Source organism: Bremerella sp. P1, assembly GCF_028748185.1.
Classification (GTDB): Bacteria; Planctomycetota; Planctomycetia; order Pirellulales; family Pirellulaceae; genus Bremerella.
In genome coordinates this window covers 5015435-5073105 of sequence record NZ_CP118164.1, presented here as the reverse complement: position 1 = coordinate 5073105, position 57671 = coordinate 5015435, and the positions used below count along the sequence as shown (strand labels likewise).

General features: G+C 54.9%; 35 protein-coding genes (2 of these 35 running past the window's edge). 26 read left to right on the top strand and 9 right to left on the bottom strand.

Annotated elements, in window-relative coordinates:
- The 8 genes from PSR63_RS21235 to PSR63_RS21200 form a co-directional block, all read left to right on the top strand.
- Nucleotides 1-504 carry the end of an outer membrane protein assembly factor BamB family protein gene (locus PSR63_RS21235; RefSeq protein ID WP_274327679.1) on the top strand. Its footprint begins 834 nt before the window's first position, so only the last 504 of its 1338 coding nucleotides appear in the window; the start codon falls outside the window, past its left edge; its stop codon occupies nucleotides 502-504.
- 46 nt (nucleotides 505-550) lie between these two features.
- A complete protein-coding gene (locus PSR63_RS21230) occupies nucleotides 551-1258 on the top strand; it encodes a hypothetical protein (protein WP_274327678.1) in 708 nt (235 codons plus the stop codon).
- Between the two features lie 65 nt (nucleotides 1259-1323).
- Nucleotides 1324-4191: a DUF3386 family protein gene (locus tag PSR63_RS21225; RefSeq protein WP_274327677.1), complete on the top strand. Its 2868-nt coding sequence runs from the start codon at nucleotides 1324-1326 to the stop codon at nucleotides 4189-4191.
- Between the two features lie 68 nt (nucleotides 4192-4259).
- Nucleotides 4260-5780, top strand: a complete 1521-nt coding sequence (locus PSR63_RS21220; protein ID WP_274327676.1) for a DUF2271 domain-containing protein — start codon at nucleotides 4260-4262, stop codon at nucleotides 5778-5780.
- Nucleotides 5777-6394 carry a PepSY-associated TM helix domain-containing protein gene (locus tag PSR63_RS21215; RefSeq protein WP_274327675.1) on the top strand — a complete coding sequence of 206 codons (618 nt, stop codon included), beginning with the start codon at nucleotides 5777-5779 and terminating at the stop codon, nucleotides 6392-6394. The genes PSR63_RS21220 and PSR63_RS21215 overlap by 4 nt, the downstream gene beginning before the upstream one ends.
- A 451-nt stretch (nucleotides 6395-6845) precedes the next feature.
- Nucleotides 6846-8429 (top strand): FHA domain-containing serine/threonine-protein kinase, encoded by a 1584-nt coding sequence (locus PSR63_RS21210; protein WP_274327674.1) that lies wholly within the window; start codon nucleotides 6846-6848, stop codon nucleotides 8427-8429.
- 5 nt (nucleotides 8430-8434) lie between these two features.
- Nucleotides 8435-9808, top strand: coding sequence for an FHA domain-containing protein (locus tag PSR63_RS21205; RefSeq protein WP_274327673.1), 1374 nt, complete (start codon nucleotides 8435-8437; stop codon nucleotides 9806-9808).
- Between the two features lie 28 nt (nucleotides 9809-9836).
- Entirely contained in the window at nucleotides 9837-10931 is a 1095-nt protein-coding gene (locus PSR63_RS21200) for a hypothetical protein (protein ID WP_274327672.1), read from the top strand.
- Nucleotides 10932-10940: 9 nt separating this feature from the next.
- Here the strand turns inward: PSR63_RS21200 and PSR63_RS21195 are convergent, their stop codons facing one another.
- Nucleotides 10941-13214: an efflux RND transporter permease subunit gene (locus PSR63_RS21195; RefSeq protein ID WP_274327671.1), complete on the bottom strand. Its 2274-nt coding sequence runs from the start codon at nucleotides 13212-13214 to the stop codon at nucleotides 10941-10943.
- 141 nt (nucleotides 13215-13355) lie between these two features.
- Between PSR63_RS21195 and PSR63_RS21190 the strand changes: the two genes are divergently transcribed.
- The 15 genes from PSR63_RS21190 to PSR63_RS21120 all read left to right on the top strand — a co-directional run bounded on the left by PSR63_RS21190 (nucleotide 13356) and on the right by PSR63_RS21120 (nucleotide 42436).
- Entirely contained in the window at nucleotides 13356-14189 is an 834-nt protein-coding gene (locus PSR63_RS21190) for an MBL fold metallo-hydrolase (protein WP_274327670.1), read from the top strand.
- Nucleotides 14190-14657: 468 nt separating this feature from the next.
- A complete protein-coding gene (locus PSR63_RS21185) occupies nucleotides 14658-25457 on the top strand; it encodes a type I polyketide synthase (protein WP_274327669.1) in 10800 nt (3599 codons plus the stop codon).
- On the top strand, nucleotides 25454-26137 hold the full coding sequence (locus PSR63_RS21180; RefSeq protein ID WP_274327668.1) for a 4'-phosphopantetheinyl transferase family protein: 684 nt from the start codon (nucleotides 25454-25456) through the stop codon (nucleotides 26135-26137). The genes PSR63_RS21185 and PSR63_RS21180 overlap by 4 nt, the downstream gene beginning before the upstream one ends.
- The gene (locus PSR63_RS21175; RefSeq protein WP_274327667.1) at nucleotides 26128-27291 is read left to right on the top strand and encodes an aromatic ring-hydroxylating oxygenase subunit alpha; all 1164 of its coding nucleotides are present in this window, start codon (nucleotides 26128-26130) and stop codon (nucleotides 27289-27291) included. The genes PSR63_RS21180 and PSR63_RS21175 overlap by 10 nt, the downstream gene beginning before the upstream one ends.
- Nucleotides 27288-28052 carry an SDR family oxidoreductase gene (locus PSR63_RS21170; RefSeq protein ID WP_274327666.1) on the top strand — a complete coding sequence of 255 codons (765 nt, stop codon included), beginning with the start codon at nucleotides 27288-27290 and terminating at the stop codon, nucleotides 28050-28052. The genes PSR63_RS21175 and PSR63_RS21170 overlap by 4 nt, the downstream gene beginning before the upstream one ends.
- 21 nt (nucleotides 28053-28073) lie before the next feature.
- Nucleotides 28074-29564, top strand: coding sequence for an SDR family oxidoreductase (locus PSR63_RS21165; RefSeq protein ID WP_274327665.1), 1491 nt, complete (start codon nucleotides 28074-28076; stop codon nucleotides 29562-29564).
- A gap of 52 nt (nucleotides 29565-29616) precedes the next feature.
- Nucleotides 29617-30969 carry an aspartate aminotransferase family protein gene (locus PSR63_RS21160; protein WP_274327664.1) on the top strand — a complete coding sequence of 451 codons (1353 nt, stop codon included), beginning with the start codon at nucleotides 29617-29619 and terminating at the stop codon, nucleotides 30967-30969.
- The gene (locus tag PSR63_RS21155; RefSeq protein ID WP_274327663.1) at nucleotides 30954-32435 is read left to right on the top strand and encodes a class I adenylate-forming enzyme family protein; all 1482 of its coding nucleotides are present in this window, start codon (nucleotides 30954-30956) and stop codon (nucleotides 32433-32435) included. The genes PSR63_RS21160 and PSR63_RS21155 overlap by 16 nt, the downstream gene beginning before the upstream one ends.
- Before the next feature lie 26 nt (nucleotides 32436-32461).
- Nucleotides 32462-33856 carry a hypothetical protein gene (locus PSR63_RS21150; RefSeq protein WP_274327662.1) on the top strand — a complete coding sequence of 465 codons (1395 nt, stop codon included), beginning with the start codon at nucleotides 32462-32464 and terminating at the stop codon, nucleotides 33854-33856.
- A 71-nt stretch (nucleotides 33857-33927) separates the two neighbouring features.
- On the top strand, nucleotides 33928-37746 hold the full coding sequence (locus tag PSR63_RS21145) for a hydantoinase B/oxoprolinase family protein (protein ID WP_274327661.1): 3819 nt from the start codon (nucleotides 33928-33930) through the stop codon (nucleotides 37744-37746).
- Between the two features lie 299 nt (nucleotides 37747-38045).
- Nucleotides 38046-38501 carry a hypothetical protein gene (locus tag PSR63_RS21140; protein WP_274327660.1) on the top strand — a complete coding sequence of 152 codons (456 nt, stop codon included), beginning with the start codon at nucleotides 38046-38048 and terminating at the stop codon, nucleotides 38499-38501.
- A 51-nt stretch (nucleotides 38502-38552) separates the two neighbouring features.
- Complete coding sequence (locus PSR63_RS21135) at nucleotides 38553-39578, top strand: NAD(P)-dependent alcohol dehydrogenase (RefSeq protein ID WP_274327659.1); 1026 nt, start codon at nucleotides 38553-38555, stop codon at nucleotides 39576-39578.
- A 257-nt stretch (nucleotides 39579-39835) separates the two neighbouring features.
- Nucleotides 39836-40330, top strand: a complete 495-nt coding sequence (gene purE, locus PSR63_RS21130; protein ID WP_274327658.1) for a 5-(carboxyamino)imidazole ribonucleotide mutase — start codon at nucleotides 39836-39838, stop codon at nucleotides 40328-40330.
- Complete coding sequence (locus PSR63_RS21125; protein WP_274327657.1) at nucleotides 40327-41463, top strand: 5-(carboxyamino)imidazole ribonucleotide synthase; 1137 nt, start codon at nucleotides 40327-40329, stop codon at nucleotides 41461-41463. Before purE ends, PSR63_RS21125 begins: the two co-directional genes overlap by 4 nt.
- Before the next feature lie 133 nt (nucleotides 41464-41596).
- Nucleotides 41597-42436, top strand: coding sequence for a hypothetical protein (locus tag PSR63_RS21120; protein WP_274327656.1), 840 nt, complete (start codon nucleotides 41597-41599; stop codon nucleotides 42434-42436).
- Nucleotides 42437-42465: 29 nt separating this feature from the next.
- Here the strand turns inward: PSR63_RS21120 and PSR63_RS21115 are convergent, their stop codons facing one another.
- The 7 genes from PSR63_RS21115 to PSR63_RS21085 form a co-directional block, all read right to left on the bottom strand.
- Complete coding sequence (locus PSR63_RS21115) at nucleotides 42466-43392, bottom strand: TIM barrel protein (RefSeq protein ID WP_274327655.1); 927 nt, start codon at nucleotides 43390-43392, stop codon at nucleotides 42466-42468.
- Nucleotides 43393-43426: 34 nt separating this feature from the next.
- The gene (gene dcd / locus PSR63_RS21110; RefSeq protein WP_274327654.1) at nucleotides 43427-43999 is read right to left on the bottom strand and encodes a dCTP deaminase; all 573 of its coding nucleotides are present in this window, start codon (nucleotides 43997-43999) and stop codon (nucleotides 43427-43429) included.
- A 110-nt stretch (nucleotides 44000-44109) separates the two neighbouring features.
- Complete coding sequence (locus PSR63_RS21105) at nucleotides 44110-45552, bottom strand: D-arabinono-1,4-lactone oxidase (protein WP_274327653.1); 1443 nt, start codon at nucleotides 45550-45552, stop codon at nucleotides 44110-44112.
- A 110-nt stretch (nucleotides 45553-45662) separates the two neighbouring features.
- Nucleotides 45663-46313, bottom strand: coding sequence for an endonuclease III (gene nth, locus PSR63_RS21100; protein WP_274327652.1), 651 nt, complete (start codon nucleotides 46311-46313; stop codon nucleotides 45663-45665).
- A gap of 73 nt (nucleotides 46314-46386) precedes the next feature.
- Nucleotides 46387-48279, bottom strand: a complete 1893-nt coding sequence (locus tag PSR63_RS21095) for a DUF4129 domain-containing protein (RefSeq protein WP_274327651.1) — start codon at nucleotides 48277-48279, stop codon at nucleotides 46387-46389.
- A 27-nt stretch (nucleotides 48280-48306) separates the two neighbouring features.
- Nucleotides 48307-49620, bottom strand: a complete 1314-nt coding sequence (locus PSR63_RS21090; RefSeq protein WP_274334224.1) for a DUF58 domain-containing protein — start codon at nucleotides 49618-49620, stop codon at nucleotides 48307-48309.
- Entirely contained in the window at nucleotides 49620-50570 is a 951-nt protein-coding gene (locus PSR63_RS21085) for an AAA family ATPase (RefSeq protein WP_274327650.1), read from the bottom strand. The genes PSR63_RS21090 and PSR63_RS21085 overlap by 1 nt, the downstream gene beginning before the upstream one ends.
- A 270-nt stretch (nucleotides 50571-50840) precedes the next feature.
- On the opposite strand from PSR63_RS21085, the gene PSR63_RS21080 reads away from it, so the two are divergent.
- The gene (locus PSR63_RS21080) at nucleotides 50841-52439 is read left to right on the top strand and encodes a hypothetical protein (RefSeq protein ID WP_274327649.1); all 1599 of its coding nucleotides are present in this window, start codon (nucleotides 50841-50843) and stop codon (nucleotides 52437-52439) included.
- A gap of 152 nt (nucleotides 52440-52591) precedes the next feature.
- Nucleotides 52592-53716 carry a hypothetical protein gene (locus tag PSR63_RS21075; protein WP_274327648.1) on the top strand — a complete coding sequence of 375 codons (1125 nt, stop codon included), beginning with the start codon at nucleotides 52592-52594 and terminating at the stop codon, nucleotides 53714-53716.
- A gap of 116 nt (nucleotides 53717-53832) precedes the next feature.
- Here PSR63_RS21075 and PSR63_RS21070 read toward each other — a convergent pair whose 3' ends face one another.
- Complete coding sequence (locus PSR63_RS21070; RefSeq protein ID WP_274327647.1) at nucleotides 53833-54699, bottom strand: sulfotransferase family protein; 867 nt, start codon at nucleotides 54697-54699, stop codon at nucleotides 53833-53835.
- Between the two features lie 489 nt (nucleotides 54700-55188).
- Between PSR63_RS21070 and PSR63_RS21065 the strand changes: the two genes are divergently transcribed.
- Nucleotides 55189-57671 carry the 5' portion of an anaerobic glycerol-3-phosphate dehydrogenase subunit C gene (locus PSR63_RS21065; protein ID WP_274327646.1) on the top strand. Its footprint extends 499 nt past the window's final position, so only the first 2483 of its 2982 coding nucleotides appear in the window; its start codon is at nucleotides 55189-55191; its stop codon lies beyond the right edge, outside the window.

The following is a 57671-nucleotide window of genomic DNA, read 5'->3' as shown; positions in this document are numbered from 1 at the left end:
ATCGGCGCTTCGGAAGGTCGCGGCGAAGCAGCCGCACAAACCGACGGCTCATCTAACGGCGTGATCCAGATCACCAAGCAGGACGACGACAGCTACACGGCCGACTTTGCCTGGCAAGCTGCGAAGGCGAAGTCCAGTTTTGGCAGCCCAATCGTGGCGGATGGAACTGCCTGGTTTATCAATCGTGGTGGTGTTCTATTCGGGGTCGACGTGGAAACCGGCAAGCAAACCTCCACAGCCCGTCTGGCTACCGGCGGTGTTTGGGCGACGCCGCTTCAACAAGGCAAGCTGCTGTATATCTTCGGCTCGAAAGGGACGACGTCCATCATCGACATGCCTACCGGTGAAGCGATCGCCGAGAACTCGCTCTGGGCGACCCAAGAAGACGAAGAGGGAGAAGGATCGTCGAATGCGATCATTTACTCCGCCGTTCCGGTTTCCCCTTACTTGATCATTCGTACCGGCGACACCTTGTACGCCATTGAAGATAAATCGTCCAGCTAAAGTCGTTGCACCGACAGAGTTAATCACCGTCCCCCAAGGTAATTCCATGAAAACGTTGAAGACCCTCGTTGCTTTGTGTCTGATCGCCGCAGCGACGCCTGCCTACGCCCACTTTCCCTGGGTAACCATCAATGAAGAAGGACATGTGCAGTACTTCTTCGGCGAGAATCCAGCCGACTGTACCTACAAGCTACCAGGCTCGATCGCCAAGTCGGAAGTCGAACTGGTCACCGTTAAGGGGACGAAGGAAAAGCTGGAATTGAACTCCATAGAGACGGACGACTTTGTCGGGCGAACAACCAGCCAGGCGATCGACAAGAATTCGCTGCTGCAATCGAAGGTCACCTTCGGAATCTATCATGGCTCGCGGCTTGATTACTACACGGTTCATTACGGTGGCAAACTGCCCAATTCGCGTCAAGGCGCAGCGAAGCATTCTTCCGATCTTGAACTAAAAGCTGAACTCGTCGACACCGATCATGGCGTCGACGCTTTTATCACCTGGAAAGGCCAACCGCTGGCCGCTGCCGATGTTCGTCTGTTCTGTGAAGAAGGCCACGAAGAGGCCTCAAAGAAGACCGACGCCGAAGGCAAAGTTTCGTTCTCCGACAAAGAGGTGGAAGACGGCCTCAACGGAATTATGGTTGGGCACACCGTCAAGGACGAAAGCGGTTCGTTGAACGACAAGAAATACGAATCCGCATCCCATTACCTGACCGTGACATTTAAAGATCCGCAAGACTTCGAGAAGTAGTAATCTACGTCAACTCGTTACTCTGTGGCATTCACCTCCCGTCCCTCCCAATGAAAACTCAACCGATGCGAACCCATTTCACCTATCTGTTTATCGCCTTTGCCCTGGCGATTGCGATTCCAAGCCATGCGGTCGAAACCGAAACGCAAACGACCAGCAAGACATCGGAACCAACGGCGGCCAGCCTTCGACGGGCTGCTCACGATTCACGCGAAGTCTGGCACAACTTCCCTGGCTTCACGGCCAACATTGTGGTTTCGGAAGATTCGGAGCGGTACGAAGGAACCATTCGGGTCGGGAAAGACTTTGAATACGTTCTCGACATCGCCGACGAGGGTAAGAAGTCTTGGCTGAAGTCCAAGCTTCGCTCGGTTATCTCGCATCGCAAACCGCATGCGTCGCCTGAGCAGTACGACGTCTCGTTCCAAGAAGAAGGAATGCCGCATGTTGCCGGTCGCTTGATTGCCGAGAATGATGGTTCTGGCGTCTTCCGAATTCAGGAAGGTCAAATCAAAGAAGTGATTCGTCGCAACGAGTCTTCCTGGTTCGAGATTACCACGCTCGAAAACTTCATCACTCCGTCAGGCAAAGTACTACCGCAAACCACGTCGGTCACCTTCCGCGACCCTGACACCGGCAACATCGAGTCGAATCTCAGTAACTACTTCGCATGGAAGCAGGTCGGCGATTTTTACCTGCCCGATCATTGCTATACCGTGAAGACCGGTGAGAAAGGCGAGCGGTCGGTCCGCAAACTTGAATTCACCGCGCATCAGCTACATCTGTCTGATCCAAGCGTCGTCAAGCTGCACAAACCACTCCCAGAATCGCTGACCAGCTTTGGCGCGGCAGTGCTGGGGGACTATCTTTATGTCTTCAGCGGGCACGATGGAGATGCCCATGGCTTCGGCAAAGACGTGCTGGCCGATCACTTCCGACGTATCAAGTTCGACGATCCAAATGCCCAGTGGGAAGAGCTTGCCAAGCAGGAACCTGCGCAAAGCACGGCCCTGGTCACCGATGGCACCTACATTTACCGCATTGGCGGGCTCACCTTTTTGAACCAAGGTGACGAAGACACCAACTTCAAATCGACGACGCACTTTACGCGATACGATACCGAGAAAAACGAATGGACTGAACTGGCTCCCCTTCCGGAACCACGTTCTTCGTTAGACGCGGCCGTGTTGGGACGTCACATCTACGTGGCCGGCGGTTGGGATCTGCAAGGCGAATCCTCGAGCGACGCCCCATGGCATGACGACATCCTGCGTTTCGATCTCGACAATCCTGAGAAGGGTTGGGAATCGCTCTCCGGACCAGGTTACCTCACCCGGGCGGTCTCAGTGGCTGCCTACAATGGCAAGCTATATCTCTTTGGCGGAATTCAACAAAAGGGAATAACTCGCAAGGTATCGGTCTTCGATCCCGAGTCAGAAAGCTGGTCGGCAGGACCTGAACTGAAGGCCGACAGCAGCACAGCCGGCTTCGCAACCAGTTCGTTTGCAACTGGCGATCATCTGTATGTCACCGGCGGTTCCGGAATCCTCTATCGCCTGAGCGATGATGGAACGGACTGGGAAGTTGAAACGCGACTGATTTACCCACGCATGTTTCTGCGTCTCCTGCCCGTTGAAGCAAGTCGCCTACTCGCCGTAGGTGGAACATCCATGCTGGGAGGTCGCTTGGCGGCGATCGAATCGGTTCCGGTACAAACCAACACTTCCGGTCCGAATGTTGTTCGCTGGTCCGTTCCGTTCGACGGCAAAGCCAAGCAAAGCCAAACGCTAGTCCTGGATGGGACCAACCTCTACGCACTGGGTGGTAATGCCAGCCGCAAGCCGCATGACTTCACCAAGGAGACCATCCTCAACGAAGCATTCCTGTACGACATTGCCAACCAAACCGGCGAGCGCCTGCCAGATATGCCGCACGCCTTGCAAAGTGGTACCGCAGTACGTCATGCCCAAACGAGCGAGCACAAGCAGTTGCTTGTTTTGGGGGGACTCGGCTTACCGGATCAGAAGTTTGGTTCGCTTTCCCAGGTTCTGTCGTTCAATCCGGAGAGTAAGACCTGGACAACGGTTAACTCGACGCTGCCAACGCCGCGAGGCATGCTCGATGCCATCAGCTACGACGACGCCGTGTGGTGCTTTGGTGGTAGCGAAGCTGGCAAAGGACGCGGCCTGAACAAGCATGTCTTGCACTGGTGGGGTGACGAGACCTCGATCGCCCCCCTTCCTGAAGTCGCCCTACCCCACCCGCGTCGTTCGTTTGGTGGTGCCCGGATTGGAGACGAATACTTTTTGGTAGGCGGCCTGGGCGAAGGCGACATTGTCGAGACGGTTGACGTTTTCCACCTGAAAGACCGTACGTGGCGAACCATCGCCGCGCCGCATAAGCATCGTGTATTCCCCAGCCTGGCCAGCGATGGCAAGCAACTCTACCTGTTCGGTGGGTTCTCGAACTCCCAGGGGCATTTCTCGCCAGAATCGTCACTGGAAGTTTACGATCCGGAAGCAGACCGCTGGACGGTTCTCGCCGAGGAGTTGTCTGGAGTTGATCCTTCAATGGCAATGTTCAATTTCGGCGGGCGTCTGTTATTCTACGGAATCGACCGAGAAGTCGATGGTCAGGCAAACTTTGTCTTGTTTGATCCCAATCCTCGCGAAACTCCATCCGCTGCCGATGGTTTAAACCTCTCAGGTCGCCGTCGCGGCAGCGAAGCCGAGTCGAACGCCAAAACGATGATGCGTAAAGACACGAATAAGGACGGTAAGCTTTCCGCTGAAGAATTGGGAGATCGTCTCGGTTCCCTCATCGAGTTTGGCGATGACGACAACGACGGACTGCTGACCAAGGACGAACTGATTGCGGCCCTTAAGAAGCAGGAAGAGAAAGCAAAGTCGAAGCAGGATGAAGACGCAGCTTAAGCTTTGAAGGCGGTACACCTGGTTAGTATTTTTCGCGGTTTTACGGAATCCTTTTCAATAGTAGACGCATGACACTCCGAATTTGGAACCTGGTCGTTCTAGCGATGGCGACCGCTATCGCAACGCCCGTTATCGCGGAAGACTTTCACTTTCACCATGAACATGTGCTAGGTACTTCGTTGCATCTGGCCATTTCGTGTGAAGATGAGACGCGTGCTTCCGTTATCGAGCAAAGCGTCCTGCAGGAAATCGATCGACTCAATGCCGTGCTAAGCCGTTGGGATGATCGAAGCGAGCTGATGTTTTGGCAAGCTGGTCATACGGATTCCATTTCCGAAGATCTCGCGACTGTTCTGCGGCGTGCCGATTTTTGGCGAACTGAAACGTCTCACGCTTTCGATGTTCGCGCAGAAGCGATGTCCCAGTTGTGGAAAAGTGCTGCCAAGACCAACCGTGCTCCTAAAGACGCTGAGCGTCAACAACTGGCGGTTCAACTGCAAACCGCTCCGTACGCATTCCAACACGACGGTTCGATTCAACGCAATGACTCGCTGGCCATCAGCCTGGACGGCCTGGCCAAGGGTTACATTCTGGATCGTGTGTGCGAACTCGTGCAGCGAGAGTATCCGGACGCCAGCGATTTCCTAATCAACATCGGGGGTGACCTTCGAAAGCTGGGAGACCAACCCCTGGAGATTGCGATCGAGAATCCAAGCAGTGCGGGCGAAGGCGCTCAGCCGCTGCAAACGATTGTCGTGACTCAACCGCTGGCGATGGCTACCAGTGGCAATTACCGACGCTACCTGACCATTGGCGATCGTCAGATTTCGCATATTCTCGATCCCCGCACCTGCCTGCCCGCCGATCTAACGCGTTCGGTAACCGTCGTAAGCACGGAAGCAATCGATGCCGATGCCCTGGCAACAGCGGTGAGTGTTCTCGGTCCGGAGGATGGACTCGCTTTGATCGAATCCCTGGAAAACACCGAGTGCTGCATTGCTACAGCCTCAGGACAAGTGGTGACATCCCGAGGCTGGCCACTTGGCGGATTACAAGCGAACACGCAGCAGTTGGTCGCCAAAGAGGACGCACCCAAACCCGAGCACGGCCTTTTTGTTGACTTCACCATTCAGCGTGCCCAAGGCGGCCGATATCGACGTCCGTATGTTGCGATGTGGTTAGAAGACGCCGAAGGGTTTCCGGTCAAAACGGAAATCCTCTGGATGCAAACCGAACAGCCTGGCCCGCGATGGCATCGCGATTTGACGCGTTGGTATCGCAATGACCGGCTTCGCAGGACCGTCGAGAATGTTGATCTGATTGACACCATTTCCGGGGCAACGCGTGGCCCGGGCGAATACAAGGCCCATTTCGATGGGACCGACAATCTCGACCTGCCGCTGGCCAAGGGAAAGTACACGCTGTGCTTGGAAGTGGCTCGCGAACATGGTACTTATCAGATCATTCGCGAAACATTCGAGTGGGGCGAAAAGCCGATCGCCGAGAAGAAACTTAAAGGAAACGTGGAAGTCGGAGCCATGTCATACCGATTTGTTCCTCAGCCTGCTGCGGACAAAGAGGCCCTATGAGGTCGGACGAACAGACGCCCCGCCGTCGTAAGTCATGGTATGCCGCCAGCGCCAAACTAACGCGTTGGCTGCACACGTACCTGTCGATGATCAGCTTCGCGACACTGCTCTTCTTTGCCGCGACCGGACTCACCCTGAATCATCCCACTTGGTTTGGCGCAGACCAGGTGGTGATCCGAGATGAAGAAGGGTCTTTCCCAACTTCACAGTTGGCCGACGAGGTCGACAAGCTATCGATCGCCGAGGAGCTTCGAGCCACGCATCACCTGAAGGGGAAAGTCGCCGAGTTTGAAGTGTCGGACTTCGATTGCATGGTGACGTTTAAGAGTGCTGGCTACGTGGCAGACGTATTCATCGACCGGGAGACCGGCAAATATACGGTCAGCGAGACCGCAAGTGGCGCCATCGCGATCATGAACGACCTCCACAAGGGGCGTGACTCTGGTCCCGAGTGGTCGTGGGTGATCGATATCTCGGCGATCCTCATGGTACTGGTTTCCGTGACGGGGCTCGTTCTTCTGCTCTTCTTGAAACGACAGCGGGGAGCAGGTTTAGTCGTCACGCTTGTGGGTACTATCCTTTTGGTCGCCGCCTGGATGCTCTGGGTGCCTTAACGACCGACACGCGAAATCCAAGGCAAAAACTCGAAATAACCAATGGTGGCCCCCTGACTTACGGTTTGGGGGTCATTTCTTACCCACGGATTTTCACCAGGGAAATGGTTTGCATCGTTAGATTGGTGCAACGTAAAATCGAGAAAGCCTAATTCGTTAAGGTCTTACTAGAACGGAAGTTTCGCAAATCGCGGTAGCACGTTCCCTAACGGGTGAAACGCCTGGATGGATCGCTACGTAACCATCTGTGGTCTTTTATTGACACCTTATTGGGGGATTTTTGGCAACAGCCACGCAGCCATCCTGATAACCTCGATAGATTATCGGAAGCGCGGGATACCGGATGTGCCTGAGTTGAACCGCTGCAACGCGTCCTATGCCATTGAGCCGCTGCCTGGGCCTGATAGATTTCGGAGCCACCAGGTGTGAACTTCCCAGCGGAGGCGATGATTTGATTCGGATTGAAGTGAAGAAGGGCCCGATGCAAGGTCGGGTCTATGAATTTGAGGGACACGATATCTTCCTCTTCGGGCGTGACGAGCAGCATTGCCACGCTTCGATCCAGGAAGATCCGTTTGTCTCGCGTCATCATTTCTTGTTAGAGGTCAATCCGCCACTCTCTCGACTTCGCGATTTGGGAAGCCGCAATGGGACCTTTGTGAATGGAAAGAAACACGGTGGACGCGTGACGTTTGCCGGTCTTGAAAGCGAAGGCAAGGTCGGAGGTTCTTCGGTAGACCTGACCAACGGTGACGTCATCACGGCAGGCAAGACGGTCTTCCAGGTCTTTGTCGAAGAGAAGAAAGCGATCACCGCGACATGTGTCTTCGACAAGTTCATGGAAGAAGACGCACCGAACTCCTCTTCCGGTAGCGATATCCGCCGTACTATCACCGAGTTGCCACCTCCTAGTTCCCCTTCATCGGTAGGTCGGCAAACGATGCACGAACTACCGCCATCCATGCCGGGCAATGCAGGGCGACAGACGATTAACGAAATGCCTCCACCGCCACCTGGCTCGAATGTTGGTCGGCAGACCATCAACGAGATGCCGCCACCGGCGGACATTTCAGAGGTAGCCGGACGCGCTACGATGGTGGAGGGGGCGAACGCTCCCAACGGCGCATTTGGTAGTCGGATCGGCCAAAACGATCATGCCTACGAACCGCCAGAGCGACAGCCGGGCGAATTCCCCATCTTGGACGGCTTCGAATTCAAAGAGTTCCTCGGCGCCGGCGGCCTGGGAGAAGTTTATCTCGCGCGACGGACAATCGATGATAGTCCCGTGGCTATCAAATTCTTACGATCTCGAATCAATGTGAATCATGACGCACGCGATTCGTTCTTGAAAGAGATGCAAGTCAGTGGTCGGCTACGCCATCGTAATATCGTGCAGTCGTTTGGGGCTGGCAGCATTGGCAATGAGTTCTACGTGGTTAGCGAATTCTGCGATGGTGGCCCACTGTCCAAGCTGTTCCGCCAAAAGAAAACCAACGTTCAGCCGAAGCACATCGCGGTCTCGCTGTATTTGCTGTTAGACGGCTTGGCTTTCGCTCATGAAAAAGGGCTCGTCCATCGCGATTTGAAGCCTTCCAATTTGCTGGCCGCCAAACGCAACAAACGCTGGATCCCCAAGATTGCTGATTTCGGTCTAACGAAAGACTTTGAGAAGGCAGGCTTCTCGGGCATGACCGCAACCGGCACGTACACCGGCAGTTTCCCCTTCATGCCGCGTGAGCAACTGACAGACTACAAGTATGTGAACCCTGCCAGCGATGTCTTCAGCATGGGTGCGAGCTTTTATCGCATTATCACCGGCCGATATCCACGTGGTGACGAGAAGGGCAGTGATCCGCTGGCACTGGTTCTTAACGGCGAAGTTAAACCACTACGAAAACGCTACCCTGGTTTTCACCATGGTCTGGCCGACGTGCTCGACACGGCGCTCAAGACCGAATGCAGTGAACGTTTCCCCAATGCTCGTGAAATGCAAAACGCGCTTCGAGTGATTATGAAAAAGGAAGGATGGTTGTAGAGCGGATGGGATCGAAGAAGGTGTGGATTGTTGGTGCTCGCGATACCTGCGACATCGTCATCGATGAGCCGACGGTATCCGGCGAACATTGCCGTCTGGAATTCGACGACGGTCGTGTGTTTATCGAAGACCTGCAGTCCACCAACGGCACGTTTATCAACGGCGAGCGAATCTACAAGAAGAAACAGATTCATCCCGATGCCCTGGTGACGCTCGGGCGAAACGTCACCATGCCCATGCCATCACAGCTTTCCGGCCCGAAGTCTCCGCCGGATTTGCCCAAAGAGAGTTCAACCGCAGAGGGCGGAGAGGAAGCTCCATTTCCCGCACATTTAATGATCGCCGGTGGTGTTGGTGCCACCGTCCTTCTTTTGATCATCCTGTTTGCGATCATGGCCTGGAGCGGTGGCTCGAAGGGAGATCAACCGGTCGCCAATAATCCGGATGAGGTCGGCCTTACCGATCCCAGCCCTGGTGAAAGTACTCCACCAGAAAGCGATCCAAATACCACGACTCCGCCAAATACTCCCCCGGACCCCAAGCCTGATCCGAAACCTCAAGAGACCGTCGTACAGCACGCACCTGAAGAGGCAATCTATGTGCTGGCCGTTGCTGATGAGAATCTTGATCAGCAGTACCGCATTGGAACAGGTCTCGCGATTGGTCCTAACACGATCCTGGCAACCGGCACAGCGAAAACTATTTCGGAATTAGCCAAAGAGCGATTTCCCCAATTAATGCTGCTGGGTCCGAAGAAGCTTACCGTTACTCAGTTTGTTCCTCATCCCACTTACGTGGCAGCTATGAAGGAAGGTGATGGCGCTGAGGCCAAGTTCCATAGCATCTATTCCCAAGTCGACATGAATGACATCAGTGCCGACCTGAAGAAAACGCTCGAAGATGCCTATCGACATTTCATGGTGATCGCCGAGAAGCCGCATCACTTCGACGTGGCCATCATTCACGTGCAAGAGACACTGCCGTATTGGCTGCCGCTGGCCGAAACCGCAACGCTGCCGCCGCTTTCCAAACTTACCCTGGTAGGTCACGGTTTTGATCGCGTCGCGCCGTTTATCCCACCCAATAGTGAATTACCCATCGAGGAAAAGACGGTCCGGATTCAACGCTCGATTGGCGAAGCTGGCGTGGAAGAGAATGCTCGGCTGCTGATTGCCAAATTTGACTCGCTCACTCCAGCAGCCCATCGCGATACGAACTGGAATGGATCCGCTCTGCTGAATTCGCAAGGAGAACTCGTTGCCATCTATTCGCGTCTGACGCCAGAAATGATGCTGGGTTCGCCCCCCTCTGGTCAGACGTTCGACGCGACCGTGATATCTGACGTGATGCCGTTTATCCGTCAGTACTCGAAAAACTAAACTTGTCCAGCGCAGAGGAAATAGATCGATGTCCCAAACAACTACTCTCACCTGCTTGAGCTTGGCGTTATTGCTTGCTCCAGTTGCCGCGCAGGCACAACAAGTTGTCGTCCAAGATGACAATCGCCCCTGGTACTACTCGCGTTCACCGCACATGGAAGTCGGTCTGATCTTCGGTCAGGCCGAATTGATCCGAGCTCAAGGCGAAGCGGCGGTAGACTATCAAACCGCACGAGCGATCGCCGCCGATGCCTACGACAAGGAATTGGACAACGCGCTGAAAGCAGTCGAAATCTACTTCGAACGCCGCGCCGTCCGAGACGCCAATGTCCTGAAGAACCACTTAGACGAAGCCGATACTCGCAAAGAAAAGGCGATGCGTCGACTGGTCGATCATCCGGATCTCACCGGGGAAGGCCTCACCAACGGGGCAGCTCTGAACACCATGAAGGAAGCACTGCGGTCGAGTGTTCTGTCGTTCGATTACTTGAACGACGACATCGAAGTGGCCCAGTTAATGGCTCGCTTTCAGCTAACGCCAGACGACCTCTCCAAAATCAATTTGAAGCTAACCAATGTGCGTGGTGAAACGGGTGTCTTCCAGGCAGACACCGGTAAACTTGGCAACTTCCAATGGTGGCCGCATTTGCTGCAAAACGAAAGATTCAAGGAAGACCGAGAAAAGATCGAAAACAACCTCGAAGAAGTGCGTCAGGCTGCTTCCCAGCAAACAGAAATCGATCCGATCCTGATCGACAAACTCGAGAATTCGATTCTGCAACTGGCCAATAAGTTCCTTCAGGAAGTCGATGGCCAGGAGATGGCTCGCAAAGGCGTGGCCGAGTACTACCTCTACCGCGAGTCGGAGCAGCACCTGCAAAGTCTCTCGCATGCCGTTCGCCGCTTGAAACGAGTTGGCAAAGCTGATGGAGCGTTGGTCATCAATGGCTACAACCCATCGGTAGACGGTAAGAATCTGACTTCGCTTCTTTCGTACATGGTACGTAACGGGGTTGAGTTCGCTCCGCCTGAACCAGGCAATGAAAACACCTACCAAAAGCTGTTTGAGATGGCCAAGAGTCTCTACGTTGCGACTTCCGCTGCCGATCCCAAACAACCGTAGTTTCCGTCTTTATTCTTCTGCGTGCACGTCACCCAAGCCGGCTTCCGATGATTCGGTTGTCGGCTTGGGCTTTTTTGTGAAGCAAAGCAGAATCGCAGGCAAAATCAACAGATCGCAAAGCAGAGCCGTCAGCAGCAGGCCACACATCAGAAACGCAAATCGTGACACCGGGGTAAAGGGACTAAGAGCGAAAACCAACAACCCAAGCGAGCAAATCAACGACGTCTGAATCATTGCCAATCCGCAATGATCGTAAGCAAGCCGTGTAGCCTCGACCTTCGATTTTCCGGCACGCAGACCTTTGTTAAACCAACTTATGAAGTGCAGCGAATCGTCGACCGCAATACCAAGCGCGGCGCTTGCGGTCAGTAGCGAACCGATTTCCACTTGAACGCCGAGGTAGCCCATTGTGCCGAATGCCAACAGCGTCGGCAGCACATTGGGAATCATGCTGAAAAGCCCGGTCACGACATTCCTCAGCAGGATCATCATGATGATGGCAATCATTACGAACGCCAAGCCAAAACTCTTGATCAAGTCCCCAAGCATCTCGCTCTGAGCTTTGAAGATCAGTGGCACCGAACCTGAGTAGATGGGCTGCACACTCGGGTAATCTTTCAGTGATTGATCGACGCCTGCCCGCAGACGCTCCATCAACGCACCATAATTCAAACGATCGGCCGCCCGCACGCGAGCACTGATCCGCCAAAGTTCGTCACCATCCTCGATTCTCAAATAATTCATGTCGACATATCGAGGCAGGCGTCCTTCCAGGATTTTGCGAATCGATGCCCGACGCATCACAGCACGAAATCCTTTTTCATCCTTGGGCGGAATGACCGGGGCAAATGTCGCGGCTGACATGGTCGCCGAGATGCCATCGACTCCTTCGATGCTCTGCTGGACGTGATCGATGATACGGAACCGTTCGTCGGTTTGAATCCCTTCCGGCTGGTCGATCCTCAGCACGACTTCAATCGGAATAAGAGGCCCCACGTTTTCTTCCAACCAGTCGTAGTCCTGCAAGATAGGCGCATCAGCCCAGAACAAATCATGCAGTTGGGCCGAAGTCGAGATCTTCTGCACACCTAGCAAAGAAACAGAAAGGGCGACAAGGGAAACTCCAAAGATAGGCCACTTGGCAGAATTCATATTACGCGAGAGCATTTCCCAGATCGGTTGAAGTCGGGAAGCGGACTTACTCTTGTGATGCCAAGTCTCTGGATCGATCGGGAACTTATACATCGCCGCAGGCATCCAGATCAGCAAAACCACGGCCGCGGACAGAATGGAAACGGCTGCATAGAAACCAAAATTGGTCACCGGACGAATCTGGCTGACCGTTAAGGACATCATCCCCACGGCCGTCGTTCCGGCTGACAGCAAGCAGGGAACCAGCGCTGAACGTAAAGCCCAGCCAACGGACTCCTTCGCAGAACGCTCAGCAAGCGACTCGCGATAGTAGTTCATCAAGTGAACGCCCGAAGAGATACTCAGAACGTACGTCAAATTCGATGCAAGCGTGAGCACAGAGTCCATCTGCTGACCACTGTAATACATAATGGCCATACTGAGCTGCTCGCAGAAAATCGCCAGAACGAAGACGATGATCGTTGCCCGGGCACTGCGAAAACTGATCGCCATGATCAGAATGCACACGCCGAACGATCCAAGATTCAATGCGGCTAGTGAACCCTTGCTGGCCTTATCAATGGCCACTCCATCCAGGGTAGTGCCGGCAATAATCAGATCGTCGCGGCTTAGCCCTTCAACTCGATCGGCCGCTTCATAGGCGTATTCAATCGCCGCAGCCCGGTCTTCCTCTCCTTGCGCTGAGACAACGGCGACAACACACGTCTGGTCACCGTTTTCACCGATCAACCAATGCTCGAGTCGCTCAAGGGCCAAGTTCTTTGGCAATTCCAGCGGCTCAGAGGTGAGAGAGTTCAGTGCCTCAGGCCCAGTAACGACTTCGCCAAACCAGACCACCTCTTCGCCTTCAACTTCATCGGCTGCAGCGATCGCCTGAGCATATTGAGCAACCCGTGGGTCTTCGAGTGTACATCCTTTCCAGCTCACCATCAGCAATTCGTCAGTACCGAATCGCTCGTAGAACCAGATCAGTCGCTGGGTTTCTTCAAACGTTTCCGGCAACCAGTCTTCGACCCGATTTTTGATGCCGTCCCAAGCGCCTTTCGTCCCGATCATGACGATGGGAGTAATGGCCAAAAAGAAAACCAGGATGAACCAGCCGAAACGGTCCTGCCACGAGGATTGGGACATGAAATAAAACCAGGTTGCGAATCAATGGTCGACGACATGCTTCGAATTTCGTCGATTGAGAATAACACATGCATCCTGCTTGAAATAGGATGAAATAGAAAGCACTAGCACCGCTAACTCTGTATTTCTCGGGAACAATTCATGATTCAAGTTGGAAAATGGCGAATCGATATCGTCTCCGGCGGGCGATTCCTCCACGATGGAGGCGTGCTCTTTGGTATTGTCCCCAAGTCGATCTGGCAGACCGTCCAGCCTGCGGATGCTCAAAACCTGGTTCCCCTGGCCATGCACTGTGTCCTGGCCCGAAGCGATACACATTGCGTACTCATCGATACAGGGCACGGTTCCAAACTATCGCCGCTCGACCGAAAATCGCACGGACTTTTCCCGGGCTGGCCTCTTCTCGATGAATTGGCCAAGCTGGGTGTTTCGCCCGAGCAGGTCGACCATGTCGTCCTTAGCCACTTGCACTGGGACCATAGCGGCGGAGCGACCTCAAAGGTGAATGGCTCCGTTCAGCCAACATTCCCATCCGCAAAATACATCATCAACCGGCAAGAGTGGGCTGACGCTACCTCGGGTCAGGTGGAACGGTCTGGCGGCTACGTCTCAGCTGATTTCCTGCCGCTGGAAGAATCTGGCCAACTGCGTCTGGTCGACCACCTGGAAGAAGTCGTACCAGGTATCCAGGTCTTACAAACCGGCGGCCACACGCTCGGGCATCAAGCAGTCCTCGTCGAGTCGGATAGCCAGGGCCTGATCTACCTGGGAGATATTGGCCCAACGACGCACCACATTCGGAAGCTGTGGTGCACCTCCTACGATCTCGATCTGATCCGGACGCGAGAAGTCAAAAAGCAATTATTTGACTTCGCCGCCGAGAAATCCTACTCGGTCGTCTGGAATCACGATGCGGAAGTGCCCGTGAGCCGCATCGTCACTCATCCAAAACGCGAATACCTCGTGGATGTTTAGATTTTGCGCGGTGGCGAGCAAAATCTTTGCACTTGTCGGACAGGGCCGGTTAAGACGGCTATTTCGGCACGTATTGGCCGTATGGAACTTTACCCCCCGGTTAACGCGTTTTTGAGGAATACTACCCAACATAATGCAAGGAAGAATTCCACCAAATCTCTTTAATTTCAAACACTTGCTGAGCCTGCCCCCCATGATTTTCCATGGGAAAACCCCCGCTCTTTATTGCCTTTCTTACCCATTCTGTGTAATTATAGAACTTCGTTGATCCTGCCCAATGCGATGCAGCTAGCAAGCCCCACCCAATCGTTAACTTCTGGTTAGTTCCAACAGATTGGAATTGCGGCTAGCAGGTGTATACATGCGTTCACACATTAGGCAGTCACGACAAGGATGGACTACATCAGGGTTCCATTGCGGTATGACCGAACGAAAGGAGGTGTCCCGGTCGGCCTTCAGGATATTTAGATGTCAATCACGACCGATCGAACCGATGTTCCGGTAGCGATTGTTGGTATGGCTTGCCGGCTTCCAGGCGCGGCAAATCTCGAGCAGTACTGGCAACTTATTTCTCAGGGGAAGTCCGCCGTCGGTGAGGTACCGCCGGAGCGCTTGAATCGAGATATTTATTACCATCCCGAAAAAGGGACTCGGGGCAAGACTTACTCCACCAAGGCTGCGCTGCTTCACGACCGGACGTTCAACCGTCAGCGGTGCCCTCTTCCGCAATCGTTGATTGATTCCGTCGATAACACCCATCTATTGATGACGGAGGTCGCTGCCGAGGCATTCCGACACGCCGGCTACGATCCGTTCCAACTGCCCAATCGAAACGTCTCTGTCTTCATCGGTCATGCCCAGGGAAGTTCACGCCTGGGAGAACTAACGTTCCAGACATACCTGGATGACGCGATCGCCCTGCTTGAGCAAACGCCCGGCTTCCACGATCTCCCTGTTGAAATTCGTCAGGCCGCTGAGCAGGAACTTCTTGCGGAACTCAATCAGCAGTTGCCGCCAGGTCCCGACTCGACGCGTTTCCTGAACTGCAACATGGTTGCCGGAACCGTCGCCAAGGCTTTCGGTCTCGACGGAAGCTGGTTGGCCCTGAACTCGGCCTGTGCGTCCTCGCTTCATGCCATGCTGATGGGTGCTCGCGCCTTGCAGCGTGGGCGTGCAGACGCTGTGGTTGTGGGGGGAGCTTCCGATTGCAAATCGGACTCGCTGGTGCTGTTCTCGAATGCCCAAACGTTGACCAAGGACGATAGCCGTCCATTCGATGCCAATGCTGACGGCCTGATTATGTCCGAAGGCTACGTCGCTCTGGTCATGAAGACGCTCGATCGTGCGATTGCCGACGGCGATCCAATCCAGGCAGTCGTCCGTGGACTGGGCGTGGCCACCGATGGACGAGGGAAAAGCCTTTGGGCCCCGCGTAAAGAAGGCCAAATGCGAGCCATGCGTCGCGCTTACCGCAGCGGTGCCGATGCTTCGCGTTTGCAATATCAGGAGTGCCACGCGACCGCGACCCAGGTTGGCGATGCCACCGAACTGGAAACCCTCCGCGAAGTTCTTCAGCCCCAGTTCGCCCCAGGCAAAAAGATTCCGATCACCAGCGCCAAAGCCAATATCGGGCATTCACTCGAAGCCGCCGGTATTGCAGGGATGATCAAAACGGTGCTCTGCATGCAGCACAAGCAGTTCCCGGCCGCGATCAACATTCAAGAACTCAATCCGAAGGTGCCTTGGGACGAGTCCCCCTTCTTCGTTCCGATGCAACCAGCCGTTTGGGAAGCCCCGGAAGATGGCGGACCGCGCTGTGCCGGCGTAAATGCGTTTGGCATTGGCGGGCTGAACATGCATGTCGTGATCGATGAATACGTCGGTCAAACTCCCGAACAGATCTGTGGTCCAAGCAAACCTGCCACCGAATCGGCTGAGGATCGAGCCATCGCCGTTGTCGGCATGGGTTGTATCGTCCCAGGTGCTGACGAACTCGATCAATTCTGGAACCTCGTTCAATCGGGTACTGACCCGAAGAGCCAACCACCCGGTGACCGCTGGTCGCCCCAGTCGCGCGATCGAGCCAGCCGAGAAGGCTATGCTCCGCTGGGCGGTTTCATCGAGAAATATGAGTACGACTGGCGAAAGCACCGCGTTCCGCCTAAGCAGGTCCAGGAAGCGGATCCGCTTCAGTTTATGTTTCTGGATGCCAGCGAAAAGGCCCTCGCAGATGCAGGCTACGATCGCGATTCCATCCCGAAGGAACTTGCAGGGGTCGTCGTTTGCACCGAATTCGGTGGTGACTTCTCCGATCAGTTGGAGATGGGACTTCGCATTCCCGAGATGCAGGCAATTCTCGCTCGACGCCTGGCCGAGAAGGGATTGTCGCCTGAGCAAATCAACACCATCAACGAGAACTTCAGCAAGCATCTCTTGAAGAAGTGGCCTGCGTTGGTTGATGAAACCGGAAGCTTTACCAGCAGCACCCTTGCGTCGCGGATCAGCAAGACACTTGACCTGAAGGGTGGAGCCGTTGCGATCGACAGTGGTGCTACCAGTGGCATGTCCGGCATCGCGTTGTGCATCGACTCGTTGCTTTCCGGCGATAACGACATGATGATTTGTGCCGCCGGTCAACGCCGCATGGGACCAACCATTTACGATGGTCTGAAGGCTGCTGGACTTCTCAGTAAAGACGGCCAGGCCAAAGAACTTTGGGACGCTGAATTCAGTGGCATTGTTCCCGGCGAAGGCGTCGCCGTCGTCGTACTGAAGCGTCTTGCCGATGCTCGCCGTGACGGCGACAAGATTCGTGCCGTGATTCGGGGTCTCGGTACCGGCACGCACGATAATCCGGCAGAAGCCATGCGACTGGCTGTCGAACGCAGCTCGGCGATGGCAGGAATCGATCCGGCAGAAGTCGAATTCGTCGACCTCGAAACCGACGAGAGCCCGGAAGTCTGTTCTTCGTCTCTTTCGATGATTGCTCATTCCCACGTCGAAGGGGCACGACAACATCCGCTTAGCCTTGCATCAACAACTGCTCAGTTCGGTCAGATGGGCGGCGGTGGCCCCATGCTGGCATTGGTCAAAGCCGCACTCGAGTCACAAAACCAGGAAGTCGCTCAAGGGATTGGCGTACGTAAAGGCGCCGGCCCAAACCTGGAAACCGTGCTCCGCGGCAATACCAAGCTAAGCCAACGTGGCCTCGGTGGTGTTGCCAACTGGGCCAAGGGGCAAGCTTTCTATCTATTACTGGACAACGGTTCGCACGTCACACCGAAGCCGGAATCCGCTACTCCTGCCGTCGACCAGGCACCAGCAAACGCTGATGCGAAGCTCATCCGTCTTGGTGCTGCAAGTCACCAAGAACTGCTTGCGTGTCTTAACGACGCCGTGAATAGCGCCGAGTCGACTTGGAACGCCGCAGGCAAAAAATTCGCTCCCAGCGATGCATTTCGACTGGCGATTGTTGCGGACAGCTTGGCAAGCTTTACCAAGAAGCTGGCAATGGCATCGAGCCAATTGGGGAATGCCTCGGCTCAGCAGGTTCTGGAACAACAAGGTATCTTCTATCGTCAGCGTCCACAGTCACCACCTCGTGTTGCCTTCGTTTTCCCTGGGCAAGGTTCCCAGTACGAAGGAATGCTGAAGGAGTTGGTTGCCGTCTCACCAGAGGCCGCCAAAACAATTGCCGAGGCAGACGCGGCAATGCAGCGTCAGGGGTTCCCAACGTTTTCGCAATTGGCGTGGGAAACTCCTACGCAACTTGGCAAGGACGTGTTCCAAACACAGATCGCCATGCTACTGGCGGACCTGACCTGCCTGGCCACGCTCAAGCATCAAGGGATTACTCCGGATTTGGTCCTGGGGCATAGCTACGGAGAGTTTCCAGCGTTGTATGCTGCTGGCGTCTGGAACTTGGATGATGTCATCCGCATGACCAAAGCGCGTTGTGATGGCATTCTGGCAACTTCCAAAAACGATGCCGGACTCTTAGCAACAACGGCCGCTCCAGAAGTGATCAAGCAGTTGATCGCCGAATGTGGCTGCCAGGCTTACCTGGCCAACTTCAATGCTCCCGACCAAACGGTCATTGGTGGCAAGTTGGTCGCTCTGCAGCAGTTGGCGACGGCACTCAAAGCGAAGTCGTACCCAGCCCGGATTCTGGCTGTTCCTGCGGCGTTCCATACTCCGCTCATGGCAGGCTCCAGCCGCTTGCTGCAACAAGCATTGGAAACCGCAACGCTTGCGACTCCGTCGACCACGTTTGTCAGCACGGTCGACAATCAACAGGTTACCGATGTCCAGCGCATTAAGCGAAACCTTGGAATTCAACTGACCACCCCGGTCAAATACGTGCCCCTGATCGAACAGCTTGATCAAGAGGCTCCAACCGTGTTCGTCGAAGTCGGCCCGCAACAAACGCTGACCAAGTTGAATCGAAAAATCCTGTCAGGCACTGCAAACGTCATTGCCGTCGACAATCCTAAGCGTGGTGCCTTGGAGTCCTTACTGGGCGTTCAAGCACTGCTCGACTGCCTCGGTGTTGGTGAAGCTTCGGCTCAGTCAGTACCTCCCAAACCAAACTTTGTTCCTGAAACTTCCGCAGCACCTCAGCGTGCTGAGAAACCCGCGTTAACACCTTCCCACGAGATGAACCTGATGGACGATATTCCGCACTTTGATGCGACCGAACGTCGAAGAGCAAAGATGCGTGGAGCCTCGGACCGACCGACGGCTGCGGCACCGCAGGCACAACCTGCTCCACCGGCAGCTCCACCTCAGCCTGTTGCTCCCCCGCCAGTCAGCCCGCCCAAGGTAGCAACGCCGACTCCACCGGCCCCGAAACCGGTTCCACCGATTACACCTCCTTCGGCTCCTGTTGTACCGCAGCCAGTTGTTCCACCAGTTGCGCCGTCGATGAACGGTTCAGGAAACCACTACACCAACGGATCGACGAACGGTTCGGCCAACGGCGCTGCAACCAAGTCGGCTCCGAAGTCGAACGCAGTGGACCTTGAAAAGTTCCTGGTCAACTTCGTCGTTGAGCAGACCGGCTATCCGCCGGAAGTGGTCGACCTGGATGCGGACCTCGAAGCCGACCTCGGCATCGACAGCATCAAGAAGGCTCAGCTGTTCGGCGAATTGCAGGAATACTTCGAGATCAGCACCTCGGCGACCGAGTTGTCTCTCGACGATTTCCCAACCCTGCGTCACGTCGTCGACTTCCTCTCCGCCAATGGTGAAGCGACCAGCACACCGGCAGCTGCCGCACCAGAGCCAGTTGCCGCACCACCAGCTCCTGCTCCGCAGCCCATTGCTCCCCCGGTAGCCGCACCTGCTCCTGTAGCAGCCACTCCTGAACCAGCGGCACCGTCAGGCTCGACTAGCCCTGCCGAACTGGAAGCATTTTTGGTGAACTTTGTCGTTGAGCAGACCGGTTATCCACCTGAAGTGGTCGACCTGGATGCGGACCTCGAAGCCGACCTCGGCATCGACAGTATCAAGAAGGCTCAGCTGTTCGGCGAATTGCAGGAATACTTCGAGATCAGCACCTCGGCGACCGAGTTGTCTCTCGACGACTTCCCAACTTTGCGTCACGTCGTCGACTTCCTCTCGGCCAACGGTCAAGCGACCAGTGAAGCAGCGGCTTCCCCTGCCCCGGCCGCTGCGGTTGCACCAATCCAACCGCCACCGCCGCAGCCTTCTCCGCCTATACCGGCACCTCCAACCAACGGTGCTGCGAATGGCGTTGCCAATGGTACTGCCGTTGCGTCGTCGGAATCCCCTGCGAATCCAGCCGAGTTGGAATCGTTCCTGGTGAACTTTGTCGTTGAGCAGACCGGCTATCCGCCGGAAGTGGTCGACCTGGATGCGGACCTCGAAGCCGACCTCGGCATCGACAGCATCAAGAAGGCTCAGCTGTTCGGCGAATTGCAGGAATACTTCGAGATCAGCACCTCGGCGACCGAGTTGTCTCTCGACGACTTCCCAACTTTGCGTCACGTGCTCGACTTCCTGTCGGCCAATGGCCAACAAGTTTCTGCGACCTCGAACGCCAACGAGGCATCGTCTTTTTCCCCGGCCGCTCCGGCGCCGGCCAGGGAAACTAAAACCATCGCGCCGGCCGTAGCCTCCCCTTCCAAGGAAGTTGAGGTTGCGGACAATTCTGAGAATCAGTGGAACGAGAACGCTTCGTCCCTGCAGACACTTGCTGGTACGCCTTACGAAATGGGTTTCACCCATGGCAGCGTGTTCCGTAGCGAGATCCGCCGAACGTTACAAACATACGCTGAGTATGTCGGTGAATCGGTCGATGAGCTACCTGGATCGCAGCGCTGCCAGCGTGCCTTCGAGCTGCTTTCTCCAGACCAACTGGACGAACTGCAAGGGATCGCCGATGCGGTCGAAGCCCCTCTGACCAACCTATTAGTGCATCACTTCGTCACGGCGGAACTCCTGTCACAATCTGATCAGGTAGCCACCGAAGGCGGAATTGATGCTGGCATGAAGCACGTCGCGCGGATCACCTCGCAGGCGATGGGCCCCTTGCGCGAGACCGTTCGTCTGGCGACATTCCTAAGACAACCGTCCGAGGGAATTCCGCACGTCGGCGTCACTGCGATAGGTACAGTCTATTGCCTGGGCGGCATGAACCGCGGTGGCCTCACGGCTACAGCATCTGGCGATCCTGATTTGCTCCATATCTTGGGCACATCACCGACGCTGGAAGATGCCATCGACGCGACCTCTTCGTTTGAAAGCAGTCCGTCTGGAAGCGTAACGTTCAGCGATCGTAGTACACAGCGACTAGCGACGATGGAGCTCACCTCGCAAGGCGTTCAGATTGCCAGCGATGGCCCTGTCGCACGGCAGCGTCAACCAGAACTGGTCGCTGCCTCCGGCGTTTCAACCCTCGCGATGGCTGATTCCGATTGGAGCGAAACCGGACAAGATCCTCAGGTCGAACAAGATAATCAAGACGCATTGGTCATTACGTTTGACCATGCTGCGAACACGCTCTCGGTGAAGTGTTCTCTTGGCCAATCCGATGCAGTTACTTACGACCTTGCCCTGCTCGAGGCAACGCCTGATCCGAAATTGCGAACAGAACGCATCGTCAATCATCTCCCGCTTGCAGCGCCGAATGTGACGGCTCGCTTCGAGATGGAAATGCGTGATGCTCCGTTGTCTGCGTCAGCCGCTACGAGCATGACCTGGCAAGGGGCGGCCGTCGTGCTGGGCTCTGGCCCAACGGCAGATGCTCTCCTCGCCAAGTTGCAGGAAAATGGCGTTGTCGTTTATCACATCACAGATGCGATGGACCTGGACACGGCCGTTTCGCAAGTGGAAAACATCTGCGAAGCGGGACCAGCACCACATTTGTTCATCACAACAGGTCGCGATGGCTACCCAGCGGTCGCCATGGCGGACCCCGCGAAGTGGAGTTCGCAGCAACGAGTGAGCATGGAAACGCCCCTGTTCGTTTGCCAAAAGTGGCTATCAATTGCCGACAAACAGGGCTGGTTGCCCCAAGCTACCGTAGTCGCCACCACATCGCTTGGTGGTGACTTTGGTTTCGAGTCTGGTTCGATCGGTGCTCACAGCGGTGCGTTGACTGGTCTGATGAAGGCCATTTTCATCGAGTACACCGTGATGCGTGGAGGCCAAGGCCCTCGCGTGAAAGCGTTCGATACCAGCGAGAGTGATTGTCCTGGTCAAATCGCCGAAGACATCATCCGCGAACTGGCTTCTGGAAATCTTGATTACGAAGTCTCCTGGTCGGGCGGTTCGCGTCGTGTTCCGTTTGCTGTCGATATTCCCGCTGAACGTATTGCCGACGACGCAAGCCTTCCCCATGGAGCTTGGGTAGTAACCGGCGGTGCACGTGGCATTACGGCTGCATGTGCTTTGGAACTGGGCAAGCGATATGGGCTTCGGCTGCACCTGCTGGGAAGCAGTCCCCTACCAGAAATCGACCCAAGCTGGCGTACTCTGGACGAGGACGGACTGAAAAAGCTCAAAGCAGAGACGATGATCGCGGCACGCAAAGCGGGTCAACCGGCTCCTCAAGCATGGGAACGTGTGCAGAAGAGCCTTGAAATCGATCGTTCGCTACGAGCCTTCGAAGAGGCAGGCGTTTCGGCCACGTACCACGTATGCGATGTGTCTAGCCGCGATTCGCTGGCAAATGTGCTCGATAGCATTCGTCGCACCGATGGTCCAATCTCCGGTATCCTCCATGGTGCGGGCATTGATAAGTCGTGTCGCTTTGAAAAGAAACGGGTCGATGTCGTCAACGCCACGATCGGCATTAAGGCAGGCGGTCTGGTTCACCTGGCGGCCCTTACCCGCAAGGATCCAATTCGCCACGTGATTGGCTTCGGTTCCATCGCCGGTCGGCTAGGCAGCTTCGGTCAGGCCGACTACTGCCAGGCCAGCGACCTGCTGTGCAAGCTGATGGGTGCGTACCGTCGCCAACGTCCGTGGGTTCGTGCTGTGGGCTTCCACTGGCACGGCTGGGACGAAGTCGGCATGGCAGCTCGTCCAGAAACACAAAGCGTTCTGCAAGAGAAGAGTGAGTTGACTCTCATGCCACTGGCCGAAGGCCTGGGGCACTTCATTCGTGAAATCGAAGCAGACGCGCCGCGAAGTGAGATTCTGATCACCGAGCGTCGCCACTGGCAACGTTTCGCCGATGGCCTCGGCAAGTTGGCGGAAAGCAAAAGCGAAACTCCTTCACAGGAAACCTCGCCAGCGTCGCCGTCGACTGAGCCGCTCGGCCCGCCTGATGCATCGGTTGAACTGCGTACGCAGCGCTGTGAGCTCAAGCTGATCGAAGCTCCACTGGGTGCCGATAGCCCTGCCGTTCCGACTTTCTCGACTCCGGTCTGGATTGTGGGAGACAACGCAGATGCTATTGCTCTGGAAGCGAAGTTAGCAGGCCTCGGGGCAGAAGTGTATCGATTTGGTATTCGCGAAGACCTAGATGCCCTGCTGGCTGAACTGGATGGGCTACATCCCGATCGCCCGGCAGGTCACTTGTTCCTGCTCTCGGCTCGCGATGCGGCCCAGGCAGATATGCTATCTGCGGAAGCGATCGAGAAGCGACGACACGATGGTATCATCGCGCCGTTCTTCATCGCCCAGAGTTGGTACAAGCGCCTTATCAAATTGACCGAACATGGCCCAGGCACACTTGTCGCCGCAACGAGCCTTGGTGGTGACTTCGGCTTCGAGTCAACTGTATCACTGCCCGATGGCGGTGGCATGGCTGGCTTCGTTAAGTCACTGCATATCGAAGATTCACGTCGTGATGAGCGAGCAGCTCGATGCAAAGTGATCGACTCCCCCGCTGGCGAATCGTCGCAAGTGGTCGTTGATGCATTGCTGCGTGAAGCGGCATCGTATCGGCCTGAAGTCGAAGTGAGCTGGAACGCTGGCAAGCGATGCGTCGTACGCCCCATTCCGGTCGACCTTCCTCTTGGACCGCTCGCCAATATTCCGCAAGGCGGTGTCTGGGTAGTAACCGGCGGCGCACGCGGGATCACCGCTATCGCGGCCCGAGAACTTGCTCGACGTTATGGCTGGAAACTTCATCTCTTCGGCAAGAGCCCACCGCCGATCGTAAACGCTCCGTGGCGCAACTTCGACGAAGAGCAACTCAAGACCTACAAGACCCAGATCACCCGTCAGGCTGTCGCCGATGGGCAATCACCCGGCGCTGCTTGGGATCGAGTCTTGAAGGATTGCGAGATCTTCAACAACCTACAGAAGTTTGCCGAAGCAGGCATTCAGGCAACGTACCATCAATGCGATGTTACCAGCCGGGACGAACTTTCCGCAGCGTTGGACAAGGTCCGAGCAACCGATGGCCCCGTGACTGGCCTCATGCATGGTGCCGGGCTGATCGAGCCAGGTCGCTTCGAGCACAAGCGACGTGGATTCGTCGAGAAGCTAGTACGCACGAAGTTCGATGGACTCATGCACTTGCTTGCCCTCACCAAGAATGACCCTTTGACGCACTGCATCGGCTTCGGTTCGATTAGCGGTCGTTTCGGGGGCAACGGGCTCAGCGACTACGCCGCCGGAAACGACTCGATGTCGAAGGCCCTCGACTGGCACCGCAAGGCTAGTCCCGACTGCACGACCCTTTGCATTCACTGGGAATCCTGGGAAGGGGCTGGCATCGCTACCCTGTCCCGTTTTGCCTGGGGACCGCGCAGCGTGATGAAGATGAAATACATGCTGCCAGAGGAAGGCGTCCGCCGACTGGAAGAAGAAATGGCCGGTGGCGGAAAGAAGGCCGAAACGCTTTATACGTTCGGTGACTTCTATCCCATGTTTTACCCGGAAGAGCAGTACCCATTGGGCGAGTTCCAACCGCGTTCGGGTGAAGAGGCCAGCGATGTCCCACTCATCCAAACGACCCGCCGCGAAGGGGATGAGTTGATCGGAGACGTTCCGCTTGATCCAACCGCGGATCCGTTCCTGATCCAGCATCGCCTGCGTGGCAAACCAATCATGCCGGTTGTGGCTACCTTGGAAGCCTTGCGTGAGGCAGCAGCGATCGCAAGCGGTAAAACGGTAGTTGCTTTCCGTGATGTCGACATGGTGGATGGACTCGTCTTCCACACCGACAACCCGCAAACGGCACAGGCTCGCAGCGAATTAATTGACGATCAGCTTGTTCAATGCCGCTGGACTTGCGACTTCCGCAACCGAACCGGTGGCTTGATCCAGAAGGATCGGCTGTACCTGGAAGCGAAAGCGGTTGTTGCCGATTCGCCTGCCGCACCAACGACGACCCTGCCAACCTTCCCGAGTGAATGGCACGCCGTTGAGTACCCGGAAGACAGCGCCATTTATCACGGCCAACCCTTCCGCTGTTTGAAAGCCATTAGCTGCGAAGCATCCAATGGTTGGGGCCATATCGTGGCGCAACCCCTGGTAGATTTGACCGGCGAGTCAAAACGCGACGGATGGATTGTCCCCTCGTGCGTTCTCGATTCGGCTCTTTACGCATGCGGTTGCCACTTGTATTTGCATGGCGAAGGCGCTGTATCGCTGCCACGCAAGATCGAGTTACTTGAACTAGGACGCGTTCCGCAAGATGGCGAGAACTGCTACGTCCACTTCACCTGTCGCAACATCGCAGAGAAGTCCGCGTTGTACGACATGGTTGTTGTCGGACAGGACGGCACCGTCATTCTCAAGGCGACCGGTTACGAGAAAGTCATTCTTATGCGAGGGGAGGTGAAATGATTTCTTCCTACCCACGTACAGTTCGCTACGTCGCGAACTTCGAGAAGCTGGGTATCCCCCAGGCGTCAACTTGGTTGACCGAACTGGAGTTGTCGGAGCTTTCCTTCTGGAAAGACTCTTCACGACGTAGCCAGTGGTTGGCCGGACGTTGGATCGCTAAGCGTCTCGTTGCTCGTTCGTCGCAAGTGGACATATTGCGTGAGGTGGAAATCCTATCCCGAGGTGCAGATGGCCTCGGAAAGTCTCCCGCCGTCTCAGTCGGTGGAATGGCCAGTGCTTGTCGTCTTTCGATTTCGCATAGCAATCAGGCGATTCTGGTTGGAATTGCCAGCAGTCATGCTCGAATCGGCGTCGACGTAGCATCCTGCGTTCCCGAGACGAGAAGTTTTCGATCGCACTGGTTTAGCGATCAGGAAGTGAAGTGGATTGAAAATGATGTTTCCAACCGCTTGCCGGTTGCTTGGGCGCTGAAGGAATCGATCTTCAAGGCCTGCGGCGATGGTAGCAAGTGGGATCCTCGCTCCGTCGAGCTTGTTTCGATCGACAAGAATCAAGTCCGTAGCCGCATTCACGGGCTCGATGTTGATCCGTTGACGACTTGGGTTCGTGCCACAAACCAAGGTGCCGCGACGGCGGTATGGAGTAACACGTCAGGACAGGAGGTGTCATTGTGTTCTTAAGTACCCAGCACCATCCACAAATCCTTTCACGCGACTGCTACACGAGTAAAGAAGTTCTTCAGAAAGAGGTCGACTCACTTCTGATTCCTACTTGGCATGCGGTTGCCCTGAAGAGTGAGCTCCCCCAAAACGGAAGCTACGTAACACTTGAGATGTACGGTCGTCCGCTCATTATTTGGCGATGCGATGACCAGTTCCACTGCTTCTTGAACGTTTGTTCGCACCGTTACTCAAAACTGCGTAGTGATTCCTGCGGTACGTGTGAACGCCTTCGTTGTCAGTATCACGGCTGGCAGTTCGACGAGACCGGTAACGTACGCAAGATCCCCGACGCTAAGTCGTTTCGTCCTCTGAAGCAGGGCATGTTAGGGCTAAAAAAGTATCGCCTGGAAACCTGTGGCGAGCTGCTCTTCATTAACCTGACTGATGAAGGCCCTTCGCTTCGCGAATTCCTGGGCGAGATGTATACGACCTACCAGGAGTGGTTTTCGCCTGACATGCATACGGCGATTGTTCTCAATCGACCAATTCAAGCAAACTGGAAATGCCTCATCGAGAATGCTCTGGAAAGCTATCACACGACCGAGGTCCATCCCAAGACATTCGGCGAGTCACCTTCGGAAGAAGACTGCGAACACAAACTAGACGACTGGGGAAGTTCCCTTCGCGTTGACTTCAGCCAGGAGCAGTCCTTTCGAGCATCCCTCGACAAATTTGGGCATTGGCTCGTTGGTCGCGACCGAACCCCTGAGTATCAACACGTCGCTCACTACCCAAATGTCATGATCGCCCATCTATCGCTTTATCGCTGGGTGGAATGCGTAGTCCCTGTATCACCCAATAGTTCGATATCGATCATTCGGCTGATGTGCCACGTCGGCCAGAAGGGCAAACTGCGAAGACTCTGGAATCGTTACTTGATTAGCCGTTGGGCCAATGACTTCTTATGCCAAGTTGGCGATGAAGATGCCCAGGTCATGACACAGGTTCAACACGGTCTGAGTTCGGTCGACCAGCCCTTGGGTGGTTTGATTTCGACGCGAGAAGAACGCGTTTATCACTTTCAAAATTATATTGACCGTGCCGTGAACGATGGCAGTGGTCACACTCAACGAGACACTATTCCAATTAGCTATAAAGGTAAGACTTCATGATTGATTTGACCGGAAAAATGGCTCTCGTCACCGGTAGCTCGCGAGGCATGGGCCGTGCCTGTGCGCTTCGTCTGGCGGAAGCTGGTGCGGACGTCATCGTGAACTATGTGACCTCCCGATCCGCTGCCATGGAGACGGCCAAAGAGATCCGCGCAATGGGTCGCCGTTCTTTCGTCGTCAAGGCGGATGTCAGCCAGAAGGATGATGTCGAATCGATGATGGAGTACATCGGTGAGCACATCCAGCAGCTTGACATCATTGTCAGCAACGCAGCCACCGGCGGCTTCCGCCCGCTGCTCGCCGCAAACGAAAAGCATTTCGAGAACACTTATCACACCAACGTTCTGGCCATGCTGTACCTGGTACAAGCCGGCATGCCGCTGCTGGAAAAGAGCCAGGGTCGAGCCAAGGTCATTGGCATCAGCAGCCATGGTAGTGATACGGCGTTGCCGTGGTACGGCTTGATCGGAAGCTCGAAGGCCGCTCTGGAAAGCCTCGCACGTCACCTGACCCTCGAAGTCGGCGACAAAGGAGTCAACGTTAACATCATCAAGTCTGGCCTTGTCGAAACGGATTCAACCAAGCGTCTGCCCGGTGCAGACCAGATGTTCGCTCACCGTAAAGACAAAACAATGATGGGGGATCGTATGCTTTCCATCGAAGATATCGCCAACGCGGTGATCTTCCTCGCATCCCCTCTGTCCGATTTGGTCCAAGGAGAAACGCTGGTCGTCGATGGTGGCGCGGCGGTTCACGTTTAAGCAGGCAAAGTATAGGAAACTATGAAGTATCACCTGTTAACTGGCGGCACAGGCTTACTTGGCCGCTACCTACTTCGCGATCTGACATTGGCGGACATTCCGCTAGCGGTCATCGTGCGCCCATCGCGAATCGAATCGGCGGTGGGTCGTATCGAAACGGCCATGACCTACTGGGAGAAGGAACTGGGGCACGCACTGGTGCGTCCTATCGTTCTCGAAGGCGATATCACACAGCCAATGTGTGGACTGTCCGACGAAGATCAGCAGTGGGTCCGAGAGTACTGCGACACAGCTGTTCATTCGGCTGCTTCGTTGACCTTCTATGCGGAGGAAGAAGGCGGCGAACCATGGCGTAGCAATATCCATGGCACGCGCAACATGCTCGATCTCTGCCGCGAGGCGGGCATCCGAAAGTTCCACCACGTCTCGACCGCTTACGTATGCGGGCAGCGTCGCGAAGTCATTCGTGAGGACGAATTGGATGTCGGCCAACTTCCCAGCAACGACTACGAATCCAGCAAGATCACGGCCGAAAAGGAAGTCCGTGCTGCAGGATTCGATACGCTAACGGTTCATCGTCCGTCGATCATCGTGGGAGACTCTCAAACTGGTTTCACCACGTCGTATCACGGCTTTTACACGCCGCTCCGACTCGTTCATACGCTGGTTACAACCCTACCCTGGGATGTGATTGCCCAAGGAGACTGGCTCGGCACGTTGGCGCTCTCGGGTGACGAGCGCAAAAACCTTGTGCCAGTCGACTGGGTTTCGGCTGCTATGACCGAAGTTATCGCTCGCCAAGACCTTCATGGCGAGACCTATCACTTCACCAACCCCAAAGCGGCAACCGTTGCCGACATGTTGGCCTCCATTGGGGAAGCTGTTCTCGATTTGGCCAAGCACGAAGAAGCCGACCAGTCGAAGCTTTCGGAAGACGCGGAAAAGATGATGGACTCATTCCGCGATCAGATGAAGGTTTATCAGTCGTATTGGAGCGACGATCCGACCTTCGATAGTACTCGCACCGAAACGTGCCTACCTCACCTGCCCTGCCCTCAGGTCGATCAGTCCCTGATGGATCTGCTGGTGAAGTATGCCATCGACAAGAACTTCGGTTGGCCGAGAGAAACACCCGTCAGTCGCAAGTTCCCGATAGCCGAAGAACTCGCGCCCTGGATGAATCCCACTCGATCATCGGACGACTCCGATGACCGACGTTACGTCAGCCTCCGCATCAGCGGAAATGGCGGTGGTCAATGGCACATGATTCTGGATCACGGTCGCCTGGTGGGCATTGGATCCGGACTCAAGAACGGAGACAGCTCAACCTGCTATCTCAACTCCGATACATTCCATCGCATCACTCGCGGCCAACTCAGTTGGGAAGCCGCACTGCAATCAGGACGATTGTTCACAGCTGGGAATGCTACCAGTTCCGAAGAAATCGCCCGGTGTTTTCAAGAGTTCTCGACCGCCACCAAGGCCGAGAGTCAGTCCAGTTTCATCCAATAAGTAGCAAGACACGATCGACAACATCGTCAGCGAATCTCACAGGGGATTAATTATGTCCGGTACTGTTTCCAAATTTGAAGCCGCTAACTGCTCGGTAAGCTCGGAAGTTCTCGAACGTGCAAAGAACAGCCTGGCTGGTGGCGATAGCAGCACCATGCGGGTTCTGCCTTACCATATCCCACTGGTTGCCGATCGAGCCGAAGGCTGCCGCCTATGGGATGTTGACGGCAACGAATACATCGACCTCAACATGTCGTACGGTCCACTGCTGCTGGGGCATCGTCCCAAGGCCGTAATCGAGGCCGTCTATCGTCAAATCTCTGAGCAAGGCAGCCAGCTTGGCTTCCCAACCGAAGTCACCATGCGTGTGGCTGAAAAGATCAAGAAGCTTTTCCCAAGCATCGAGCTTCTTCGATTCGCTAACTCGGGAACCGAAGCATGTGCTTCCGCCGTCCGTCTTGCACGGACTTACACCGGCCGCAACAAGCTAATCATGTTTGAAGGCCATTACCACGGCTGGAGCGAAGCGGTGTTTACCAAGTACCATGCTCCGTTGGAAGAACTACCTGAAAAAGGCTATGGCCCGGCGATCCCCGGTACCTCGGGCATGGGCGACAGCATCAAGGACGTCATCACGGTCCAGTGGAATGACCTCGATGCTCTGGAACGAGCTCTTGCCGAACATGGCCACGAAGTCTGTGCCGTCATAATGGAACCCATTTCAGGCAACGCTGGTTTGCTGATGCCGAAGGATGGCTACCTGGCAACGGTCCGAGAAATGGCACACGACTGTGGTGCCCTCTTGATCTTTGACGAAGTGATCACCGGCATGCGAGTTTCGCCGGGTGGTGCTCAAGAGCATTACCTGGTTACCCCAGACATCACCGTGATGTCCAAGGCAATGGGCGGCGGCTATCCGGTCAGCGCATTTGGCGCCTCGGCTGAAATGATGCAGTGTATCGTGAAAGGCCCATTGTTCCATGGTGGCGTGTTCTCCGGAAATGCGATTGTGATGTCCGCTGCAGAAGCTGTCCTCGATACCGTGCTCGCAGACAAGGAAGGTATTTACGGACATTTGCACGCCGTTTCCGATCAACTTGCCAACGGCGTGAAGGACATCTATTCGCGCCTGAACATTCCGGCTCAAGTGAATCACTTGGGTCCGCTGATGGCAGCCATGATCACAAAGGAAGAAACCGACGGACTGTATAACTATCGAGACGTCCGACGACATGCCGACTTTGAACGCTACATTCAGTTCCAACACTGGATGCAACAGCGTGGTGTCTATTTCCACCCCAATGAATTTGAACCGATGTTCCTATCCATCGCTCATTCGTCGAGTGACATCGACGAAGTCTTGGAGCGTTGGGAAGAAGGTGCTCGACAATGCCTGGTACGTTAACGCCAAAATCCGTATGGAGCCCTACTCCCATACTGGAGGCGGCGGAAAGCTATCGCGGTCAGATTTTCGACTTAGATTCTGGCCGCAGTGTCTCTTCCGATCAATTTCAACGTCTGCGACAGCAGCTCGCGCAGACCCTGAAACAGAAGGGCATCGCTGCAGGCGATCGTGTTTTGGTCACGATCGCCAACGGGCCGATGTTCCCCGTGGCACTTACAGCCATTCTTGCCTGCGAAGCATCTCCGCTGTTGGTTCACGTGATGACACCACCGGCCGAGTTGGCTCGTTACGCGCAGCGATTCGGCGTGAAGTGGCTGATCTCCTCAGGCGGAGACGACCAGGCCGAGTCGGTCCTCGAACAACATGGGATGATTTTCGCTGGCGACGACTGGAGCCTGTTGCTGGGTCGTTTTCCCGAACCGACCAATATCCCAGGCCCTGAGCTTCGCGGCGTTCCCCTGCATCCAACTTCCGGTTCGACGGGACTGCCCAAAATTGCCCTGCGCCCTGGATTTCCAGCGATGGAAGAAGCTCGGCACTATACGGCAACAATGGCTATCTGCGAAGATGATTGCATGATGGCTATTCCACCGATGAGCCATGCCTACGGCTATGGCGTTACGACGATGGTTCCGCTTCTGACCGGAGCAAGTATCGTCACCACCGCAAAGTTTAGCATCAAGCAACTAGCTCGTGTCTTGCGAGATTTCCCTGTCACCGTTCTGCCGATGGTCCCTGCCCACATTGACATACTGCTCTTCGGCGGTGGCATCGATTTCGGACGATTGCGATGGCTGCTGACTGCAGGCTCTATGATGCCCAAACGGTCGGCTGATCAGTTCCGCAAAAAAACTGGTGTTACCGTTTGCCCTCTCTACGGAACGACAGAAACCGGCGGTATTTCAGTAGCAACAATCGCGGATGGTCAAGATGTTGACGGTCGTGTTGGACCACCGATGGATGGCGTCGAAGTCCGTGTTCGTCCGCCGGCCAACGCCGATGAACTAGGACTGGCACCCGGGGTCGGCAAGCTTCATGTGAAGAGTTCGTCGATGATGACCGGCTATCTATCCGATACGGGTGAAGTCCTGAAACCATGGGATTCCGAAGGTTTCTTCGAGACGGGCGATCTGTCGAAGGTTGTCGAAGATGGCGTCATCCATCTCCGCGGTCGCACGGGCGAGATGATTAACGTCCTGGGACTGAAGGTCGTACCTTGTGAAGTTGAAGAAGTCATCGCGGCGATGCCTGGCGTTCGCGAAGTGAAAGTCTATGCCGGACAACTCAAGTCTAAGGGAGAGATCGTCAAAGCGGCCGTTGCCGTCAATGACGGAATCGATGAGGACGCCCTGAAAGCTTACTGCGACGAACACCTTGTTTACTACAAGCGCCCTCGCGACTTCGCGATCGTCGAAAAGCTCCCCCGGAACCCGGCGGGCAAGATTCAAGTGAAAGAGCTTCCTTGATCACTTCGCAACCGCAGGAAATCAACATGCCACAGCTTGCCATGCAGCCGAATTCCGAAGTCAAGTCTCAGTTGGCCAAGCTGTTTCCTCTGCCTCTTTCGCCGGTCGAAGCATTTATGCTCGCCGACGGACGTTCGCAGTACCCGATGATGTGCGACATCGAAGTTCACGTCCAAGGCACCATTGAACGGGGTCCTTTCGAGGAAGCTCTCGCGTTCGCCATCCAGCGGGCTCCCTTCTTTCGAAGCATTGTCCAGAAAGACAAAAAGCTCGGTCTAGTCTGGCAGCTAACGGATCGCATGCCAGAGGTCGAATGGGATGAATATGGCGTACCTTATTCGACTGGATACGATGCATTTGTTGACCTCTCCCAAGACCTCGGCATCAAAATCTTTGTGCGACCCGGAAGCGAGCGATCCTCGTTTCTGCTTCATTTTCACCACGCCACATCGGATGGCGTTGGTTCGATCGCATTCGTCGAAGATTTGTTGACGGCCTACCACAACGCTACGCCCGGCGCGAAATTCGTTAAGCCGCGAAAGTGGGAGCCTGAACGTCTACTCAACCGCTGCAATTCTGCGCTGGAAAACCCAGGCTGGAAGCGTGGCCTTTATGACGTCTACTGTGGGATCTACGGAGCAAGTAACTTTTTCATGCAGCGTCCCCTGCCGATGACCACCAAGCTTCCTCGCTTAGACGATGACGCTACCCGGCAACAGAACGGACATATCACCAAGTCTGTTAGTGTGGACGCCACGTTGGCAATGCGCAAATGGACATCCGCCCAAAAGGTTACGGTCAATGACGTGCTGCTACGTGATCTGTTCGTAACGCTTCACGACTGGATGGGGGATCAAGGTATTGACGTCGGTTCGCGTCACTTGAGAATCCTCATGCCGCAAAGTCTAAGAGGCCGTGGCGATGCCGCGATGCCGACCACCAACGACATCGGCTTCGCCTTTATGGCACGACGTGGCAATCTGATCCGAAAGCCAGATGAACTACTCGATTCGCTCGCTCCTGAAACGGCGGCAATTCGCAAAGACAATCTCTCTCGTCATTTCATTGGAGGACTGGCCGCGGTGCAATCACTGGGACTGCTCCCATGGATGCTTAATGGTTCTTCCTGTTTCTCAACGGCCGTCCTGACCAACTTCGGTAATTCCTGGCGACGATTTCAATCGAAGCTTCCCCCTGCCGACGGTGGGCTGACCGCCGGAAATCTCGTGTATGACGGTCTCACCGGCACGCCACCTTGCCGCCCCAACACTGCCGCCGCGTTTTGCGTCTGCACTTCGGCTAACCAGATCTTCGTCAGCCTCAAGCATGATCCCTTTCACTACACGCTGGATCAGTCGCACGAACTTCTTTCGCGATACATCGACCAGATTACCCATAGTGCCGCCGGTCCTTCCGCCTAGGCATTACTTTGGCCTATCATAAGAGTTTCGGTGGAAACTTGTTGATTCTCAAAGCCAATTGCGACGGATAAATGCGACCTGAGTTCTGGATTGATGTCGGGGGAACATTCACAGATTGCCTGCTTCACCTGCCAGGTAAGTCAACCCGCCGAAAAAAGGTTCTTAGTTCTGGCACGACCCAAGGAACCGTAGGCCCGGGAAGCACTCAACAAGTAATCATCGACCCGATTCGATGCAACGACCCTCCCAACGTCTGGCAGGGCTACCAACTTGAGTTGTTCGACCACCACGGCGAGCGAATCGAGTCCCAGATGGTCACCGGCTTTGACCATGCCAGTGGTCAGCTGACGCTCGCAGCCCAGCTCGACAAGGTGCCACAATCGGGAAGCGTCTATCAGTTGACGGGACACGAAGAAGCACCTTTGCTATCGATCCGATATTTACTCGGACTCTCGCTCAGCGATCCCATTCCCTCAGTGAACGTACGCCTAGGGACAACTCGCGGAACGAATGCCTTGCTGACGCGAACCGGAGCAGACGTTGGCTTGATCATCACCGAGGGCTTCGCTGACATTCTGGAGATCGGTTCGCAAAGCCGTCCACAACTATTCAATTTGGACATCAAGAAGCCAACTTCGCTTGTATCTCAGGTTATCGAAACTCGGGAACGACTCGATGCCCACGGCAACACGCTCACGCCGCTTGATGAAGTCGATCTGAAAGACAAATTGAGCAACTTATACGCATCCGGCGTTCGTAGCGTAGCGATTTGCTTCCTGCATGCTTACCGTGAACCGAAACACGAAATCGCCGCACGAACAATTGCCAGCGAAGTCGGGTTTACCGATGTCAGTGTTTCGCACTCCGTGGCTCCGCTGATCAAAATTGTTTCCCGTGGTGACACCACCGTTGTGGACGCTTATCTCAATCCGATCCTAAGAGACTACGTCCACAAGATTCAGTCGAAGCTCGGCACCGGCAGCCAACTTCGCCTGCTCACTTCGGCTGGAAGCTTAGTGGCCGCGGAGTCGTTCTCAGGCAAAGACAGCATCCTTTCCGGGCCTGCCGGTGGCGTAGTCGGCTTTGCCGCTGCCGCGAAGTTGGCCGGATTCAACAAAGCAATCGGCTTCGACATGGGAGGCACCAGCACCGACGTCTCTCGATTCGATGGGATTTACGAACGCCAGTTTGAAACCGAAAAGGCAGGCGTACGGATCGTGGCACCGATGATGGCCATTGAAACCGTTGCCGCGGGTGGTGGCTCGATCTGCGCGTTCGATGGAGTGAAACTGGTGGTAGGCCCAGCGAGTGCCGGGGCAGATCCCGGCCCCGCTTGCTATGGCAGAGGTGGTCCCCTAACGGTTACCGATATCAACTTTGCCCTCGGAAAATTGAAAGCGGCTCGGCTTCCCTTCCCGCTCGATGCTGAAGCGGTCGATCGGCGATTATCCGAAGTCTGCGAGCAAGTCGAAGTGGCAACCGGGCAAAAGCGAACACCGTTAGAGCTAGCCGCTGGTTTCCTCCAGATTGCCAATGCCAACATCGCCGAAGCGATCCGTACGATCTCGGTCGCCAAAGGCTACGACCCGCGATCGTATTTACTCGTTCCGTTTGGCGGGGCCGCCGGCCAGCATGCATGTGCCGTCGCAGAAATCCTCGGCGCACGGCAACTCCTGTTTCATCCCAGTGCAGGCATCCTCAGCGCAGTTGGAATTGGTGCGGCTGACACATCTCGGTTTGCCACCCAGCCTTTTTACCTGGCTTTGGACGAAGCTTTACCGGAACTGCCGTCGTCGCTCGAAGCATTGAAACAAACTGCCACTGCCGAGTTGAATGAAGAAGACGTCGAGCAGAATTCGATTATCTACCAAAAGCAGATCGAACTCCGGTATCGCGGTCTCGAGGCCTCGCTAACGATCGAAGCGGAGCCCCTTGCTTCTTTGGGACAGCGTTATCACGAGGAGCATCGTCGCCGTTATGGTTACGAGCGCAAGGAACATCCGATCGAAGTTGTCGCCACTCGGGTAGAGGCCATTAGCCAAGGCACAACCGAATCTGTTCTCAGCGAATCTCAACCCCCCTACGAACCTGCGGTAGTCCAAACCGTTCCTCTCGTCTTTCAGGGCAAGCAGATCGACACCAAGGTATACGACCGCGACCAGCTAAAGCCGGGGGCAAGGATTGTTGGTCCTGCTCTCATCGCGGAGTCGCTAGCCACGACAGTCATCGACCCAGGCTGGAAAGCAGAAATTTTGAGTGGAGGTGAATTACTGGCAGGGCGGACTGCGGATCAAAGCACGCACGACCTTCAAGATTCGTTGACTTCTCTTGATAGTCCCGATCCCGTTCTGCTGGAGATCCTTAACAAACAGTTCGCGGCGATTGCCGAACAAATGGGTGTTGCCCTACAGAACACGTCGGTCAGCGTGAATGTCAAGGAACGTCTCGACTTTAGCTGTGCGTTGTTTACTTCGTCAGGCGACTTGATTGCGAATGCTCCCCATATACCAGTTCACTTAGGTGCGATGGCTGAGACCGTCAAAGCGACGATTGAACAGCACCCGAACATGAAGAGCGGAGACGTTTTCGTTACTAACGATCCGTACCATGGCGGTTCCCATTTGCCGGATGTGACCGTGATTTCTCCGATGTTCGTGCATGAATCGGATAACCAGCCAACCTTCTTCGCCGCCAGTCGGGCACACCATGCCGAGATCGGAGGCATAGCAGCTGGTTCAATGCCCTCCGGATCAAAGAACCTGGCAGAAGAAGGCGTCTTGATCGAAAACTTCCGTCTGATCGAAGCGGGCACTCCACGCTGGGAAGAATTCGAACGGATCCTCACCGAGGCACCTTTTCCCTCTCGCAAGGTTTCCGACAACCTGGCTGACATTGCCGCTCAAATCGCAGCAAATCATCACGGCATCGAAGACCTGAAGCGAATGACACAGCAGTACACCTTGGAAACAGTGGTAGCCTACGCGAAACATATTCAGGCAGCCGCATCACGAAAGACGCGTGCCGCACTCGCGAAAATTCCACCAGGGCGATACGAGTTTGCCGACCACTTGGACGATGGTTCTCCTTTGTGCGTGGCGATCGACCTGCAGGGAGAAACCGCGACCATCGACTTCACGGGCACCGGTCCCGTCCTGCCCGGTAATCTGAACGCGAACCGAGCGATTGTAACGGCAGCGGTAATGTACTGCTTGCGGTGCTTACTCAACGAAGATATCCCCCTAAACCAAGGCGTACTTGAGCCTGTAGACATCATCCTTCCTGAGTGTTTTCTCAACCCGCCCAAGAAGGAAAGTCCAGCGAAGTGTGCGGCAGTAGCAGGCGGCAACGTCGAGACATCGCAGCGTGTGGTTGATGTTCTTTTGGGTGCCCTCGGCATGGCGGCGGCCAGCCAAGGAACGATGAACAACTTGACCTTCGGCGACGCGACGTTCGGTTACTATGAGACGATCTGCGGGGGAGCCGGAGCGACGAGAAACGCCCCTGGTGCCTCTGCCGTTCATACGCATATGACCAACACTCGGCTTACAGACGCCGAAGTTTTCGAGCTTCGCTTTCCAGCGAGAATCCGACGCTTTGCCATACGGCAAGGATCAGGCGGACCGGGACACCATCGAGGTGGTGATGGAATCATTCGTGAAATTGAGTTCTTGCGACCGCTCGACGTTTCGCTTCTCACGCAGCGTCGCGGCCCCTATGCTCCCTACGGACTCAACGGTGGGCAGCCAGGGCAATGTGGCGAAAACCTGCTTCATCGCGTTAACGCCCCAGAAACACGCCTGCCTAATACGGCCAGCTTTTCGGTAGACGCGGGAGACATTCTGATCGTGAAGACACCCGGGGGCGGGGGCTTTGGAAGGCCAGATTCTTAACAACTAGTGACTGCCTACTAGTTGCCAGACTCGCGCAGACTCCTGGTCACCATCGATCCAAGATGGTCGAAGATGGACCAGCCCCGACTGTGGTCGAGTCAACAGTACGAACGACGGCGTCCGTTCGGAGCTACGATAAAACGTCGCTTAAACAATAGTGGCAAATACCGGGCCATCCGTAATTCGACTTCTTGGCCATTACTCTTGCTCTCTCCCTTGCCTTCGCTAGGCGGCCAATCTGGCATTGGTATGCAATGTGCACCCTCGTGCTTAGATTGCACTCACGTAAGGAGTTAGCCATGTCTACTTCATCTACCAACTTTGCCATTGCTGACTTACCACGTCTCGGCGAGATAACCCCGGTGATTAACCTACCGTCGGACGCCCTCGCCCAAGTGAAAGCGGAAGCTAGGTATCTCCCGCTCAAAGAGTCCGAGCATCTGGGCACGCACGCGTCTGCCGGTGAGGTGCTGATCTTCTGCGTTGCCGGAAAACTCGACGCGAAGGTTCATGAACATCACTACGTCCTTGAACCGAATCAACTATTGCATGTTCCCGCCGGTTGTCCATTTCGGCTCGAAGCCAAGTTTGATAGTGCGGTCTTGGTGACATCGTTGACTGCTAAAACCGGCCCGAATAGCGATAACACGCTTAGGAGTTCTACCCCAGCACACCGAGATAACGAGGTTCAGGAAGCCCTGGAAGAAACGTTCCCGGCGAGTGATCCCCCCAGTTACAACTCGACGATCACGTAGATTTCGTTAAGCGTGTTCCGAGGCAGATCATATCGAGTAAGGAGTATTGACGTGGCAACCGCAGAAGCAGACCCTGAAGTTCACACCAACTTGATGCAGGCTGTCGTCCTTGAGCAGTACGGCGACGAAGAGAATCTCAAGATCGAGAGTATTCCTTGGCCGAAGATTACAGCCGACCAGGTTCTCATCCGCGTGCAGGCTGCCAGCGTGAATCCGATCGACTGGAAGATTCGCCAGGGGATGCTCAAGTGGATCATCCCTGCACAACTGCCAGCGACGCTAGGCTTTGACGTTGCCGGTGAAATAGCTGAAGTCGGCTACAGTGCCAAGCAGCAGGGTTGGAACGTTGGTGATCAAGTGATGGCGTTCTCCGATCAAGCTCTCGGTGGCGGCTATGCCGAGTATATTGCCGTCGATTCGAAAGTGATCGTCGCGAAGCCTGGGGGGTGTTCGTTTGAGGAGGCCGCTGCCATCCCGCTAGCCGCAACTACGGCTTGGAAAGCATTGGTCAAGCTCGGACAACTTCACGCTGGCGACGATGTGCTCATTAATGGCGCCTCAGGCGGAGTCGGTACTTACGCCGTTCAGATCGCGAAGGCCCTCGGGGCTAACGTGACCGCTGTTTGCAGCCTGGACAACCACCAGTTGGTTCGAGAATTAGGCGCGGATGACACCATCGACTACCACGCCACTCAGTTCACTCGCGTCGGGAGGACGTTTGACATCGTGTTCGACGCGGTTAGCAAATCTTCATTCCACGAATGCCGGCGAATCTTGAAACCGCAGGGCCACTACATCGCAACGCTGCCATCGGTGGAAAGCGTGGGCATGTCAATGATTTCGAGATTTCAAAAGCAATCATGCCATGTTGTGCTGGCTCGACCTGATGGAGACATCCTAAAGTCGCTGACAGCTTTAGCTAACGAGGGTAAGTTGCGAACGGTCTTGGATACCGTCTTCCCACTCAACGAAGTCGCCGCGGCACACCGCAAGAGCGAAGGAGGGCACGTCGTAGGCAAGATTGTGTTGCATGTCTCAAATGAGATGCCGGACGAGAAGTCACAACCCGAACAGTAAACCACTCGATTCTCTCCCCCCGTAGCAGTGAAGACCTCCCCCGGGTCTTCGCTGCTTTTTTACGCGCGGAACTTTAAATCAGCGACCAGTAATCTTTGCCTCTTTTCCGAAAAATGCCGCATGCAGTGGGGAAAATTGCCCGTTTGGTGCACTCTATCCCGGTGCGAGAAGTTGCGTTTCGGGTTAACATTTGACCTTTGGAGCATCGCGGCGTTTCGTCGATGCTCCGCCGAAACTGACGATGGAGAGTGCCAGGAATGTCCCAAGCAAACCAGCCGCTGGTTGGCGTGATCATGGGCAGCAAGTCCGATTGGGAAACCATGCGGAATGCCTGTGAGATTTTGGAATCGTTTGAGGTCCCGTACGAGAAGCGGGTTGTCTCTGCGCATCGAACCCCAGCCTGGATGAATGAATATGCCACGACGGCACAAAGTCGTGGAATCAAAATCATCATTGCCGGGGCCGGCGGGGCAGCTCACCTGCCTGGCATGGTCGCCTCGCAGACGACACTTCCGGTTTTGGGCGTGCCCGTCAAAAGCCGAGCTCTCAATGGCCTCGATTCACTGCTTTCGATCGTACAGATGCCTGGCGGAATTCCTGTCGGCACGCTTGCGATCGGAGATGCAGGTGCTAAAAACGCTGGCCTCCTGGCAGTAAGAATTCTGGCAACCACCGATACCGATCTCCAAGAGCGGCTCGCCAAGTTCCAGGAAGAACAAACGCAGAAAGTTCTAGAGGATTCCCAGCTGTGACAAAGACCATTCTTCCGGGCGGAACCCTCGGAGTCCTTGGAAGTGGACAACTCGGCCGAATGTTCGCCATCGCGGCACGACGCATGGGCTATCGCGTTCATGTTCTATCACCGGAAACCGATACGCCAACTGGCCAAGTCGCCGACGTTGAGATCACCGCCAGCTATGATGACCTAGACGCTGTTGCTCGCTTCGCTGAGCAGGTTGATGTCGTCACGTTCGAGTTTGAAAACGTCCCCCTGGCAACGGTCGATGTGGTGAACCAAAAGGTGCCCGTCCGACCAGCCGGCCGCGTTCTGCATACCACGCAGCATCGCCTTCGCGAAAAGTCGTTCCTACGCGATCACGGATTCCCGGTCGCCAACTTCCACGCCATTCGCGAAGCTGCTGACCTCGAAGGTGTCCCCGATCAACTTCTGCCAGGCGTATTGAAGACGGCTGCTTGGGGCTACGACGGCAAAGGGCAAGTCAAAGTTGCCAATCGTGAGGAATTGAATACGGCCTGGAAAGACGAGCTAAAGCAAGAAGCCATTCTTGAGCAGTTGGTAAACTTCGAGAGAGAATTCTCGGTTGTCGCAGCCCGTGGCATGGACGGTCACGTCGAATGCTACACACCGATCGAGAACATCCACGTGAACCACATCTTGGATGTCTCCGTCTCGCCGGGTCGACTATCCGAGAAAGCCACGACCGAAGCGATGGAAATTGCCAAGGCCGTTTTAACCGAGCTCGATGTGGTCGGCGTGCTGTGTGTCGAGTTCTTTCTTGCTCCCGGTGACACGCTGCTCATCAACGAACTCGCTCCTCGTCCGCATAATTCGGGTCACCTGACGATCGATGCGCACGTTACCTGTCAGTTTGAGCAGCAAGTCCGCACGATCTGCGGTCTTCCATTGGGGTCTACCCGGCAACTGAGACCCGCTGCGATGATCAATCTGCTGGGGGACGTCTGGGAGCCCGGCACGCCGGATTGGGCAGCCGCTTGTTCCGACCCCGATGTCAAGTTGCATCTGTACGGCAAGCACGAGCCACGCATAGGCCGAAAGATGGGGCACATGACCGTCACGGCGGACACGGTGGATACAGCCATCGACTCTGCCTATGCGGCCAAGGGTTGCCTTCAGGGCAAGTGATAGCTTCGCCAGTTTGCGATGAACTCGCAGCTTAGCAGTTAACCGCTGCAGAGGGGATTCAAACTGAATTCATGCTGTGAAGGCGACCGAAGATGGTACGTAGATAACAACTTCGGCCCTTCGAGACTTCGTGATGCGGATCGAGACTCAACAATCTTCGACGCTGACCCGCGAGCAAAAGCAGCATGCCGCGGGCGAGCAATTACAAAACCTCTTCAATGAAATCCTGACAGCTGCCGGCCGGCCCGGTTACGCTTCCGCGGAAGCATACGCTTCAGAGAATTCGATGCCGGAAGATATCCAACAAGACTGGAATGATTGGTTCTCAGTGGCCAACACCGGGAATTACCCTGAAGAAGTCGATGCCCAGGCACTTCCCGGCGACTACGGCAACCTGCTTGTGCGCACCTATAACGAGGGTGGCTACGCCGATCCGCAGGGTTTCCTGAAGCATCTCACCGAAGACGAATTGGCCACGGTGCAGCACGTCAACCGCCTGGCAGATCCTATCGATGTGGATGAGCTGACGCCTGAGGCAGCACTGAACTTGCTGATCCCTCGGCCGGCACAAATCGATCTGAACTACGATGGTCTTACCCAGGTCGGCGAAGGCTACATGATTCGCTTCCCGGATAGCCGAACGCCTGAAGCGGTCGTCAATGCCTGGAATGAAACAACGGCCGGCATGGACCCGATGGAAAAGAGCTTTTACGAGCTGCAGATGAAACTTCCAACGCTCCTGGCCAACATTCAGGTCGACGACCAGGGACGCTATGTGAGCCATACCGAGCCAGGCGATCCCAACTGGGTAAATCTTCAGGCCGATTCCAACTACTCGTACACCGGATTTACCGAGCAAATGCTCGAGTATCTCGACTATTTCCAGCATCAGATCCCGAAAGACCAGTACGAGCAGCAGCGGTCATTCTACTGGGCACTTCAGCAAAGCCTGCGAGAGCACGGGGCTCGTTAGATCACGAGCCCAAAGTCGAATGACGAGCTTTAGACGTCGCACAAAGCGACACCATGCCGCAGCGAGGCCAGTTTGTCGTCCCAGGTCGGAATGTATTCCTGGACGACGTAGCCATCGTAATCTGACTCGGCAACGGCTTTGATGATGGCCGAGTAGTTCATCTCTTGCGTTTCATCCAGTTCACCTCGACCTGGATTACCGGCAGTGTGAATGTGTCCGATGTAGGGTAGGCTCTGACGAAAACGTCGAATCACATCGCCATTCATTACTTGGACGTGATAGAAGTCAAACAGCAATTTCATCTTGGGCGAATCGACCTGCTTAATCATATCCAGGCAATGATCGACATCGTCACCGAAGTACCCTGGATGCCCCTTCATGGGGTGTGAATCATCTCGGCTGTTGAGATGCTCAAGCACAAGCTGAACATTGTTTTCTTCCGCGTAGGGAATTACCGACTTCCAGAACTCAACGCAGTTCTTGGTACCCTGCTCGAAGCCGATTCCCTTCTCACTCATTCCCGTGAAAGTGATCACGCTGGGGCAATTCCATTTCACGGCCGTATCGATCGCTCCCTTAAGCTTCTCGGTACACATCGCGTGATTGTCAGGATTGACCGGACCATCCTTGAAGCCATGCCCCGAGCACAGCGACACCTTTAACCCGTTCTCCTTCATCAACGGGTACCATTTTTTGTCGATCCCTTCCATCGCCACGAGGCCCATGTTGGCGCAAGCCGGCACCAAGGTTTCCATGGGCATCGGATTGAAACACCAAGCCATCACCGACTGCTTGATGTTCTTGCCGGTTGCCTTGAAATCTTCCGACGGGATTTTGGTTTCCGCATTGGGGGCAGCGGCATGGACCGTTGAGGCCATCGCCAAGCCAGCCACGGAGGTACCAACGGCCGACTTGATGAGATCACGGCGAGACAGGCGGGTTTTATTTTGAGGCATGGCAGTGCTCTGGCTTGTTGATGGGGTGTGAAGCTTAGGAGTTGTCGAAGGGAAATGCCAGTTGCGATTCATCCGGCGGCTGTGCGTCAGGATTCAATTCCTTGAACAGCAAACTAGGTTGGATTCCCTGATTGTTCTGATACTTGTCGCTTACGTATTCGGTGATGTCGCCGGTGATCTCATGGTAGAAGATCTGGCAAATGGGCACGTTCGGATAGATCCGGATCGGCTGAACGGCGAACATCTCTAAGGTCCAAAACCCCTTGAACCCAACATCGCCGAAGCCAGCCGTCACATGCACGAACAAGCCAAGTCGTCCGATCGAACTGCGTCCCTCGATCATGGGCACAAACCCATGCGTCTCGGTCATCTCGTTGGTTCGTGCCAAATACAGCTGATTGGGATTCAGCACGTAGCCCTCGTCCGGAATCGTAATTCGCCGGATCCGATGGGGCTGACGCATGTCGAGGATGAGTTCCTCGTACGTCATCAATTCTTCGTTGAGGGTCAGATTGTAACTATTGGGATTTAAACGACTTTCGTCATAAGGCTCGATAAAGATCTTGCTGCCGAGATGTGTCCGAATCTCGTTACCGGAAAGAATCATGGATGGGCCTTGGGTTGTCCGCAACGGTCGTCATGAGTCGTCGCAGGCGAAAAGTCCTGGATGATGCCGAAGTGCTGATTATAGGAGGGATTTCACGAAATTAAAACGGACTAGTTTTCCTGAAGTGAATTCGCTTCTCCACTTGGCAAAGACAGGACCTCTTCCACGTAAGCATTCCGAAATACTCCATTGGGATCAAAGTCATGCACGACATTCCTGAAATCTTCGAGGCCTGAATAGAGCTCATCGACTTCGCCCCCGGACAGAGGAAACCACTTTCCCCAATGGGGGCGTGCCCCAAATAGCTTCGCCATACTGCGGGCAAGAAACTTGCCGACCCCGTAAAAAGGCTCTCTAGGCTCCACATAAGTAATCAAGCTGATCGAATAGACCCACAGCTCTTCCCCTTCCGACATCGAGATCAAGGTATCGTCCGCCAGAATCCGCCGAAAACAGATCGGGTAATGGTGACAATAGGTATTCTTCAAGGAGTCTAGATCCTCACTCATCTCTAATTCGACAAGCCTCGCCTGCCAGTGTTTATCCATCGACTCCCGCTGACCATCGGCTAATTGAAGTACCTGCTTCACGAACTGCGTGGCCTCTTTCACCTTCGACCGCCCTACAAACAATTCAATCTCAAGATGTCGAAATAGTTCGTGCTCCATGACAAGAATTCGGTCGCTTCGATCGGTCACAATCCACTTGGAAAACACCGACGCAGGCAAAACCCATCGATAAAGGGCGTGCATCATCGTCCGGCTACGCAGCCACCGTGCCGAAGTAAGAACGCCCAGATGCAACCCAACGTCCAAACTGAGGAACCAATACCAGCGATAAAGCCATGCTGTTGGCGACGACCTCGCGAGGTCCGATACTCGCCTCTCCTGAGCGACAAACCTCCAACTATGTGGCAATAGAAAGAACTGCTGAAGTGGCGATTGGTCCTCGAGTGTCAGAGCATCTTCAAGGGTCGCACACCATGTTGACTTTTCAGTGACCCAGTACTGGGGAACACAACGGAAGGTGACGGATACGATAACTCCCAGGCAACCTAAGCCACAGCGAGCAGCTTGTAACGCTTCACCGTGGTCAACCTCTCGGATCTCAGCATTGCCACTACTATCGAAACATGCGATCCGCAAAGACTCCATATAGTGCGAGAGGCTATTCTTCCCAGAGCCATGTGTCCCGGTCGAGATAGCCCCGGCGATGGTTTGCTCGGTAATCAGCCCAATCGAAGGTGTCGTCAGCCCTTCTTTGGCAAGTTCCGCGAGAACCGCTTTCATCTGTGTACCGCCGCCCACAATCGCCAGGGGCGGGTCTAATGAATCATCGACCGTCACCCCATTGAAGTTCCGCATATTAATGATCACAGCTGCGGAAACAATCGCGTCACTCCAGGCATGCTTCGATGCCACAACGCGTATCTTGCCAGAGCGATGCTGCTGTAAGATTTCGAGTAGCTCATCCTCGGTACTTGGCTCGTAATAGTGGGCCGCTTGGAAGTCGATATTTCTTCCGAAGTTGACGATCCGCTTATTCTTTTCCATGGCATGGGCTCCACAAGATGATCGACCACGGATTTTTCAGACATGGGTATCTACCTTTGTTACCAAACGCGAAAAATTGGCGCCCATGGGTCAATTTATTTTTTGCGGAATCATGCGACACCAACTTGAGGGCAGAACTTCAGAAAATGACATGATTCACACTTCGGCTTTCGGGCTGCACAGACGGCCCGGCCGTGGTGGATCAATCGATGAGAAAAGTCGATCCACTCTTTTTTTGGAACGACCTCCATCAATTCGCGTTCGATTTTGACCGCGTCGCCTTTGTCGGTCAGCCCCATCCGTTTGGTCAGCCGACCGACGTGGGTATCAACGACAATCCCAGAAGGGATTCCGTAGGCGGTCCCCAGCACGACGTTGGCCGTCTTGCGACCTACGCCTGGTAAGGCGACCAAGGTTTCTAAGTCCTTGGGGACCTCGCCATCGAAATCGTCGGCTAGGGCGCGAGATGCGGCATGAATGTTCTTGGCCTTGTTCCGAAAGAATCCGGTTGTCTTCACCAGATTCTCCAAAGTCTTCACTGGTGCCCGCGACATGGAGTCCGCGTCGGGATACTTAGCGAACAACTCCTTCGTCACGATATTAACCCGCACGTCAGTACACTGGGCGGAAAGAATCGTGGCGATCAACAGCTGAAATGGGGTTTCGTAGTTCAACGCGCACTCGGCACCGGCGTAATCCTTCTTCAACTGCCGGACGACTCGGCGGGCCTGGGCTTTCCGCTCTTTGAGGTCTTGGATCATTGGGGGAGCGTTTCAGTCTGAAGTGTTTCGTTTCCCGTGGAAGAGAGGCGGCCTAAGCTCGACCAATTCACTCTCAACCTCTCAATCGTTCCCACAGTTTTCGCAGAATTTCGAGTGTTTCCCTAGGGGCCTGACCGCTGCCGTAGGCTACCTGGCCGTACAACTCGGCCGTTGGCCGGACCGTACTCGCCAATTCGTCGTGCTCTTTTTCAAGCATGATGGCGAACTCCCCAGGCGTTTGCTCTTCGCGACGCTGACTCCCCTGCTCTGCGGCCCAGGCCTCTAACGCGGCGAAGGAATATCGAATCCACTCTTCCAGTGGCTTACCCTTCCAACTCGGGTCCTGAAATGGATTGCCAAACGCCGAGAACGCAAGACGCGGGTTCTTAACCGGCTCAGGCACGGCCACTTCCTCAGACGCGTCCTCCTTCTTCCCGCCGAAGAGGCTTGCCCAGAATTCTTTCCAAGCTTTGACGATATCGTCCCAGAACTTCCAAACAAAGAAGGCAATAACGCCAATCACCGCCGCATAGACCAGCAGTTTCAACCAATCTCCCAGTGAGGAAAGCGGGTTGGAAAAAGAGGAGCCTGACGGCTCAGGCGGCGGTTGACTTGACTGCTCTTGCGATGCTTCTTCCGATGACTTCTCTTCGGAACGCTTGTCTTCCGATTCGCTTTGCTGGGCATCACCCTGCTGTTGCTCTTGCTCTGATTGGTCCGACTTCTCAGAAGTCTGATCACCTTTTTGTTGTTCCGATTCGCCTTGCTGCGACTTCGACTGATCGGAAGACTTCTTCTGCGACTGTGACTCCTGCTTGCCGTCACTCTGGCTCTTGTCATTGGTGTCGGAGTTCTTGCTTTGCTGCTGATCCTTCTCCTTAGACTCGCCCGGCTTCTTTTTCTCGGCGTTAGGATCGTTCTGGTCGCTGGGGTCTTTTCCGTCTTCGCGTGTTTCGTTCGACTTTTGCGAGTTTTCGTCCGTTCTTTCCTGATTGTCGGTCGTCTGCGACCGGTCTTCCCGGTTGTCGTTGGTGCCGTCTTTGTTCACGGCAACCTGCGATGCCCTACGCTCTTGTTCATCCTGATAGAAAGGCAACTCAGCCAATTCGTATTCGGCATTGGGCCTCGGCAAAATGGACACCGCGATCAGCACAAGTGCCACGACACCAAACCCAACCCCAAGCCATGTGCTGGTCATGCTCAACGGCATCACCAAGCCCCGCGTCTGTAGATACCGCCGAAGCCCCAGAAAGCTTGTCGTTACTAGCAAGCACAGCGTGGCGAAGACATACGCGACCAGCAGTGTAAATAGGTACCACTTTATGTCGGCAGCCTGACTGCCGGCGAAAGCCTGCCCGAAGCCAAATACAGGAAGGGCTGCCAGCGAGAAGTAAACAACCCACGCCCCTGGAGCAAACTTTGTATTGGTGGGGTTTACCCACGCATCGAGCTTTTCCAGGAACGATTTCGGCTGCTGTGACTCTTCCTCGGATTGACCGGTAACGCCGTGCTCTTGTTCAACTGGCGGAGGATCCTGCTTGGAGGAAACTTCTTCTGGTTCTTCTCGGCGGATCCACTGCATCAACCCTTTCTTGGAGGCATCGACGGAACCTGCCATCACAGTACAGTCGTACACTAAGCGGGTACTCAACCACCACACGATTCCCAGCAGGACAGCCGTAAGAATGACCGCCTCAGGCACGAAACGCATCACCGCAGCCAGGACACAAACCCCAAGGATTCCGCCGAGCATAGTGGCCCGTACGCCACCTTCTTCGATCCCGACTCGAGCATTCGCTACGATCCCCATTACGAACATGCACATGATGAAATTGAGCCGCCAGGCGTGCGGTCCATCGTAGAAAATCCCCACCGAAAACAGCACCAAACTACCTACCAATACCATGATCAGCGCCGGGGCAACGGCGATGATGGCATAGTCGAGTTCGGTAAGTCGGGGACGCATCGTTAATTCGTTTTCAGTTTGAAATGTTCAAAACAAAGGGTAGGCCTGTTCCTGGCAAATCTGACTAATGGTTTCCAATGACTTGAGCTGTTTGGCCACCATGCGTTCGGCCAGCAGCATGCCAGCGGCTTGGGCAAATTCGTATTCATCCCAACAATTGACGATCGGCGCAACGGCGTAGCCTCCTCGAACCAGGTTCCCCAGTGCCATGGCGACCTCAGGCGTGACTTTGCTGAGGATCGGGACGACCGTCGCATCGCGCGGCAGATCGCTCTCAATTTCCAGCAGCAGCGAGGGCAAGGTCAGACCTTCGTTCTTTTCACTTCTGGCCATCATATGCCGAATCTGCTGAAACTGATGGGCTCCGCGTTTGGTTCGCACTTTTTGGGGACTCAAGCGAGGGTCGCGATCGATACGCCCTGCACTCTTCCTGGCCGCATCGCGCGTACGGGCATCGAAGTCCCAACCTTCGTATTTCATCCGCTGAGCTGCATCGACGGAATTGGTGAAGATACCGACTTGCTGATCCATAAGATGAACGGAATTAGCGATTGCCACCGCGCACTTGATAGCTAGTTCACTTCGAATTGGCTCGTCCTTCACAGGGAAGCTATCTGGGTGCAAGTCGAGAATAATGCTCACACCGGCAATACAGGTTGCTTCGTACTGTTTGCTATGCAGCTGGCCCGTTCGAGCCGTCGAGGCCCAATGAATGCGGTTGAGGGGATCTCCCAACTGGTAGCGGCGTATCCCGGCGATTCGCGAGGGATCTTCGAATAACCGCGACTGCATCTTGATCTCGCCCAGTGGACGTTTTGACACAAGATCGAAACCATCGAGCGGAATGATTGCTGGCTCGACAGTGATAAATTCCGGCTCAGCAATCATCTTGAATTGTTTGTAGAGCCCGAAAACATCCCCCGTTTCCAGCACGGCGGGACCAATCTGATAGTATCCACGCCGATTGCAGTGAATTCGGTAGGAAAGCAATTTGGTCGCTCGCGGCCACAGCATCGCCAGGAAGATCCGCTTTCCGTCCACTTCCAGTGCGGGAGGACGTGTGATCACGGCATGCCGAGGCAGTAGATCTTCAACCAGAACCCACGGCATGGGGATCGCCCCGGAATACCGAATGGTCAGGGCAACCGTGATGGTGTCTCCTTCTTCCGCATCAACGTGGCTGACATGCCGAGTCGCCGAAAGGTGACGTAGCCAATAGCGAACCAGAACTCTCGAACCGAGGATGACCGCCACCAATGCGTACATGGCATAAGTCATCAGTCCCAAGCCAAACGCAAAGGAAAGAGCAAGCAGGATCGCGGCTCCCAAGACCCAACGCATCACACGGTTGCCTCGTCGAGCATTGGAACTGGGACTTCCTGCAGGATATCGTCCAGCACATCCTGGGTGGTGACTTTGCGGAGCCGGCTTTCCGGCCGCAGGATCAGGCGATGGGCCATCACCGGCGTGAGAACCCGTTTGACGTCGTCAGGCAGGACATAGTTGCGGCCCAAGATCGCGGCCAACGACTGGCTGGTACGAAACAGAGCGAGCGATGCTCGCGGACTTGCCCCTAGCAAAAGCTGGTCATGTCGCCGTGTCGCGTGGACAAGTTCGACGATGTAACGCTGAACCTTCTCGTGCAATTTAACGCTGCGACTGGCCTTCTGGCAGGCTCGCAGCTCCTCTTTGCTGACCACCGCTTCAATGGTTTCAAGCGGATGCTGCTTGCGGGAAGCGGTGAGCATCTTGAGCTCGTCTTCGAGATTCGGATAGCCCAGACTGAACTTCATCAGAAACCGATCGAGTTGGGCCTCGGGCAGCGGGAAGGTTCCTTCGTGGTCGATTGGATTTTGTGTGGCCAAAACAAGGAACGGCGGATCGAGCGAATGCGTCTCACCATCAATGGTGACCCGCGACTCAGCCATGGCTTCCAGCAAAGCGGCCTGGGTACGGGGAGTTGTGCGGTTGATTTCGTCGGCCAAGAGGATGTTGGTAAAGACAGGGCCAGGGCGAAACTCGAATTCCGAGGTCTTCTGATTGAAGATCGACGTCCCGGTGACATCGCTGGGGAGAAGGTCCGGCGTACACTGAACCCGCTTGAGCGTGCAACCAACACTTTTCGCCAATGCCCTCGCTAGCATCGTTTTCGCGACCCCAGGGACGTCTTCCATCAAGACATGCCCTTCCGACAACCAAGCTACGAGCGAAAAGACAATTTGCTGTCGTTTCCCGAGAATGACTTTTTCAACATTCCCTAAAATTTTCTTGACCGTTGAGGCGACATCCATAGAAGTTGATTTCTGGGGCAAGTTGCGGGGGACGATTCGCGAATATCGTTATTATCTAAAGATTTGGGTGAAATGCCCGCGTTAAGATCGGAATTTTCCAATTGACGTGCAGGCACCACGAAGAATATGATCGAATACCTCTACAGAGGTGCAATGAAATCCGTTTCCCACGCAATTTCGTCATAGCTATCGGAACGATGGTATAACGAATGATATCAAGGGGGAATGTGCGCGGCATTCGCACCCTTGGCCAGCATTAACGAGACTCCTATGTTCAGGCGATCAACCGACTTCTGGCGGTCTAGCTGGGCCTTAATCACGGTCTGCGCGGGGCTATGCCTCATCTCGACCGCGTACGCGCGTACGTGGACTACGCTGGAGGGGAAAGAGGTCGAAGCCGAACTGGTCGAAGTCGTCCAGGATGGCAAAGCGGTAATTCTGGACGTTAATGGCAATCGATTTACTGTTCCTCTGGAACGACTATCTCCCAAAGATCGCGGATATATCCAGGGACTACAGGACTCGATGCCGACGCTGTCCGACGCCGAACTGCAGCGCGAGATCGACGAGGCCGTCTCAGAGGATGAGCGAGGCGCCAACGACAATGAAGCCGACCCGGTGCGTTTGAAGGCCAAACGTATTTGGCGTTCTCGGGAAGGTGTCGCGGTCGAAGCTCAGTTTGTCCGCATGGTTCAAGGCACCATCATCTTGCGTGAAGGGGCCCGCTACCATCGGATTCAGTTCTACGATCTTTCCGTGGCCGATCGGCAGTTTCTTGCTGACGCCCATCAAGCCATCGGGAAAGCCGCGTTAATCCCGCCAGTACGGGCTGACCTACTGGATGCGGAGCCTCAAACAAGCGAAGTACCACCTTATCGCGATCATCCGCCGGTTCCGTCATCTCCTATGCCTAGCCCGGTCAAGTCGCCACCAACACAAACTCAGGTGAACCTTCCAGACAACGGATTTGGCAGTGACAGCGATTCCGTGAAGCTTCCGCCAGGGGGCTTTGGTGCCACCCCAGAAACAACCAAGCTGCCTCCTGGTGGTTTTGGAAGCACCACATCAACCGATTCCGGGTCAAACGTAAAGCTGCCACCGTCCGGTTTTGGAGCGACTTCCCCTTCACCCGAAGTCGATTCTTCCTCAAACGTTAAACTCCCTTCCAGTGGCTTTGGCAGTGTAAGCCAACCGGCCGAGATCACTGAGGATCATAGCTCGTTTAGTTCGGTTCAAAGTCCGTCTTCTGGCAGTTCAGGCAAAGTGGGACTTCCCTCTTCGACGATTAGTGACAACTCGAATCCCCAACCAGACACTTCCGATCGCCCACTTTTTGATGTTGCCTCGGTCCCCAGTCGTTCCAATGGTTTCGGCTCGGCGACACCGGATGATTCCGCCACACCTCCTGGTTCCCCCCAGGCAACCAACAATATGGGCACGACGTCACCAACTTCGACGGCTGGCACTCCCCTAACCGACGACACAAAAAACTCATTGCCTAACAACGGTTCCAATCCAGCGCCGGTTTCCGACGAAGAATTCCAATCTCAGACGTACACGCCTAGTTCTGACTTCACCCCACTGCAAGTCGTTGAGGAACGTGAATTCACCACCGCTGACTGGAATCTGCAAATGTTTGGTGTCATGTTACTGGCACTTGGCAGTTTAATGATCGCAGGCGGTTACCTCTGGTTGATCGCCCTCGCTTTTCTGGAAAGCCTGGAAGTTGGCCTACGAAGCTTGATACCCGGAATGGCCATCGTCCTGGCATTTTCCGACACGGAAAAGTCGAGCGTTCCTTTGCTCGGAATGCTCCTGGGTATCTGCCTCACGTTGGGGGGCTTTGGCCTCTTAATGGGAGTAAGTTAGACTCGTCCGAACCTGTGTGAATCGCTTTTAATTTCGAAGACTTATCTTCCTGAGCTGAGATTAGAACAATTCCAAGGGGTAAGCCCGAATCGAGCCTCGCTCAACCATCCATCCAACTTGTCCATTCATCCCTGAAGCTGGGAGTCCCACCAATGTTGGCCAGCCGACATTTTTTATGCGTTCCCTTTCTGATTTGCCTATTTGCCATCGGTGTCAGCGCGCAAGAAGTTCGTGAGTGGACCGACGCCAATGGGCGAACTCTCAGTGGCAAGTTCCTGGAGTTAACGGCCGAGAACAACGTCCGGATTGAATCCAATGGCGAGATCTTCGTGATCCCTCTTAGTGCTTTCGTCGAGGGGGACCAACAATACGCCAAGCAACAGCAGGCCAACGCCAGTAAGCCAATGACTCCCCCCAAGCCTAAGGTCGACAAGAGCGATGAAACGCTTTTCGAGAACCGTGATTGGAGCGACTACAAAGACGAATCGATCAAAGCCAAATTCGTCCGCATGCACGAGGGATATGTGATCCTGTTGCAAGGCGCCAACGCACAAAAAGTATCGTTCTACATCCTGAGCAAGAAGGATCAGGATTGGCTGCGAGCTCACCTGCAAAAACGGGGAGAGGTGAACCAGATTATCTCTCGGCAAGAAATGGAGCTGGATGACCCCAACGTCCATAAGGAAATGGATCAATACATCGCTCGGCGTGCCAGTCTTCCTGGCAACACTCAACAAGGCAACAACCAGCCCGGCGGTTCACGTCCCCCAGCTTACGTTCCCCCAGCAAACCCACCTTACCAGCCACCAGCAGAAAACATGAATGCCGGCGGAGGCCCAACCAGTCCGACCTCGTCAGCCCCAGGAACCCCTGTGAATCCGAATCAAGGTGGCAACAATTCAGAAAACACCAACACGCCGGACAATGGCTTTGGTGAAGGAATGGTTGCGGCCAATTCGACCAATACTGGTGGATCCGATGCCAATCCACAAACGGGTGGCGGTGGTTCTTCCCCTGGCTTTAGCGATCGTTTTCGCAATAAGTCGAATGGGGTGAAGCCTGGCTACTGCCCAAATTGTCGCATGGAACTGCCACAAGGTGTCGGTCCTGGCGACCACTGCCCACGGTGTAACGTCTTCCTGGAAGAATGGGTGACTCCTGGCACTGGTCCACCGGTCGATCCTTGGTACGTGCGCTATCCGGTTTTTTACATCGTCGGTGGTGTCATTGTCGCGATCGGTGCTCTGAGCTTGCTCTCGAAGAAGTTTTACGGGTAGGCAGTATGCCTTGGGGCTCATCTGCTAACTTCTTTGGCAATTACTGACCGACCGCGAGTAGGCCAATTAGGTTATTGCGAAAGTTAAGATTGGCCCGTTCGTGCATGAACAATCCGCTAGTCTGGAAATTTCCACGACCAATGATCGGTCGGCTTTTTGTAGTATGACAAGAATTCCTCGGAGTCTTCCCTAAGCCGATCAACGAGCGACTGCCACGTTTCTCTGCACAGACGGGGCTTTTTGTAGTTGTTGTCGACAATGACATTCGTGTATTCGAGCAGCCAAGTTTTGGCTCGCTGTGGGATCATGGCCTGAACTGTCCCAGCCGAAGGCAGCCTCGAAACAAATCGCATGACCGGCGTCATTCTGCGAAATTTGTTCTGAATTGCCTGCGGATGCTCGATTCCAGAGTAGGCTGACAGACCTAAGAAAGCAAAACACCTATCCAAAACAGAGTTGGGGTCACGACGAAAGTCTTCATAGAAAAGCACCAAAATCTGTTCATCCTTAAAGATCTCTCGGTAATCATTTATCTGGGACCAATAGAGACTTCGATCAACAAACGCACCTTCATATTCTGGTGCCACTACGTCCGAGTTCAGGGATCTAAACTTGTTAGGATCCGTATTGGACACCATTAGCCAATTGGAAACGATTCGATCGATTGGGTGACGGACAATGTATATGAATTTCGCCTCTGGATGGTCCTCTTTGATTCGAGAGGGAATTGGATTGGAAGCACAGTTCGACCTGAACGTGTAGCATACGCTCCCCTCCCCAACTGCCGTTTCAGTTGAAGAGGCATCCAGAAAAATTCCTTCGTACCATGTTCTTTTGCTTTCACGAACATCATCCGGTAATTGATAGAACCTAGGTTCCTTGGGATCAGAGAAGAAAATGTTTGGGTGCTGTTGCAGTAGCGAACACAGCGATGTTGTTGCCGATTTAGCAGCACCAATTACGAAGAAGTTTGGTTTGGGCATGTGGCTTGAGGGGTAAACGTAGGGCAAATCAAGAGTCTTCGATCTCAGCGAATGGGGCTGGGACGATTCGGTCATTCGCGTATGTGCCGAACAACGCTGGTGCGTTTAACCAAGCCGAAACTAGCAGATGAGCAATTGAGATTAAAAGAAGCTGGTCAAATCCCAACACAGTTTGATCAAAACTTAATCGATTCCTTTAGTCATATGAACGCAAGACAACCTTCAGGAGAAAGAGGCAATCGATACTTGAGATGCGGTCTCTCGCCTAGTCGAGCAGAGTATTTCAAATACTTAAGATTCGACGTAACCTGCTTTGCTGTAAGGGTATCCCTGTGCAGAGTCGCATCTTATGAGTACCATTGAAGCGTCGTAGTGTGGCTTTGGCGTTTCCTGCCTGGCAGCCTACTTCCGTTAAAATCAAGCCTGAACCTGCAGGTCAGGTACTTTGCACGTGCCGCAATATGACGGGTCGTCTCCGACTCGCAGCCGATGGATTTAGAACGAGAACGAATTCGAGCCGATCTCCGTGGTGTCCTCGATGGTGAGATCCGCTGCGACGATACGTTCCTGGAACTCTATTCGACCGACGCCAGCCTGTTTCAAGTCAAACCGCTGGCCGTTGTGCGTCCACGCCGTACGTCCGATGTCTCGGCGACCGTCCAGTATGCTGCAGAAAACCAGATTCCCATTCATGCCCGCGGGGCCGGCACAGGCATGGCCGGTGAATCGCTCGGCTCCGGTATCGTGCTCGATTTCGCACACTCGATGCGGCGCATCCTGGAAACGGGTGACGACTGGATACGGGTGCAACCCGGCGTCGTTCTCGCCAACCTGAATCGGCATCTTGCTCAGCGTGATCGCATTTTTGGTCCCGACCCGGCGACTCGAAGTGTGACGACCATGGGAAGCGTCATCGCGCTCGACGCTTCTGGCAGTCACTGGCCGCAACATGGTTCGGCCCGCGATCACATCCTGGAACTACAGGTCGTTCTGGCGAACGGTGAAGTCGTTAACATCAAACCAACTCATCTCGATCGAGTGGCTCACCTGGAGTCGCCGGAGTTGGTACGAATCACCTCAGGCATTGCCGAGCTGATGGAATCGCATGCCGACAAAATTCAAGGCAATTTGCCGAAGACGTTCAACCAAGGAAGTGGGTATCGTCTTTCCGGCGTAGTCGAAGACGACGTTGTTGATCTGGCGAAGATCCTCGCAGGTTCCGAGGGAAGCCTGGCTTTGGTTACTCAGGCCAAGCTCCGCACATCGCCAAAATCGAAGTCGCGCGGCTTGGTGCTGCTGTTTTTTGAACGCTTGGACAATGCCGCTAAGGCCGCCGTACAACTCGGGTCTGCCGGGATAAGTGCCTGCGATTTGCTCGACCGCAGAATCCTGGCCATCGCCCGTGAAACTGATCCCCGCTATTCCAACCTGATTCCAGAAAACACCGAAGCGATGCTTCTGGTTGAATACTCTGGAGAAAGTCAGGCCGACGTTCACGCGGAACTGGAAAAGATCGCAGATCGAATTCGACGGCGTCGCAAGCTGGCTTTTCATTCGTTAATCACCACCAGCCCGAAAGAGGTCGGTACTTACTGGGAACTGGCTCGTCGGATGACGCCGATTCTCTATCGCTTGAAAGGGAATACGCGTCCGCTCCCATTCATTGAAGACATGACGGTCCCGCCGCAGCAACTACCGGACTTCCTGACCAAAGTCCAGGATGTGATGAAGCGGCACGAAACGATCGCTTCGATCTTTGCCCATGCGGCCCACGGGCACTTGCATGTTCGCCCGCTACTCAACATGGCTGATCGAAGTGACCTGGCCAAGTTGGAACGCATCGCGGACGAGACCTACGAAGAGCTATTCAAGGTGGGTGGTTCACTCAGTGGCGAGTCCGGTGACGGTATTAGCCGCACGCCCTACCTCCCCAAGCAATACGGACCGCTGTACGACCTGTTCGGACGAATCAAGCGTCTTTTCGATCCTGCGGGAATCTTGAATCCCGGCAAGAAGGTCCTCTCGTCGACATTCTCGCCCATGGAACTGGTGAGGCGGGTCGAGTTAGTACCGCAACCGGAAGCAAGCGACGGTTCCGCGAACTCGGAAAAGAAGAAAGAAAACGATCCGAGCGAATTTGAGCTTCCCATTTTGACCTGGTCGCCGCAGGAAATGGCCACCGCAGCTCGAAGTTGTCACGGCTGCGGGCGTTGCCGAACATATGGTGCGGATACGCGGATGTGTCCGATCTTTCGCTTCGACTCGCGTGAAGATGCATCGCCACGAGCCAAGGCCAATTTACTTCGCGGCGTCCTATCGGGTCAGCTCCCACCAGACAGTTTAGACTCGACGGAGACGAAGGAAATCCTTGATACGTGTTTCCACTGCCATCAGTGCCGTGTCGAATGTCCATCGAACGTCGACATTCCCAACATCGTTCTCGAGATGCGGGCCCGTAATGTTGATGCCAATGGCTTGACGCAGGACGGATCGCTGCAAGCTAAGATCCATCGCTGGGCTCTCTGGGGAAATCGTTTTCCCCGCATCGCCAACTGGGCTCTGGGCAATCGGGCGATGCGTTGGCTGATGGAACGTTTCATAGGCCTGGCCAAACAACGCAAGCTACCGCGACTGGCCAATCGAAGTTTTGTGAAACAAGCCGCGCGACGAGGTCTGACAACCGCGACGCGTCGCAGCGGCCGCAAGGTGTTGTACTTCGTCGATCTCTATGCGAATCTTTTTGATACGCAACTCGCTCAAGCGTTTGTGAACGTGTTGGATCATAATCGCATCTCGGTTTATGTCCATCCTAAGCAGCAAGTCAGCGGGATGCCTTCGATCTCGCAAGGAGCCGTCACCATGGCGGCGCGACTGGCCCACAAGAACGTAAAAGCATTGGCCGAAGCCGTTCGCCAGGGCTATACAATCGTCGCTACCGAACCATCGGCGGTGATGGCACTGAAGCACGAATA

Coding starts and splice junctions, on each gene's coding strand:
- PSR63_RS21185 (WP_274327669.1), top strand. CDS start 14,658: ATGTCAATCACGACCGATCGAACCGATGTTCCGGTAGCGATTGTTGGT.
- PSR63_RS21190 (WP_274327670.1), top strand. CDS start 13,356: ATGATTCAAGTTGGAAAATGGCGAATCGATATCGTCTCCGGCGGGCGA.
- PSR63_RS21140 (WP_274327660.1), top strand. CDS start 38,046: ATGTCTACTTCATCTACCAACTTTGCCATTGCTGACTTACCACGTCTC.
- PSR63_RS21105 (WP_274327653.1), bottom strand. CDS start 45,552: ATGGAAAAGAATAAGCGGATCGTCAACTTCGGAAGAAATATCGACTTC.
- PSR63_RS21200 (WP_274327672.1), top strand. CDS start 9,837: ATGTCCCAAACAACTACTCTCACCTGCTTGAGCTTGGCGTTATTGCTT.
- PSR63_RS21165 (WP_274327665.1), top strand. CDS start 28,074: ATGAAGTATCACCTGTTAACTGGCGGCACAGGCTTACTTGGCCGCTAC.
- nth (WP_274327652.1), bottom strand. CDS start 46,313: ATGATCCAAGACCTCAAAGAGCGGAAAGCCCAGGCCCGCCGAGTCGTC.
- PSR63_RS21215 (WP_274327675.1), top strand. CDS start 5,777: ATGAGGTCGGACGAACAGACGCCCCGCCGTCGTAAGTCATGGTATGCC.
- PSR63_RS21150 (WP_274327662.1), top strand. CDS start 32,462: ATGCCACAGCTTGCCATGCAGCCGAATTCCGAAGTCAAGTCTCAGTTG.
- PSR63_RS21075 (WP_274327648.1), top strand. CDS start 52,592: ATGTTGGCCAGCCGACATTTTTTATGCGTTCCCTTTCTGATTTGCCTA.
- PSR63_RS21090 (WP_274334224.1), bottom strand. CDS start 49,620: ATGCGTTGGGTCTTGGGAGCCGCGATCCTGCTTGCTCTTTCCTTTGCG.
- PSR63_RS21180 (WP_274327668.1), top strand. CDS start 25,454: ATGATTTCTTCCTACCCACGTACAGTTCGCTACGTCGCGAACTTCGAG.
- PSR63_RS21145 (WP_274327661.1), top strand. CDS start 33,928: ATGCGACCTGAGTTCTGGATTGATGTCGGGGGAACATTCACAGATTGC.
- PSR63_RS21070 (WP_274327647.1), bottom strand. CDS start 54,699: ATGCCCAAACCAAACTTCTTCGTAATTGGTGCTGCTAAATCGGCAACA.
- PSR63_RS21115 (WP_274327655.1), bottom strand. CDS start 43,392: ATGCCTCAAAATAAAACCCGCCTGTCTCGCCGTGATCTCATCAAGTCG.
- purE (WP_274327658.1), top strand. CDS start 39,836: ATGTCCCAAGCAAACCAGCCGCTGGTTGGCGTGATCATGGGCAGCAAG.
- PSR63_RS21220 (WP_274327676.1), top strand. CDS start 4,260: ATGACACTCCGAATTTGGAACCTGGTCGTTCTAGCGATGGCGACCGCT.
- PSR63_RS21155 (WP_274327663.1), top strand. CDS start 30,954: ATGCCTGGTACGTTAACGCCAAAATCCGTATGGAGCCCTACTCCCATA.
- PSR63_RS21205 (WP_274327673.1), top strand. CDS start 8,435: ATGGGATCGAAGAAGGTGTGGATTGTTGGTGCTCGCGATACCTGCGAC.
- PSR63_RS21120 (WP_274327656.1), top strand. CDS start 41,597: ATGCGGATCGAGACTCAACAATCTTCGACGCTGACCCGCGAGCAAAAG.
- PSR63_RS21085 (WP_274327650.1), bottom strand. CDS start 50,570: ATGGATGTCGCCTCAACGGTCAAGAAAATTTTAGGGAATGTTGAAAAA.
- PSR63_RS21160 (WP_274327664.1), top strand. CDS start 29,617: ATGTCCGGTACTGTTTCCAAATTTGAAGCCGCTAACTGCTCGGTAAGC.
- PSR63_RS21195 (WP_274327671.1), bottom strand. CDS start 13,214: ATGTCCCAATCCTCGTGGCAGGACCGTTTCGGCTGGTTCATCCTGGTT.
- PSR63_RS21230 (WP_274327678.1), top strand. CDS start 551: ATGAAAACGTTGAAGACCCTCGTTGCTTTGTGTCTGATCGCCGCAGCG.
- dcd (WP_274327654.1), bottom strand. CDS start 43,999: ATGATTCTTTCCGGTAACGAGATTCGGACACATCTCGGCAGCAAGATC.
- PSR63_RS21225 (WP_274327677.1), top strand. CDS start 1,324: ATGCGAACCCATTTCACCTATCTGTTTATCGCCTTTGCCCTGGCGATT.
- PSR63_RS21170 (WP_274327666.1), top strand. CDS start 27,288: ATGATTGATTTGACCGGAAAAATGGCTCTCGTCACCGGTAGCTCGCGA.
- PSR63_RS21095 (WP_274327651.1), bottom strand. CDS start 48,279: ATGCGTCCCCGACTTACCGAACTCGACTATGCCATCATCGCCGTTGCC.
- PSR63_RS21080 (WP_274327649.1), top strand. CDS start 50,841: ATGTTCAGGCGATCAACCGACTTCTGGCGGTCTAGCTGGGCCTTAATC.